The organism is Streptomyces lavendulae subsp. lavendulae (genome assembly GCF_002803845.1).
GTDB lineage: Bacteria > Actinomycetota > Actinomycetes > Streptomycetales > Streptomycetaceae > Streptomyces > Streptomyces lavendulae.
Map to the genome: position 1 here is coordinate 3488286 of NZ_CP024985.1, position 55703 is coordinate 3543988.

A 55703-nucleotide genomic window follows, 5' to 3' on the forward strand; every position below is an offset into this window, starting at 1 on the left:
GTGGTACATCGCGATGCGGCCCTGCATGGCGGCCACGGAGGCCAGCGCGAAGACCCCGGTCACGTCACCGGCCGCGTACACGCCCGGCGAGGAGGTCCGCGAGACCTTGTCGGTCCAGATGTGGCCCGAGTCCTTGAGCCGGACCCCGGACTCCTCCAGGTTCATGTTCTGGGTGTTCGGGATGGCGCCGACGGCCATCAGGCAGTGCGTGCCGGCGATGACCCGCCCGTCGGACAGGGTGACCTCGACCCGGTCGCCGACCCGCTTGACGGACTCGGCGCGCGAGCGGCCGACCACGTTCATGCCGCGGCGCCGGAAGACGTCCTCCAGCACGGCGGCCGCGTCGGGGTCCTCGCCCGGCAGCACGCGGTCGCGGGAGGACACCAGGGTCACCCGGGAGCCGAGGGCCTGGTACGCGCCGGCGAACTCGGCGCCGGTCACGCCCGAGCCGACCACGATGAGCTCCTCGGGGAGCTCCTCCAGGTCGTAGACCTGGGTCCAGTTCAGGATCCGCTCCCCGTCGGGCATCGCGTCGGGGATCTCGCGGGGGGTGCCGCCGGTGGCGATCAGCACCGCGTCGGCGGTCAGGATCGTCTCCGTGCCGTCGGCCGCGGTGACGATGACGTCCCGGGTCCCGTCGATGCCCTGCGGGCCGCCGAGCTTGCCGCGGCCGCGCAGCACGCGGGCGCCGGCCCGGGTCACGGACGCGGTGATGTCGTGGGACTGGGCGAGCGCGAGGCGCTTGACGCGCCGGTTCACCTTGCCGAGGTCCACGCCGACGACGCGCGCGGCCTGCTCCATGGGCGGGGTGTCGTCCGCGACGACGATGCCCAGTTCCTCGTACGACGAGTCGAAGGTCGTCATGACCTCGGCGGTCGCGATGAGAGTCTTCGAGGGCACGCAGTCGGTGAGTACCGACGCCCCGCCCAGACCGTCGCAGTCGACGACGGTCACCTCCGCGCCGAGCTGGGCCCCCACCAGGGCCGCCTCATACCCGCCGGGTCCGCCGCCGATGATCACGATCCGGGTCACGAAAAGTCCGCCTCACGTCTACCCGGCCGGCTGCCGCCCCGGCCGGCGGTCCGGGGGGTCTCCCCGGGGGATGCATTCCGTGCTCCATTGTCCCGCACTCATCAAGGTGCTTCGCCCCCGGTCCCGACCCCGCTGCGCCATCCGGGCAAGCGTGCCGGGCCGCCCCTCCCGTACCCTCGACCTCATGTCGCTCTACGCCGCGTACGCCGGCAACCTCGACCCGCGGCTGATGACGCGCCGCGCTCCGCATTCGCCGCTGCGCGGCACGGGCTGGATCAACGACTGGCGGCTGACCTTCGGCGGCGAGCAGATGGGGTGGGAGGGCGCCCTCGCCACGATCGTCGAAGCCCCCCGCCACCAGGTCTTCGTCGCCCTCTACGACATCGCCCCGCTGGACGAGGACTCCATGGACCGCTGGGAGGGCGTCGGGCTGGACATCTACCGGCGCATGCGGATCCGGGTCCACACCCTGGACGGCGAGGAGGCCGCCTGGGTGTACGTGCTCAACGGCTACGAGGGCGGTCTGCCCTCCGCGCGGTACCTCGGCGAGATCGCCGACGCGGCCGAATCGGCGGGCGCCCCGCACGACTACGTGATGGAACTCCGCAAGCGCCCCTGCTGACCTCCACGGCTCCCCGAGCGGCCCTCAAGGCCCCGCGGAGGCCGTACCGGGACCACGGCGGACGTTTCGGCGGAAACGACAAGGCAACGATCCGAACACCGTGAGCTGCGCCATCTACGCGCGTAGGCGATAAGCGGCTACGCTCGTCAGCGTGAATGCATCTGTTATCGACCCCTTCGCCGCCGCCGACGCCGCCGCCACTCGCCTGCGCGAGCTGACCGGCGTCGATTCCCACGATGTCGCCCTCGTCATGGGCTCCGGCTGGGCCCCCGCCGCCGAGGCGCTGGGCGCGCCCGAGGCCGAGTTCCCCGTTACCGAGCTGCCCGGCTTCCCGCCCCCGGCCGTCGAGGGCCACGGCGGCAAGATCCGCTCGTACAAGATCGGCGACAAGCGCGCGCTGCTCTTCCTCGGCCGGACCCACTACTACGAGGGCCGCGGCGTCGCCGCCGTCGCGCACGGTGTCCGCACCGCGGTCGCGGCCGGCTGCAAGACCGTCGTCCTGACCAACGGCTGCGGTGGTCTGCGCGAGGGCATGAAGCCCGGCCAGCCCGTCCTGATCAGCGACCACCTCAACCTGACGGCCACCTCGCCGATCGTCGGTGCGAACTTCGTCGACCTCACCGACCTGTACTCGCCGCGCCTGCGTGCGATGTGCAAGGAGATCGACGCGAGCCTGGAGGAGGGCGTCTACGTCCAGTTCCCCGGCCCGCACTACGAGACCCCGGCCGAGATCAACATGATCCGCGTGATGGGCGCCGACCTGGTCGGCATGTCCACCGTGCTGGAGGCCATCGCCGCCCGTGAGGCCGGCGCCGAGGTCCTGGGCATCTCCCTGGTCACCAACCTGGCGGCGGGCCTGTCCGGCGAGCCGCTGAACCACGAAGAGGTCCTCCAGGCCGGCCGCGACTCGGCCTCCCGCATGGGCACGCTGCTGACGCAGGTCCTCGCCCGCATCTGATCGACCCACGAGAGGTAAGGCGGAAGTAGTGCAGGAACAGGACGACCTGATCACCCGGGCGCAGGCCTGGCTGGCCGAGGACCCCGACCGGGAGACGGCGGACGAACTCGCCGCGCTCATCGCGTCCGGCGACACGGCGGAACTCGCGGACCGTTTCTCCGGCACGCTGCAGTTCGGCACCGCCGGTCTGCGCGGCGAGCTCGGCGCGGGCCCGATGCGGATGAACCGTGCCGTGGTCATCCGGGCCGCGGCGGGCCTGGCGGCGTACCTGAAGGCCCAGGGCCACGCCGGCGGGCTGGTCGTCGTCGGCTACGACGCGCGCTACAAGTCGGCGGACTTCGCCCGCGACACGGCGGCCGTCATGACGGGCGCCGGCCTGCGCGCGGCCGTCCTCCCCCGCCCCCTCCCCACGCCGGTCCTCGCGTACGCCATAAGGCACCTGGGCGCCGTCGCCGGCGTCGAGGTGACCGCGAGCCACAACCCGCCCCGGGACAACGGCTACAAGGTCTACCTCGGCGACGGCTCGCAGATCGTCTCCCCGGCGGACACGGAGATCGCGGCGGAGATCGCCAAGGTCACCACGCTGGACTCCGTCCCGCGCCCCGGCTCCGGCTGGCAGGACCTCGGCGACGAGGTCCTGGAGGCCTACCTGGCGCGTACGGACGCCGTGCTGACGCCCGGGTCCCCGCGCGGCGTGCGGACCGTCTACACGGCCATGCACGGCGTCGGCAAGGACGTGGTCCTGGCCGCCTTCGCCCGGCACGGCTTCCCGACGCCGGTGCTCGTCGCCGAGCAGGCGGAGCCGGACCCGGCCTTCCCGACGGTCGCCTTCCCCAACCCGGAGGAGCCGGGCGCGATGGACCTGTCCTTCGCGAAGGCCGCCGAGGTCAACCCGGACATCGTCATCGCCAACGACCCGGACGCCGACCGCTGCGCGGTGGCCGTCCCCACCGCCGACGGCTGGCGCATGCTCCGCGGCGACGAGGTCGGCGCCCTGCTGGCGGCCCACCTGGTCCACAAGGGCGCCCGGGGCGTCTTCGCCGAGTCGATCGTCTCCTCCAGCCTCCTGGGCCGGATCGCGGAGGCGGCCGGCGTCGGCTACGAGGAGACCCTGACGGGCTTCAAGTGGATCGCCCGCGTCGAGGGCCTGCGCTACGGCTACGAGGAGGCGCTCGGCTACTGCGTGGACCCCGAGGGCGTCCGCGACAAGGACGGCGTCACCGCGGCCCTGCTGGTGGCGGAGCTGGCCTCGGTCCTCAAGGAGCAGGGCCGCACCCTGACCGACCTGCTGGACGACCTGGCGATGGCCCACGGCCTGCACCACACCGACCAGCTGTCGGTCCGTGTCTCGGACCTCTCCGTCATCGCCGACGCGATGGCCGCCCTGCGCGCGGAACCCCCGACCACCCTGGCGGGCCTGCGCGTGGTCTCGGCGGAGGACCTGAACCGGGGCACGGACAAGCTCCCGCCCACGGACGGCCTGCGCTACTACCTGGACGGCGCCTACAAGGCCCGGGTGATCTGCCGCCCGTCCGGCACCGAGCCCAAGCTCAAGTGCTACCTGGAGGTAGTCGTCCCGGTCGCCGAGGCCTCCGACCTCACGACCGCCCGCGCAACCGGCCAGGAAATCCTGGACGCCATCAAAAAGGACCTCTCAGCAGCCATGGGCCTCTAGCCCCCGGCCCCCCGGACGGCCCCCCGAACCCACCCCGGTTCGGGGGGCCGTCGGCGTTCTTCCGGGCCGGCCCGGCCAGGTGCCCGTCCAGCACCGCGGCGAGCCGTTCGGTCGGCCCGCGCGCCGACGACGGTCTCCCGCGATCAGCCCCGGACGGCCGCCGGACGCCAAACCGGGCGAAGCGCGTAGCGATCCGGCGCGCCGGGTGCTCCCGCAGGGCGGTCCGGTCGTCCTTCCGCGCGGGAAGGCCGTCCCCGGCCCCGGATCCACGGCGCATCGGCCCGGTGCCGGGCGCGCCCGGCCGCAGGCGGCCCGTCGGTTCGCTGATGCGGCCGCTCCTGCTGCTCGACCCCCGTGACCGTCCTTCTGGGGGCTTCCCGGCGGTCTTTGGCATTCCGCGCCGTGCCGGCCTGTCAAGGGTGGCCGAAGGCCATCGCGAAGCGACGCGACCGCAGGGAGCGCCCTTGACGGGCCGGCACGGCGCGGAAGGACAGTGAGACTGGCGGGAAACCCCAGCCCCTCCCCGAGGCCGCCCGGCCGGGGTCCCGCTCCCCACCCACCGGCCCGCGCCCTCAGGGCTGCCTCCGCAGCCCCGCTCCCCTCAAGGCCTCGGCGACACCGACGGCGAAGCCGAAGGACGTACCAGTCGAGCCCCGCTCCCCTCAGCCCCTCAGCCCCCCGACGGCGAAGCCGAAGGCCGTACCAGTTCCCCCAGGGTCGGGACCGACTCCGGGCGGGAGCGGACGGCCTCCGTGCACTCCCACGCGCGCGGCGGGTCCGCGTCGGGGCCGCCCAGGACCACCGGACCCGGGCCCGCCGACACCGCGTCGCTCGCCGCCAGGGTGCACACCACCTGCGACAGCGCAACCGGCGGCAGGTCCTCCGGCTTGCGGCTGAGCCGCAGCGTCCCCGCCGGGTCGCCCTGCCGCGTCGGGGCGACCGACAGCCCGTCCGGGACCCCGGTGGTGAAGCCCGCGTCCCGTTCCTCACCCGACGGCTGCTTCTCCAGCGCCTCCAGCAGCGCCTGTGCGACCAGCGCCACGGGGTCGCGCCCGGACCGCTTCTCGGGCGCCGGTACGACCCGCTCCACGCCGACCAGCTGCGAACCGCACACCAGCTCCACCGTGGCCCGGAAGCCCTGCACCCCGCTCTCGCCGGCCGGCTGCGCCGGGGTGTCGCAGGACACCCGGGACGGCGCCGCGCCCACGTCCACCGGCACCGTGGTCGCCCGGATCCCGCAGCCGGACAGCACCAGCAGCCCCGCGAGCCCGCCCAGCAGCACCGGCCCCCTACGCGTCCACGTCATCCGGGATCACCTTCCCCACGTCCATCGGCAGCCGCAGCGTGAAGACGGCCCCGCCGTCCGCACCGTTCTCGGCCGTGATGTCACCGCCGTGGATGTGCGCGTTCTCCATCGCGATCGACAGCCCCAGCCCGCTGCCGTCCGACTTCGGCCGGGACGCGCTCGCCTTGTAGAAGCGGTCGAAGACGTGCGGGAGCACCTCCTCGGGGATGCCGGGACCGTTGTCCCTGACCGCGATCACCAGCTGCTCCCCCTCCACGGCCACCGACACCCGCACCGGCGAGCCGCCGTGCTTGAGGGCGTTGCCGATCAGGTTCGCCAGGATCACGTCGAGCCGGCGCGGGTCGAGCCGCGCCACGATCCCGCGTCCGGCGTCGAGTTCGACCGCGTCCAGCCAGGCGCGGGCGTCGATGCAGGCCGTCACCTGGTCGGCGACGTTCACGTCGTCCAGCACCAGCCGCGCCGTCCCCGCGTCGAAGCGGGTGACCTCCATCAGGTTCTCCACGAGGTCGTTGAGCCGCCGCGTCTCGCTGACGACCAGCCCCACCGCCGGCGCGATCATCGGATCGAGGTCCTCGACCTCCTCCTCCAGCACCTCGGCCACCGCGGTCAGCGCCGTCAGCGGCGTGCGCATCTCGTGCGACATGTCCGCCACGAACCGCCGGCTCGCCTCCTCGCGCGCGCTCATGTCGGCGACCTTCTTCTCCAGCGCCTCCGCCGTCTTGTTGAAGGTGTGCGCCAGATCGGCGAGTTCGTCGGTGCCCGACACCTCCAGCCGGTGGTCCAGCTCCCCCTCGCCGAGCCGACGCGCCGCGTCCCCGAGCCGCTGTACGGGCTTGAGCACGGTCCGCGCCGCCGCCTGGGCGAGCAGCGCCGAACCGAGCAGCGCCAGGCCCGTCGCGATAGTCAGCGACCAGCCCAGGGCGTTGAGGTCGGCCCGCTCCGTGGCGAGCGACTTGTACATGTAGCCCGTCGGCCCGCCGCCCACGATCCGGGTGCCGCCGACCAGGTACGGGTTCCCGTTCGGCTTCGTCCGCTGCCAGTACATGTGGTACTCGGCGTCGTTCGCGGCGGTCGTCTTCTGCCGGTCGTTCACGGCGTGCTGAAGCGACTTCGGTACGTCGTCCAGCCCGAAGGAGTCCGCCCCGGCCGCGCCGAAGACCTTGCGGCCGTCCTTGCGCTCGTGCACGAGCAGCACGCTGTAGCCGGGACTGCTGCCCGCCATCAGCTCGGCGGTGCGCTGCATCTCCTCCGAAGTGGGGTCGGCGGGCAGGGCCGCGGCCCGGTTCTGCATCTCCTGGCGGAAGTCGCCGAGGGCCGCGTCCTGGGTACGGGTGAGCACCGCCTCGCGGTTGAGCCAGTACGCGATCCCGGACGCGGAGACCGCGGCCGTCAGCGCGACCAGTGCGAACACCACCAGCAGCCGCAGCCGCAGGCTGGTCCAGCGCCGGCCCGCGAACAGGGCTCTGATCACTGCGGGGAGTCCAGCCGGTAGCCGACACCCCGGACGGTACGGATCAACGTGGGCGAGGACGGGACTTCCTCGACCTTGGCGCGCAGCCGCTGCACGCAGGCGTCGACGAGACGCGAGTCCCCCAGGTAGTCGTGCTCCCACACCAGGCGCAGCAACTGCTGGCGCGAGAGCGCCTGGCCGGGCCGGCGGCTGAGCTCCAGCAGCAGCCTGAGCTCGGTCGGGGTGAGCTGGAGGTCCTCGCCGTTCTTCGTCACCGTCATCGCGGCCCGGTCGATGACCAGGGACCCGAACACGGCGGAGTCGCTCGCCTCGCGCTCGCCGCGGCGCAGCACGGCCCGGATCCGGGCGTCGAGCACCCGGCCCTGGACGGGCTTGACCACGTAGTCGTCGGCACCCGACTCCAGGCCCACGACGACATCGATGTCGTCGCTGCGGGCCGTGAGCAGGATGATCGGCAGCTGGTCGGTGCGGCGGATCCGCCGGCACACCTCGAAGCCGTCGATCCCGGGCAGCATCACATCCAGCACGATCAGGTCCGGCCGCTGCTCGCGCAGCAGTTTCAGGCCGTCCTCGCCCGTCGCCGCGGTGGCCACACGGTGGCCCTGGCGTGACAGGGAAAGTTCGAGGGCCGTGCGGATGGCGTCGTCGTCCTCGATCAGCAACAGGAAAGGCACGGGCTCATTCTGTCCCATCGGCCGTCGGGACTTCGACCGTCGTGCGCGGCGGATCCGGCCGCGGGTGGCTGTGACAGGCCTGTGACAGTCGAAGGACACCCCGGTTATGTCGGGCGGGCAGGCTTCTGTCATCAAGCACGGACCGAAGCAGACTCCACGACGGGGGGCGCGAGATGAACACGCTGCACAGCACCACGACCAGCGCGGTTGTCACGCGGCTGCACGATGTGAACCGCCGGGCGGGTGTCCGTAACGTCACGGTCGCCCGTCCGCGGCCCGCACACGTCACAGCCATTGACGCGAACCAGTACCAGGCGGTTCCCGCACCGCGCACCCCGTGCTCCACCTCGGAGGCGGAGTTCACGGCGTACGTCCAGGAGCGGCGGGCCGCGCTCTACGCGACGGCCTTCCACCTCACCGGCGACCGCCACGAGGCCGAGGACCTGCTGCAGAGCGCGCTGTTCTCCACGTACCGCGCCTGGGACCGGATCAGCGACAAGGCGGCCGTCGGCGGCTACCTGCGGCGCACGATGACCAACCTGCACATCAGTGCCTGGCGTCGGCGCAAGCTGAACGAGTACCCGACCGAGGAGCTGCCGGAGACGGCCTCCGACACGGACGCGATGCGGGGCACGGAACTGCGCGCGGTGCTGTGGCAGGCGCTGGCCCGGATCCCGGAGCCGCAGCGCACGATGCTGGTGCTGCGCTACTACGAGGGCCGCACCGACCCGGAGATCGCGGAGATCCTGGGCATCAGCGTCGGCACCGTGAAGTCGAGCATCTGGCGGTCGCTGCGCCGGCTGCGCGACGACGAGGCGCTGAGCTTCGGGCGTGACGAGGCGGAGTCCTTCGGGGAGCTCGTCGCGTAACGCACAAAGACCAAGCGGTCAGGGGGTCCGTCCTGCGGGGGTGGGGCGGAGGCCGCGGGGGGAGAAGGGGCGGGATCGAGCGGATGGGGGTCCGCGCGATCCCGCCCTTTCATTTCTCCACGCGCTTCAGGCCGGGGTGTTCGCCGTACGGTGGCGGCCGGCCGCCGCGGCGGCGAGACGGCCGAGGGCCTCGTCACCGGCGCAGGCGTACGCACCGAGCGCGACGTGCCGCGCCACGATCCCGCGCTCGGCCCGCATCAGCCGCCAGCCCCTGCGCAGCAGGAACGGGACGGACTTGCGCCCTTCCCGCAGGTCCCGGGCGAGCCGCCGCCTGAAGGTCGTCGAGGGCCGCCCGCGCAGGCAGATCGCGTCCGCGAGCAGCCCGAGCTCCTGGCAGCGCGCGACGATGTCAGCGGCGAAGATCCCCTCGGCGATGAACAGCGGGGTCCGGTCGATGTCCAGGCGCTCGGTGCCGGTCCGCGAGGACGTGGCGATGGAGTACTCGGGGACCTCGGTACGGCCCGTCGCGCAGAGTTCCCCGATGGCGGCGACGGCGGCGTCCGCGTCCCAGGAGAGCGGGGAGTCCCAGTCGATGTCGGAGCTGCCCTCGACCAGCGGGAGGGTCGGGTCCGTCCCCTCCTTGTAGAAGTCGTCCAGGCGCAGTACGGGCAGGCCCGAGCGGGCCGCGAGCGAGGACTTGCCGGATCCCGAGGGACCGGTCAGCAGGACGACGCGCGTGGGAAGGGGAGATGAACAGCTCACGGGACACCAGTGTGCGGCATTACCCGGCGTATCAACACACCGCGGACAGCCGCTGCGACGACCCTCACACCGATCGGCGGTTGGAAACTGGCCGACCCGCTCGGCTACGCTGCGTGCGCACGCGACTACGACCACAGGCGGGAACCCATGGGACGTCACGCAGCCTCCGATCCTTCGCCGAAGCGGCTCCGCTCCGCCGGCCTGACCCTCTCGATGGCCGGCGCGGCCCTGGCGATGGCGGCGGGCGCCGCTCAGGCCGGGGAGCTCGATGTCCCGGCGGCGGTGGCGGGGGTGGCCAATCCGATCGGGGACCTGAAGGTGAACCCGCTGGCGCACACCGGCGTGGATCCCCTGGACAACGGCGTCGCCACGAAGGTGGCCGATTTCCCCTCGGTCGGCACGGGCATGGTCACCGGAATCCTGACCCAGGGCCCGTCGGTGAAGGAGATCCCGACGGCCGCCGTGTCCAACCTTCTGTCCCCGGTCCTGCCGAAGTGACGCCCGCGGCCCCCACGGCCGGCTGAGCCGAAGGGGCCGCGTCGGCGAAGGCGGGCGAGCGCCCGGAGGGATTCGCGAGGAACGAGCGAATCCTGAGGACGCACGCCCGCCTGGAGCCGACATCGGCGGCCCCGGAGGCGAAGCCGACCTAGTAGGAAGAGCCGCCCGCGCCCAGGGAGCCCGTCGGGTGCCAGACCGTCTTCGTTTCCAGGAAGGCGGTCAGGCGCGTGGTGCCGGGGTCGGCGGTCCAGTCGTCCACAGGCTGTGGACGCAGGACGCGCTTGAGGTTGTCCGCCGCCGCGATCTCCAGCTCCTTGGCGAGGGCCGCATCGGCGCCCGCCAGGTCGATCGCGTTGACGTCCTGGTGGGAGGCCAGGTGGGGGCCCATCTCGCCGGCCTTGCCGGAGAGGATGTTGACCACGCCGCCCGGCAGGTCGGAGGTGGCCAGCACCTCGCCCAGGGACAGGGCGGGGAGCGGGGACTTCTCCGAGGTGATCACGACCGCCGTGTTGCCCGTCGCGATCACCGGGGCGATCACCGAGATCAGGCCGAGGAACGAGGAGTCCTGCGGGGCGACGACCGTGACGACGCCCGTCGGCTCCGGGGTGGAGAGGTTGAAGAACGGGCCCGCGACCGGGTTGGCCCCGCCCACGATCTGGCCGATCTTGTCGGTCCAGCCCGCGTACCAGACCCAGCGGTCGATGGCCGCGTCGACGACCGCGCCGGCCTTCGACTTCGACAGGCCCTCGGCCTCGCCGACCTCGCGGACGAACTGGTCGCGGCGGCCCTCCAGCATCTCGGCGATGCGGTAGAGGATCTGGCCGCGGTTGTACGCGGTCGCGCCCGACCAGCCGCCGAAGGCCTTGCGGGCGGCGACGACCGCGTCACGGGCGTCCTTGCGGGAGGACAGCGGGGCGTTGGCCAGCCAGTTGCCCTTGGAGTCCGTCACTTCGTACACCCGGCCGCTCTCGGAGCGGGGGAACTTGCCCCCGACGTACAGCTTGTAGGTCTTGAAGACGTTCAGACGGGTCGACTCAGACATCGAGGTAGCCCTCCAGGCCGTGGCGGCCGCCCTCGCGGCCGAAGCCCGACTCCTTGTAGCCGCCGAAGGGCGAGGTCGGGTCGAACTTGTTGAACGTGTTGGCCCAGACGACACCCGCGCGGAGCTTGTTCGCGACCGCGAGGATGCGCGAGCCCTTCTCCGTCCAGATGCCGGCGGACAGGCCGTACTGGCTGTTGTTGGCCTTGGCGACGGCCTCGTCGGGGGTGCGGAAGGTCAGCACGGACAGCACCGGGCCGAAGATCTCGTCGCGGGCGACGGTGTGCGCCTGGGTGACGTTCGTGAAGAGCGTCGGGGCGAACCAGTAGCCGGCGGACGGGAGCTCGCACGCCGGGGACCAGCGCTCGGCGCCCTCGGCCTCGCCGGTCTCCGCGAGCGCGGTGATCCGGGCGAGCTGCTCGGCGGAGTTGATCGCGCCGATGTCGGTGTTCTTGTCGAGCGGGTCGCCCAGGCGCAGCGTGGACAGGCGGCGCTTGAGGGAGTCCAGCAGCTCGTCGTGGATCGACTCCTGGACCAGCAGGCGGGAGCCCGCGCAGCAGACCTGGCCCTGGTTGAAGAAGATGCCGTTGACGATGCCCTCGACGGCCTGGTCGATGGGGGCGTCGTCGAAGACGATGTTGGCGCCCTTGCCGCCCAGTTCCAGGGTGACCTTCTTGTCGGTGCCGGCGATCTGGCGGGCGATGGCCTTGCCGACCGCGGTCGAGCCGGTGAAGGCGACCTTGTTGACGTCCGGGTGCTCGACGAGGGCCGCGCCCGCGTCGCCGTAGCCGGTGAGGATGTTGACGACGCCCTTGGGCAGGCCCGCCTGGCGGCAGATGTCCGCGAAGAACAGGGCCGAGAGGGGGGTGGTCTCGGCCGGCTTCAGCACGACCGTGTTGCCGGTGGCGAGCGCCGGGGCGATCTTCCACGCGAGCATCAGGAGCGGGAAGTTCCAGGGGATGACCTGGCCGGCCACGCCGAGGGGACGCGGGTTCGCGCCGTAGCCCGCGTGGTCGAGCTTGTCGGCCCAGCCCGCGTAGTAGAAGAAGTGCGCGGCGACGAGCGGGAGGTCCGCGTCGCGGGTCTCCTTGATCGGCTTGCCGTTGTCCAGGGTCTCCAGGACGGCCAGCTCGCGGCTGCGCTCCTGGATGATCCGGGCGATGCGGAAGAGGTACTTGGCGCGCTCGGAGCCCGGCAGTGCGGACCACTTCTCGAAGGCCTTGCGGGCGGCCTTCACGGCGCGGTCGACGTCGGCGGCGCCGGCCTGCGCGACCTCGGAGAGGACTTCCTCGGAGGACGGGGAGACGGTCTTGAAGACCTTGCCGTCGGCGGCGTCGGTGAACTCGCCGTCGATGAAGAGCCCGTAGGAGGGGGCGATGTCGACGACCGAGCGGGACTCGGGGGCCGGTGCGTACTCGAAGAGGGATGCCATGGTGATCAGTCCACCGTCACGTAGTCGGGACCGGAGTAACGCCCGGTGCTCAGCTTCTGGCGCTGCATGAGCAGGTCGTTCAGCAGGCTGGAGGCGCCGAAGCGGAACCACTCGTTGGTCAGCCAGTCGGCGCCCGCGGTCTCGTTGACCAGGACCAGGAACTTCAGCGCGTCCTTGGTGGTCCGGATGCCGCCGGCCGGCTTCACGCCGATCTGGATCCCGGTCTGCGCCTTGAAGTCGCGGACGGCTTCGAGCATCAGCAGCGTGTTGGCGGGGGTGGCGTTGACGCCGACCTTGCCGGTGGAGGTCTTGATGAAGTCGGCGCCCGCGATCATGCCGATCCAGGAGGCGCGGCGGATGTTGTCGTAGGTCGACAGCTCGCCGGTCTCGAAGATCACCTTGAGCCGGGCGGCGGTGCCGTCCTCGCGGACGCACGCCTCCTTGACGGCCTTGATCAGCTCGTACGTCTCCAGGTAGCGGCCGGCGAGGAAGGCGCCACGGTCGATGACCATGTCGATCTCGTCGGCGCCGGCGGCGACGGCGTCACGGGTGTCGGCGAGCTTGACGGGCAGCGCCGCGCGGCCGGCCGGGAAGGCGGTGGCGACGGAGGCGACCTTGACGTCGGCGCCGTTCAGCCCGGCCTTGGCGGTGGCCACCATGTCGGGGTAGACGCAGACCGCGGCGGTCATCGGCGTGCTGCGGTCGGTCGGGTCGGGGTTGACGGCCTTGGCGGCGAGCGCCCGCACCTTGCCCGGGGTGTCCGCACCCTCAAGCGTGGTCAGGTCGATCATCGAGATGGCCAGGTCGATGGCGTACGCCTTGGCCGTCGTCTTGATCGAGCGGGTGCCGAGCGAGGCCGCGCGGGCCTCCAGGCCGACTGCGTCTACGCCGGGCAGCCCGTGCAGGAAGCGGCGCAGCGCGCTGTCGGACGTCGTCACGTCAGCGAATGCGGTGAGGGTGGTGGGCATGGTCACCACATGAGCATATCTACGCGCGTAGCTGCCTGTCACCCCCCTCGCGCACATCTGCGCGTGACATCCGTCATCGGTGCGCCCGGTCGGCCGTACGGCACAATCGGCGGCATGACTACGCCCTCCCCCCACGAGCCGGTCTACGCCGACCGCGTCTACCGCTCCCCCATGGCCGTCGTCACCGGGGTGCTGCTGCTGGCCCTGATCGCGTGGCTGTGCGGGGACGCCGTGGTGCGCGGCGAGGGCAGTGCCCGCTGGGTCGGGCTCGCCATCGCACTGTTCGCCGTACCGCTGACGGTCGCCTTCACCCTGCGGCCGGCCGTCTTCGCCAACGACGACCGGATGCGGGTGCGCAACCCCTTCCGCGTCATCGTGCTGCCCTGGGCGGCCGTGGACGCCGTGCGCGCCGGGTACTCGGCGGAGGTGCTCGCCGAGGGGTCGAAGTACCAGCTCTGGTCGGTTCCGGTGTCGCTGCGCGAGCGCAAGAAGGCGAGCCGCAAGTTCAGCCGCCGTGACGCGCTGGGCGGCAAGGGGCTCGGGCAGGACGGCGACGCGGCCGCGGCGGCCGCGGCCGGACCCGAGCGGGCCGCCGCCGACCAGGTCGTGGACGAGCTGCGCGAGCTCGCCGAGCGCGGGGCCGGGCGGCCCGGCGCGCAGGGCTCCGTCAGCGTGAAGTGGGCCTACGAGATCATCGCTCCCGCCGTCGTCGGCGCGGTCGCGCTGATCGTCCTGCTCGCCACGGGCTGATACGGCGCGCGATCAACCGCGATCAGCCGCGATCAGCGAGTTGCGTCACTCTCGCGGGCAGGTCCGGAACCGGGGCCACCGGGGGGTGCGTCCTCGCTGGTGTGCACCGTCATGAGGGCAGCGGCAGCGCCGCCACCGCCACACAGTTCCCGGTCCGGCTCCGCCTCCTGAGCGGGGCCCTGCTGGCCGCTCATCTGGTCCTCGTCGGATGGCTGACCCTGCGCCCGCTGGACGTCCCCTGGGCGGCGGCGGCGAACCTGGACTTCCTGGAGGGCATCCGGGCGGACCTCGCCTACGGGCCGCTGGAGGCCGCGCAGCGGATCGGCGAGGGGGTGGCCCTGCTGGCCCCGCTGGGGGCGCTGCTGCCGCTGACCGGCGGCCGGCTCACCCACTCGTCGCTGGGCGCGTGGTCCTCGCTGGCCCGTACGACGGCCGCCGCGGTACTGATCTCCCTGAGCATCGAGATGCTCCAGAGCGCGGTCCCGGGCCGGGTCGTGGACGTGGACTCGCTGCTGCTGAACACCCTCGGGGTGGTCCTCGTCCACCTCGCCGTGCTGCCGGCCCTGAGGGCCCGGGTGCGGCGCTCGCTGCGGCCTCAGGGGTCCACCCCGAGAATTACCAGGGTCGGTCTGCCACCTTGGGCCGAGGTCCTGTCGGCGGTACCGCGGGAGTATTGAGACATCGCCCGGGACACGGGATTCCGGGCGGGTTCCGATACGAATTCCCGCTACGAAGGAGACAGACCATGAGCGCGATGACCCGCCCCCGTGACGGTCGGATGATCGGTGGCGTCTGCGCCGGCCTCGCGCGCCGCTTCGGGATCAAGACGCGGACGATGCGCATCATTTTCGTGCTCTCGTGCCTGCTGCCCGGCCCGCAGTTTCTGATCTACCTGGCGCTGTGGCTGCTGATGCCGAACGAGAGGGCCGCTTCCGCCTCCGGTTCGGCGCGGACCGCCTGGTAGTGCGGTCCGCGGCGGCCGGGCCGCCGGGGCCGGGGCACCGCGCGTCGGGGCCGGGGCGCCGCGCCCCCCGTGGGCCCGAGCGGCATGGGACCGGCATGCGAGCGGAGCTCAGCCCGCCTTGCGCACCTTCTCCAGCTGCTTGTCGGACACTTCCTGCGGGACCAGCACCTTCTTGTCGGCGGAGGCCACGTTGAGGGCCATCAGACGCACGACCCGGTCCCCCTCGCGGACGACGACCAGATGGACCTGCGCCGAGACGCCCGCGGCGGCGGCCGTCGTGGTCCAGCTGACGCTCTCGTCGCCGTCGGCCTTGTAGGGGGTCGCCTTCACGTCCCGGTAGCTGCCGGTCTGCTTCTGGACGGTGGCGGTGAAGCCCGCGCCGCAGGCCGCGACGGCCTCGCGCAGGCGGGACAGGACCCGCTTGGCGTCGCTCTCGTCGTAGGAGCTGACCGAGGCGGAGACCGCGAGCCCGGCCTCCTTCTGCGAGCCGATGCCGCGGTTGACGGTCTCGTGCGCCGCCGGGTCCGGCTTGTCGCCCATGACGTCGGCGAGCGGCTGGCAGGCCTTCTTGTCCGCCTGCGGCTGGCCGTCGGGGGCGTTCGGGTTCTTGCCCTGCGCGGAGATCTGGTAGCCGGGCAGGTCTCCCTGCCGGAAGGCGGACGCCTCCAGGGTGGCGTCCTTCGCCTTGGGCGCGGCGGAGACGGCCGGGGCGCCGGAGGCGCCCGGGGCGGGAGCCGCCGCGGAGCCCTTCGGGTCCGGGGACCTGCCCGCGGCAGGGGCCGGGGATCCGCTGCACCCCACCGCCGCGAAGAGCAGGCAGGGAACCAGCGCGACCATCGTCGCTCGTGCCTTCATGCGCATGACCTAGACCTCATACCCCGTGCGTCGGCGGGCAGTTGGTGGCGATCGTGGCACACCGCGCGGCGGAGTACACACCCGTTCGAAGGGGTGTGCGTCCGCCGCACGCGCGTGCGCTTCGCGGCAGTGTCAGCCGCCGAGGCCGTTCAGGGCGCCGGTGGCCGGGGCGAGGCCGCCGAGCAGGCCGGTGACCGGCGCGGTCGGGTCGGAGGACTGCTGACCGTCGTGGCCCTGCTCGGTCTGGTTCGTGAGCGAGCTGGTGGCCCCCGTGACGGTGCCGAGGGCGTCCGTCAGGTTGGCGGCCGGGAGTCCGGCGGCGGAGGCGGTACCGGCAGCGCCCGCGGCGAGGGCGGCTCCGACGACAGCGAGACCGAGGGACTTGGCAGCTGACAGCTTCATGAATTGTCCTTGCGACGGGGAATTGAGCGGCTCCGCAAACTAGTCACTTCAAACCCCCGGCCGCAAACATCAGTCAATATGAGAAAGCGCCCGGGAGTTGGTGCTCCCGGGCGCTTTCCGTGGGTTATCCCGTGGCCTAGGCCGATACAGTTCCGCTGGTCGAAGCGGTCTGACGGAACAGCCACTCGGACTTCAGCTCCGCGTAACCCGGCTTGATCACGTCGTTGATCATCGCCAGTCGTTCATCGAAAGGAATGAACGCGGACTTCATCGCATTGACGGTGAACCACTGCATGTCGTCGAGCGAGTAGCCGAAGGTGTCGACCAGGTGCTCGAACTCGCGGCTCATGCTGGTGCCGCTCATCAGCCGGTTGTCGGTGTTGACCGTGAGCCGGAAGTGCAGCTTGCGCAGCAGACCGATCGGGTGCTCGGCGTACGAGGCGGCCGCGGCCGTCTGCAGGTTCGAGGTCGGGCACATCTCCAGGGGGATGCGCTTGTCCCGGACGTACGAGGCCAGGCGGCCCAGCTTCACCGAGCCGTCGGCGGCGACCTCGATGTCGTCGATGATCTTCACGCCGTGGCCGAGCCGGTCGGCGCCGCACCACTGCAGGGCCTGCCAGATCGACGGCAGGCCGAAGGCCTCGCCCGCGTGGATCGTGAAGTGGTTGTTCTCGCGCTTGAGGTACTCGAACGCGTCGAGGTGACGGGTGGGGGGGAAACCGGCCTCGGCGCCGGCGATGTCGAAGCCGACCACGCCGTTGTCCCGGTAGCGGTTGGCCAGTTCGGCGATCTCCAGCGCGCGGGCCGCGTGCCTCATGGCGGTCAGCAGCGCCCCGACGCGGATGCGGTGACCGTTGGCCTTGGCGCGGCGCTCGCCCTCGCGGAAGCCGTCGTTGACCGCCTCGACGACCTCTTCGAGGGTCAGGCCGGCTTCCAGGTGCTGCTCGGGGGCGTAGCGGATCTCGGCGTACACGACGCCGTCCTCGGCCAGGTCCTCGGCGCACTCGGCGGCGACCCGGAAGAGCGCCTCCTTGGTCTGCATGACCGCGCAGGTGTGCGCGAAGGTCTCCAGGTAGCGCGGGAGGGAGCCGGAGTCGGCGGCTTCGCGGAACCAGATGCCCAGCTTGTCGGCATCGGTCTCGGGAAGGTTCTCGTAGCCGACCTCGCGGGCCAGCTCGATGATGGTCCCGGGGCGCAGGCCACCGTCGAGGTGGTCGTGCAGGAGCACCTTCGGGGAGCGGCGGATCTGATCCGGGGTGGGCAGGTTGGAGGTCTCGCTCGTCATCTGGGCACTCTAGCTCCTACGCGCGTAGAGCACCGGTTGGCGCCGGGGGTCGATATGTAACAGAGACCGTACGGACGGGTGGCGTACACCTGTCAGTCTGAGACTGTTCCGCCATGGCACAGCATGCGCCGCCGGCGCGCGGGGCCCGTCTGGGGCGGGCGGCCGGCGCGAACGGCTCGGGTTCGACGGTCAGTGGTGTGGTGCTCCTGCTTCCCGGGGCGTCCAGATTCTCCCCCGGTCCGGTGCGTCCGCTCGCGCGGGCACTGGCCCGGACGGGCGGAGGGGACGGGCTGGTCGCGCACACCGTGGCGCACGGCGCGGGCTCCCGGGAGGAGGCCGCGCGGTGGGCCGCGGACGAGGCGGTACGGCTCTACGGGGACGTGCCCGTGTGCCTGGCCGGCTACTCCGCGGGCGGCGGGGCGGCGCTGCGGGCGGCGGGGCACGAGGCCGTCAACTCGGTGCTGGCGCTCGCTCCTTGTTTAACGGAAGCCGCGCGGGGGGCCTCCCCTGAACCGGTGAAACAGCTCGCGGGCCGGCACGTGCTGATCGTGCACGGCACGAACGACGCGCGCAGCGACCCGGAGGCCTCCTTCCTGCTGGCGGCGCGGGCCAAGAAGGCGAATCGTTCTACCTGCCGGTTCGAGGTGCACTCCGACGGCCACGGGCTGCGGGACCACCAGGCGGAAGTGGTGGCGCTCTGCGTGGACTTCGTCCTCGGGTCCATGTTCTCCGGGCGGTACTCGCGGCCGGTGACCGACGCCCTGGCCGCGCCGCCGCCGCTGGGGCTGCGGATGCCGCTGGCCTCGGGTTTCGGGCGGTCCCTGCGGGTCCGGTGATCCGCTGTCGGGCGGGGGCCCCGGGCGTAGAATGAGGAGTGGACTCGGGGTGGTTCGCGGTGCTTTTTCCCCGGGAGGCGATCACTCATGGCCGGATTGGTGCGCAGGAGCTTCGACAGCGCCGACGAGACGCGGCCGTTCGAGGGCGGCAAGGGCCGGATGGACCTCCTCCAGACCGCCGACGGGCCCGTCGGGCGGGCCGTGTTCGAGCCGGGCTGGAAGTGGTCCGAGCACGTCAAGCCGCTGGCGGGCACCGACAGCTGCGAGGCCGCGCACACGGGGTACGTGGTGAGCGGGCGCATCCAGGTCGTCATGGACGACGGGGAGAGCGGCGAGTACGGCACCGGCGACTTCCTGCAGATCGCCCCCGGACACGACGCCTGGGTACTGGGCGACGAGCCCTGCGTGGTCCTGGACTGGACCGGCTACGGGAACTTCGCGAAGCCCGCCGCCTGATCGGCGCCTGATCGGCGCCTGATCACCCGTCGAGGAAGACCGGATTGGTGAGCGCCGCCGGGGCGCCCGGCAGCGGCGGGGCGCCCGCCGGGTGGCGGACCTCCGCCCGTATGTAGGCCGAGCGCGCCGGCGTGGTGTGCCACTCCAGCGGGGCGGGCACCGCGCCGACGGCGGGCGGGACGGTGAGGACCACGCCCTGGTCGGTCACCAGCCGCAGCTCGCAGCCCTCGGCGCCGGAGCCGGTCACCGAGAGCCGTACCAGCACGTCCGTGTCCGGGCCGGGGGTGCGCAGCCGCCCGCCGATGCCGGCGTGGGCGCCGTGGCCGGTCACGGCGTCGAAGGAGACGGTGACGCGGTCGGACTCCGCGGCGTAGGAGCGGCCGGAGCGCAGGCCCACGAGGACCGCCTCGCGGGTCAGGTCGTCGGCCAGGACGACGGTCTGCGGGCCGCCGACCCGGTCCGGCTCGCGGTGGTGGTCGCTGCCCGCGACGGCCGGGAGCCAGCGCTCGCCGCGGGCGCCGCGCAGGGTGGCGTCCCAGGAGGCCAGCGCGACCTCGTCGTCCGGGGTCCAGGGGCCGTTCCAGACCTCCACCGCGTCGGCCTCGCCGAAGCCGAACTTCCAGGCGCAGCCGACGCAGGTGGCGTGCGGGTGCGCGGGTACGACGAGGCCTCCCGCGCCGCGGATCGTACGGGCGAACCGGCCGAAGCGGTCGTCGCGCGCCCGGTAGCGCCAGTCGACGAAGGTGCCGGGGTCGGTGCCGACGGCGAGGACGTGGCCGGTGCGGGTGGTGACCTCCTCGCCGGTGAGGACGAGGAGCTCCGGGGGGACGACGTCGGCCCAGGCGGCGTGTGCGGAGTGGGTGTTGTGGTCGGAGGAGTTGATGAAGTCCAGGCCCGCGGCGCGGGCGAGGGCGGCTATCTCGGCCGGGGTGCGGCGCCCGTCGGAGTGCAGGGAGTGGATGTGGCAGTCGCCGCGGTACCAGGCGCGGCCGCGGCCCCGGGCGCGCTGCGGCGGGTAGCGCAGCGGGGCGGCGGGGGCGGCGGGTCCGTAGGTGAAGGTCGCGGTGATCTCGTACGGGAGTCCTCGCGGGGCCACCGTGTACGGGCCGAGCAGCAGGAGCCAGCGGCCGGCGTCGACGGGTCCGGGCAGGTAGCCGGGGGTGGCGGCGTCGGTGCGCAGGAAGAACTCGGTGCGGGCGCCGCCGGACCAGCCGCGGAAGCCGCGGCCGCCGAGGGCGGTGCCGCGCGGGTCGAAGATGCCGATGTCGAGGGCGTTGCCGGGGGTGCCGGGCGGTACCGGGGGCTTCTCGTAGGTGTAGGAGACGCGCAGCTCGCTCACGCCGGAGGGGACGTCCAGGGGGACTTCGACGAAGTCGGGGGCGCCCGCGGGGATGGTGCCGCGCAGGGTCCTGGTGGTGGGGGCTCCTCCGGTGCCCGTGCCGGTGACGGCGGAGGGGACGTGCGGGGCGGCCGCGGCGGCCGCCAGCAGATCGCGTCGGGTCATCGCCATGTCCCCAGGGTGACCGGGGGAGGTGAATCCCGCGTGGATTCGGTGTGTGGGGCGCAGGCCGGGCCGGGTCTAGCGGCTGCGCCGGGCCGGGGCGGGGGCGTGGAGCAGGGTGGTGGCCCGGTCCAGGCTGCGGGTGAGGGCGGGCCGGGTCGGGCCGGTGGCGAGGACGTAGGCGTGGTGGAGGGCGCCGGTGGGGGCCCGGCGGACGGTGGCGTCCGGCGGGACCTGGAGCTGGACGCGGACCACGCCGGGGAGGGCGCGGGCGGCGGCGAGGGCGTCGGCGGCCCCCGGGGGACCGCCGCCGGGCGGGAAGTCGACGTAGCGCAGGCCCGCGTGGGCGGTGGCGGGCGGTTTGCGGACGGGCGCGGGCAGGCCGAGGCCGGCGCTGAGGGCGTGGGCGAGCACGTCGGTGCCGTGCGCGAGGCGCAGCAGCTGGGTGACCTCCTCGGCGCCGGGGTGGGGGTGCGTCTCGATCAGGCGGGGGCCGCGTGCGGTGAGGACCACCTCGGTGTGGGAGGGGCCGTCCCGGTGGCCGGCGAGGTCGAGGACGCCGCGTACGAGGGCCCGTACGGCTTCGGCGGTGGCGGGGTCGAGGGCGACGGGCGCGTCGTGGCCGCGGGCGGTGGGGGCGTGGGCGGTGGGGGCGTGGACGGGCTGGCCCGGGTCGGGGGCGGAGGCGGAGGCGGGGTCGTGGGCGGGGGCCGGCAGGCTCCTGGTCCAGCCGAGGACGCGGTGGCGGCCCTGCCGGGAGAGGGTCTGGACGGCGAGTTCGGGGCCTTCCAGGAACTCCTCCACCAGCAGGTCGGTGACCTCGGGGTAGTGCGGGGCGGCGGCCCGCGCCCCGGCCTCGTCGTGGACGACGAGCACGCCTTCGCCGTGGCTGCCCGCGCGGGGCTTGATGACGCAGGGGTAGCCGATGAGGGTGGCGAGGAAGGGGATCAGGGCGGCCCGGCCGCAGCGCGCGAAGGAGACGGGCCGGGCGGGGTGCAGGGTGTTGGCGCGGGCGCGCAGGGCGGCCTTGTCCATGAGGGCCGTGACGGCGGAGGGCGCGGTGCCGGGCAGGCCGAGGGCCTCGTTGGCGCGGGCGGCGGCCAGCGCCGTGGCGGGGCCGAAGCCGAAGACGCGGGCCCGGCCGTGGCGGACCTCCGCCAGCCGGGCGACGGCCCCCACCAGGCGGGGGTGGTCGCGCCAGTCCGTCCGTACCCGCCGCTCCGCCCCCTCACGGTCGGATGGCACCGATGGATCCGGCGCGACCACCACGGTGCGCGCGCCCGCACGGCGGGCGGCGGCCACCTCGGCGGGACACGGGCCGAGCAGGACCGCCACGGGTCGGTGCCGTGCTCCGGTGGTCGTCCCCTGCTGCCGCATACCGCGCTCCCCCCGTCACGCCGTGCTCCCACTGTGCCGGTCCGGCATATGCCGGAGTCGCCCGTTCAGGCGTCGAGTTGCCGCCTTGCGGGAACACGAGGGGTTTATAAACAGACACACACAGGGACGAATAGGCATATGCCCGTGGATGCCGAGGGAGCCGACCGGACGGAGCGCGGGGGCGATCTGAGCCCCGCCGCGCGGCGCCTCTACGCCTACGCGGTGGAGCGGCCGGTCTTCACCGCCGCCGAGGCCACCGCGGCCCTCGGCGTCCGCGCGGGGGCCGCGATCACGGAGCTGGCCGCCGGGCACCTGCTCCAGCGGGCCCCGGGAACGGGACCGGAGCGGTGGACCGCGGTGGCGCCCCGGGCCGCGGCGGCCCGCGCGCTGGCCCCGCTCGCGCTGCTCGTACGGGAGACCCACGACGAGATGGACCGGCTGCGCGGGCGGCTGGAGGCGCTGGTGCCCGCGTACGAGGCGGGGGCCGCGCACCGGGACCTGAGCGGGGCGGGCCGGCTGGAGCTGGTGACGGACCTCGGGGCGGTCCGCGGGCTGATCACGGAGCTGGCGGCGGGGTGCGAGCGGGAGCTGCTGACCTCCCAGCCGGGCGGCGGGCGGCCGCAGGAAACCCTGGAGGAGGCGGTCGGGCGGGACGAGTCGCTGCTGGCCCGCGGGGTCCGGATGCGGACGATCTACCAGCACACGGCGCGCTACTCACGGCCGACGGCGGCGTACGTCGAGCGGGTGACGGCGCTGGGCGCGCAGGTGCGGACGCTGGGCGACGGGCTGATGCGGATGCTGATCTTCGACGGGCGGACGGGGCTGATGGCGGTGCCGGACCGGACGGGGGCGGCGCTGGTGGTCCGGGAGCCGAGCGTCGTGCACTTCATGACGGCCGCCTTCGAGAGGTCCTGGCTGGGGGCGCAGCCGTTCGCCACGACGGTGAGCCCGGAGGCGGCCCGGTCGATCTCGGACGAGCTGCGGCAGACGATCGTGCAGCTGTTGTCGGAGGGGCTGGAGGACAAGGTGATCGCGCGCCGGCTGGGCATGTCGGAGCGGACCTGCCAGCGGCACATCGCGGAGATCATGCGGGCGGTCGGCGCCAAGTCCCGCTTCCAGGCGGGATACCTGCTCTCCGCCGCCGCCGACCGCCGCCCTGACCCGGACCCGGACCCGGACCCCGGAACTGCCGAACCGGTCCGCTGATGCCTTGTTAGCCTGCGGCGATGGGAATGGACATCACCGTGGTCACGGCCGACTGGGAACACCTGGCCGGGATACCGGCCGACGCGCGCCTGGACGCCCTGACCGACGCCGTGTGCCCGGACTCCTGCTGCGACCGCTGCGAGGAGGCCGACCGCGCCGTGCCGGGCGGCTGGGTGGGGCAGCGGGGGACGCCGTGGTGCGCCGAGTACCGGTTCTTCGGGACCACCGGTACGTACGCCTGGCACTTCCAGCTGGCCGAGGCCTGGGAGGACCTGCGCCCGGCGGCCGCGCCCGCGCTGCGGGAGGCCCTCGACCGTTTCCTGGGCGGCCTGTTCTGGTACGGCCCGGACCGGTGGGCGGGAGCGGAACCGGACGACTGGCCCCGGCCCGCCCCCGGCTTCCCGGGCGACCCGGCACCGTGGCGCCCGGAGGTGCTCGTGCTCGCTTCGCCGGACGAGGTGGCGGCGCTGGCCCGTGCCTGGGAGGCGGCCGCGCCCCGGCTGGAGGAGCTCCGGGAGCCCTTCGCCGCCACGGCCGCCCGCCGGCCGGCCTGGCTCGGCACCTTCGACATCGCCGGCGCGCTCCTGCGGGAGTGGGGCGAGGCGGTCACGGGGGCCGGGGAGCGCGGCTGGGGGCTGATCGGGCTTCCGTACTGAACGCGGCCGGCTAGGCGGGCGGTTCCAGTTCGGGGATCAGGCGCCCCCGGCGGGACAGCAGGAAGCGCTTGAACTCCGCCACCGGCGGGGTGTCGGGGTGGCCGTCCAGCCAGGCGACGCCGATCTGGCGCACCGCGCGCGGCGCCGTCACCGTCAGCTCCACCACCCCGGGCCGGGGCACGGCGGGCGGCGGCAGCAGGGCCACGCCCAGGCCCGCCGCGACGAGGCCGCGCAGGGTCTCGGCCTCCTCGCCCTCGAAGGCCACCTTGGGGGTGAAGCCCGCCTCCGCGCACAGGTCGTCGGTGATGCGCCGCAGGCCGTAGCCCGCCTCCAGGGTGACGAAGGTTTCCTCCGCGGCCTCGGCGAGCCGGATCCGCTTGCGCACCGCGAGGCGGTGGTCGTCCGGGACCACCAGGCGCAGCCGCTGTTCGTCGAGCCGGCGGGCCACCAGGTCGGGGGCGTCGGGCAAGGGCGAGGTCAGGCACAGGTCGAGTTCCCCGGCGCGGAGCTTCTCCAGCATGGCCTCGCCGTAGTTCTGGACGAGGGAGAACCGTACGCGCGGGTGGTCGGCCCGGAAGGCGCGGATCAGGCCGGGCACGGTCTCGGGGCCCAGCGTGTGCAGGAAGCCGAAGGCGACCTTCCCGAAGGAGGGGTCGGCGTCCTCCTGGACGGAGCCGGCCGCGCGGGCGATGCCGTCCAGGGCCCGTTCGGCGGAGGCGAGGAAGGTGCGGCCGGCCGTGGTGAGGGCGACGGTGCGGCCCTTGCGGGCGAACAGCGTGACGCCCAGGTCCTGTTCGAGGCGGACCATCGCCCTCGACAGGGTGGACTGCGGGACGCCCAGCTCGTGCGCGGCGCGGGTGACGTGCTCGTGCCGGGCGACGGCGGTGAAGTACGCGAGGCGCGGGGCCAGCAGGCGTGTCACGGCCATGTCTTCTTCGTAACGGTTCGTTGACATGTACGCCCCTGAGCTGTGGTGATGCGCGAGTGGATCGATTATCGCGATTTCGTGCATTGGACGCATGAAAAACAGGGGCCTACCTTCGACGTATGCCTCCCGCTCATACCGGGGCACCCGTCACCTCGGGTGCCTCCACCGCGTCGTCCCCTCAGCCCGAAGCCCACTCCCCCGGCCGCCCCGGCTACCGCCGGATGAGCCTCGCGCTCTTCGCCGCCGGACTGGCGACCTTCGCCCTCCTCTACTCCACCCAGGCACTGCTGCCCGCGATCTCCGCCGGTTTCGGCGTGACGGCCGGTCAGGCCAGCTGGACGGTGTCGGCGGCCACCGGCGCGCTCGCCCTGTTCGTACTGCCGCTCAGCGCGCTGTCGGAGCGGTTCGGGCGGACCCGGATGATGACCTGCTCGATGGTGATCGCCGTCGGCGTCGGCCTCCTCGTCCCCTTCGCCCCGAACCTGGAGTGGCTGGTGGCGCTGCGCGCGGTGCAGGGCGCGGCGATCGCCGGGATCCCGGCCTCCGCGATGGCGTACCTCGCGGAGGAGGTCAAGCCGAAGGCACTGGTCGGGGCGATCGGCCTGTTCGTGGCGGGCAACTCCATCGGTGGCATGAGCGGCCGCATCGTGACCGGCTGGGCGGCGCAGCTGTGGGGCTGGCGGGCCGGGCTGCTGGCCGTCGGGCTGATGGCGCTGGCCTGCGCGGCGGCCTTCCTGGTGCTGCTGCCCCGGGCACGGTTCTTCCGGGCGGCCTCGCTGAACCCGCGCGCGGTGGGACGTACCGTCGCCGGGCACCTGCGCGATCCTCTGCTGCTGCGGCTCTACGGGATCGGCGCGCTGTTCATGACCGTGTTCGGGGCCGTGTACACGGTCATCGGCTTCCGGCTGGTGGACGCGCCGTTCTCGCTGCCGCAGGGCGTGGTCGGCTCGGTGTTCCTCGTCTACCTGGTGGGTACGGCCTCCTCGGCCGCGGCCGGGCAGCTGGTGGCCCGTACGGGGCGGCGCGGGGCGCTGTACCTGGCGGTGACCACGACCGCGCTGGGTCTGCTGCTGTCGCTGGCCGACTCCCTCGCCGCGGTCCTGGCAGGGCTGGTGCTGATCACGGCGGGCTTCTTCGCGGGGCACGCCGTGGCCTCGGCGGCGGTGAGCCGGACGGCGAAGTCGGGCCGGGCGCAGGCCTCCGCGCTCTACCAGTCCGCGTACTACCTGGGCTCCAGCGCGGGCGGCACCCTGGGCGCGCTGGCGTACCACGCCTCGGGCTGGGCGGCCACGGTCGGCATCGCCCTGCTGGCGGTGGTGGGCGTCGCGTCGATCACCCTCTACGGGTCCCACGCGGCCCGGGTGGAGCGGGCGCGCGGACGGCGGCTCGCGGCTCCGGCCGCGGCGGCCCGCTGACCGGCGGGGACCCACGGGGACCGACCCGGAACTACCGGGACAGAAGATCGGACGGCCGGGCGAACGGCCGTCCGATCTGCATATTTCCCTCTGCCGGACCTCCTGACGAAAGCGGCCCCAGACCCTACGCTCGCGGTGCGACTCGCCGTGTTTCCGGGGCATGGGGCCCCCGAACGCCCTGGGCGAGGCAGGGGAGGAACCGATGGCGGGGATACGTGTGCGCGCGAAGCGGCGGGCCGCGGTGGTGTTCGGCGGGGCGCTGGCCCTCGCGGTTCCGGTGGTGCTGACGGGGGGCGGGACGGCCCAGGCCGCCGCCACCGCCTCGTGCAACGTGACCACCGGGCCCTACCAGCGTCAGGTGGAGCAGTTCCTGGGACGGCCGGTGGACGGGGTGCAGTCGGCGGCCGACTGCACGGCGATCCAGTCCTTCCAGGCGACCCACGGGATCACCCCCACGATGGGGTACGCGGGCCCGCTGACCTGGCAGACGATGAACACGATGCTCGCGCAGCGGGCCGCGGGCAAGAACCCGAACGCGGCCGGGACCTGTCCCACCAACCTGGGCCGGATCGCCTGCGTCGACCTGACCCGCCAGCTCAGCTGGATCCAGGACGGCGCGACGCTGAAGTACGGGCCGGTGGCGGTGCGCACCGGCAAGGCGGAGACGCCGACGCGGACCGGCCTGAAGAAGATCTACTACCGGTCCATCGACCACTGGTCGACGATCTACAACGTCTCGATGCCGTACGCGCAGTTCTTCGACGGCGGGATCGCCTTCCACTCGGTGACCAAGAGCATGTGGAACCCGCCGGGTTCCGGCGGCTGCGTGAACATGACGACGGCCGACGCCAAGGCGTACTGGAACATGCTGGGCAACGGCGAGGACGTCTTCGTGTACGGGCGCAAGCCCGGAACCTGACACTCCTGGCGCTCCCGGCTGCCGTTGTCGGACCCCTCGGGTAGTTTCCGTCGGAGACGGGACTACCTGGGGGCGACCATGAGTGACCTCGCGACGACACCACCGGACCTCGACGCCGCGATGGACCGGTACCGCGTCGAGCTGACCGGTTACTGCTACCGGATGCTCGGGTCGGCCTTCGACGCCGAGGACGCGGTGCAGGACACGTACATCCGTGCCTGGCGGGCGTACGAGAAGTTCGAGGGCCGCTCCTCGCTGCGGTCCTGGCTGTACCGGATCGCCACCAACGTCTGCCTGGACCTGCTGAACGCGGGCAACAAGCGGGCCCGTCCCATGGACTTCGGCGCCCCGCAGCACCAGGCCTCGGCCGTGCTCAACGAGCGGCCCGAGGTGACCTGGCTGGAGCCGGTGCCCGACGGGCGGGTGCTGCCGCAGACCGCCGACCCGGCGGAGCTGGCGCTGGCCAAGGAGTCCGTCCGGCTGGCCTTCGTCGCCGCCCTCCAGCACCTGCCGGCCAAGCAGCGGGCCGTGCTGATCCTGCGGGAGGTGCTGGCCTGGAAGGCGGAGGAGGTCGCGCAGCTCCTGGAGACCACGGTGGCCTCGGTGAACAGCGCCCTCCAGCGGGCCCGGGCAACCCTCTCCGGACAGCGCGTCCGCGCGAGCGAGGCGGCCGACCCCCTCGACGCCGCGCAGGCCGAGCTGCTGGGGCGCTACCTGTCCGCCTTCGAGGCCTACGACATCACCCGGCTGACGGCCCTGCTGCACGAGGACGCGGTGCTGTCGATGCCGCCGTTCGACCTGTGGCTGCGGGGCCACGCCGACATCGCGGCGTGGCACCTCGACCAGGGCATCGGCTGCAAGGGCTCCCGTCTGCTCCCCACCACGGCGAACGGCATGCCGGCCTTCGGCCAGTACCGGCCCGCCCCCTCGGGGACCGGGCACGTGCCGTGGGCGCTCCAGGTCCTGGAGATCTCAGACGGGAAGATCGTCGGGCTCAACGCCTTCCTCGACACCGCCCGGTGGTTCCCGCTCTTCGGGCTCCCCGAGCAGCTCTGACAGGCCTACGAGGCCCAGCAGGGCCCGCAGCGCGGGGCCGGCGCCGGTCACGGTGAAGGCCCCGCGCCCCCGCGCGGCCAGCCGCAGCCGCGCGAGCACCTCGACGGCCCCGAGCCCGGGCGCGGTGACGGCCCCGGCATCGCACACCACCGCGTCGGCCCCGCCGTCGTAGAGCAGCGCCAGCCGCGCGCAGAGCCGCGCCGCGTCCCGCTCGGTGGGGCCGGGTCCGGGCAGTACGAGCCGTCCGATCTTCATGCCGGGTTGACCGCCGCCCCTCCCGGAACTCATCGGTGACCCGCACAATGACCAGATGGACCTGCCCTCCTACCGGGACCCGCCGCCCACGGCGCACGCCCTCCCGGCCGGCGCGGAATGGGCCTCGTAAGACGCGGACCCGCGGTTCTTCCCGCACTACCACGAAGCCGCCCTGGGCCACCGGGACTTCGTCGCCCACATCGACGACGGCCTGGAGGCGTACCTGCGCGGCTACCTGTTCTGGCTGGAACAGCGGCGCGCCCCCGGGCCGGGGAGGCGCTGCCGCGGCACTGAGGGTCAGGGGCGGGGGAAGCCGAAGGTGTCGAGGGTGAGCTCGAACGGCTCGGGAAGGCGGACGGCCTCGCCGAACTTGCCCGCGTGCAGGACGCGGTACTTGCCGTCCTTGGGTTCGCCGTAGAGGTGGATCGTGGGGCTACCGGTGGCGTGCGGGTCGATGAGCAGATACAGCGCGACACCTGCCGCTGCGTAGCCGTGCAGCTTGGCCACGCGGTCGTTGACGGCGTTCGACTTGGACGTGACCTCCACCGCCAGCTCTGCAGCGGCGGCAGGAGTGAAGTTCTCCCCGCGCGGGACCTCCGACCTGGGTACGACCACGAGGTCCGGAATGTAGAGACCGCTGCGGCTCGGGACGGTCACGTTGAGGGTTTGGAAAACACCCCAGTCATCCGGGATCGCCGCATACAGTCGACGCTGTACCAGTTCGGCGATCAGGTTGTGGTTGTTGACGGGCGGTGGTGCCACGGTGACGATCCCCTCGATGATCTCCACCTTGCAGCCCCCGGGTACGTCCATCTCCTCCCAGAGACGGACCACCGAGTCCCAGTCGTCACCGCTTGGCGGCTGGCGCTCGACTGCGAGTGCGCTCATGGTGTGCTCCTTGTCGGTCGTCACCGATCCCAGCATGACGAACGGGACCGGTGGGCGTCCACCGGTCCCGTTCAGCCGTACGGATGAGCCGCGCGTCAGGCGATGCGGTCCAGGACGATCGGGGTGGCCGAGAAGGCCGTGCCCGCCGGGGCCACGTCGTAGGAGCCCTCCAGGGAGGCCAGGGCGTACTCGAACTTCTCCGGGGTGTCCGTGTGCAGGGTCATCAGCGGCTGGCCCGCGGTGACGGTGTCGCCCGGCTTCGCGTGCAGCTCGATGCCGGCACCGGCCTGGACCGGGTCCTCCTTGCGGGCGCGGCCCGCGCCCAGGCGCCAGGCGCCGACGCCGACGGCGTACGCGTCGAGGCGGGTCAGGACGCCCGAGGCGGAGGCGGTGACCACGTGCTGTTCGCGGGCCACCGGCAGGGCGGCGTCCGGGTCGCCGCCCTGGGCGGAGATCATCCGGCGCCACACGTCCATCGCGGAGCCGTCGGCCAGGGCCTTCGCCGGGTCGGCGTCCTTGATGCCCGCGGCGTCCAGCATCTCGCGGGCCAGGGCCAGCGTCAGCTCGACCACGTCGGAGGGGCCGCCGCCGGCCAGGACCTCGACGGACTCGCGGATCTCCAGGGCGTTGCCCGCGGTCAGGCCGAGCGGGGTGGACATGTCGGTGAGCAGGGCGATCGTCTTGACGCCGCTGTCGGTGCCGAGGGCCACCATGGTGGAGGCCAGCTCGCGGGCGTCCTCGATGTTCTTCATGAACGCGCCGGTGCCGACCTTGACGTCCAGGACGAGCGAGCCCGTACCTTCGGCGATCTTCTTCGACATGATCGAGGAGGCGATCAGCGGGATGGCCTCGACGGTGCCGGTGACGTCGCGCAGGGCGTACAGCTTCTTGTCGGCCGGGGCCAGGCCGTCGCCCGCCGCGCAGATGACGGCGCCGGTGGTGTCGAGGACGTTCAGCATCTCCTCGTTGGAGAGCAGCGCGCGCCAGCCCGGGATGGACTCCAGCTTGTCCAGGGTGCCGCCGGTGTGGCCCAGGCCGCGGCCCGAGAGCTGGGGCACGGCCGCGCCGCAGGCGGCGACGAGCGGGGCGAGCGGGAGGGTGATCTTGTCGCCGACGCCGCCGGTGGAGTGCTTGTCGGCGGTGGGGCGGGAGAGGGAGTCGAAGTTCATCCGCTCGCCGGAGGCGATCATCGCGGCGGTCCAGCGGGCGATCTCGGCCCGGTTCATGCCGTTGAGCAGGATGGCCATGGCCAGAGCGGACATCTGCTCGTCGGCGACGACCCCGCGGGTGTAGGCGTCGATGACCCAGTCGATCTGCTCGGGGCTCAGCTCACCACGGTCCCGCTTGGTCCGGATGACGGAGATGACGTCCATGAGGTGACTTCCTTCTACGCGCATAGAGATGAGGGAGGGAGTTCAGGAAATGTTCGAGGGGGTTCGAGCGGGGCCCGACCGGCCCGGGGGAAGCGGGACGGCCCTCCGCCCGGCAGGGGCGGAGGGCCGTCGGCACGGCTATCTCAGGTGGTCGGGCCCGAAGGCCTGCGGCAGCATCGCGCTCAGCGGGAGGATCCCGTCGGGCGTGTCCACCAGCAGTTCCGGGCCGCCGAACTCGTAGAGCAGCTGGCGGCAGCGCCCGCAGGGGACGAGGCTCGCGCCCTTGCCGTCCACGCACGTGAAGTGGGTGAGACGGCCGCCGCCGGTGGCCTGGAGGGAGGAGACCAGGCCGCACTCGGCGCACAGGCCGAGTCCGTAGCTCGCGTTCTCGACGTTGCAGCCGGTCACGACCCGGCCGTCGTCGACCAGCGCGGCCACCCCGACCGGGAAGCCCGAGTAGGGGGCGTACGCCCGGGTCATCGCGTCCCGGGCGGCCGTCCGCAGGGCTTCCCAGTCCACCGCGTGCTCCGCGGTCACTTGCCCTGGCCCTTGCGGTACGGCATGCCGTCCGCCTTGGGCATGCGCAGGCGCTGCGCCGACAGGGCGAGCACGAGCAGCGTGGTCAGGTACGGGGCGGCGTCGACGAACTGGCTCGGCACCTGGTCGGTGAGCGCGTACCAGAGGAAGAGGCCGGCGGCGCAGACCGCCGCGATGGCGGCCTGGACGTGCTTCTTCTTGTACAGCTGCCAGACGACGACGAGCACCAGCAGGATCGCCAGGAGCAGCAGCATCGCGTGGACGTTCTCGGCACCGCCGCGCAGGCGGAGGCTGTAGGTGAAGCCGAAGAGGCCCGAGCCGAGGGCCATGCCGCCCGGCATCCAGTTACCGAAGATCATCGCGGCGAGACCGATGTAGCCGCGGCCGCCGGTCTGGCCCTCCTGGTAGATGCCGGTGGAGACGATCGCGAGGAAGGCGCCGCCGAGGCCGGCCATCGCGCCGGAGACGATCACCGCGATGTACTTGTACTTGTAGACGTTGACGCCGAGGGACTCGGCGGCGATCGGGTTCTCACCGCAGGAGCGCAGTCGCAGGCCGAAGGCCGTGCGCCACAGCACCCACCAGGTGGCGGGGACCAGGAGCACCGCGACGACGGTCAGCAGCGAGAGGTTGGTGACCAGACCGCCGACGACGCCGGCGGCGTCCGAGATCAGGAACCAGTGCTTGCCCTGGAGTGTCGCCATCCAGTCGGACAGCCCCGGGATCGTGATCTCGGTGATCGGATCGATGCGCGGGGACTGCTTGGAGGAGCCGCCCGGGGTCTTGTCGAAGGTGAAGTTCGACAGGTACTGGGTGAAGCCGACGGCCAGGATGTTGATCGCCACACCGGAGACGATGTGGTTCACGTTGAAGGTCACGGTGATGACCGCGTGCAGCAGGCCGCCGATCGCGCCGCCGATGATGCCGACGAGGACACCGGTCCACGGACCCCACTGGTAGCCGGCCCAGGCGCCGAACCAGGTGCCGAGGATCATCATGCCTTCGAGGCCGATGTTGACCACGCCCGCGCGCTCGGCCCACAGGCCGCCGAGGCCCGCGAGGGCGATCGGCACCGCGAGCTGGAGGGCGCCGGAGACCTGGCCGACGGAGGTCAGGTCGTTGGCCCCGGAGATCAGCCGGACGACCGAGACCAGTGCGAGGCCTCCCGCGATCATCAGCAGGATCCAGGGCAGGGTGAGCTTGCGGCGGCCGCCGCCCTTCTTGGGCGCGGCGCTCGTCGCGGAAACGGTGCTGGTGCTCACGCCGCGACCTCCTTGTTGTCGGTCTTGAGGGCGTGGCCGGCGGCCAGCTCTTCGCCGACCTTCTGCTGCTGGCGGCGGATGCCGTAGCGGCGGACGAGCTCGTAGCTGACGACGACCGCGATCACGATCAGGCCCTGCATGATCGTGCCGATCTCCTTGGCGTACCCCTCGGTGTCGAGACCGGCGGACGCCTTGTCGATGAAGGCGATCAGGAAGGCCGAGAAGAAGATGCCGATCGGGTTGTTGCGGCCGAGCAGCGCGACGGTGATACCGGTGAAGCCGACACCCAGCGGGAAGGACAGGTTGTACGTGTGCGACTCGCCCAGCAGCAGCGGCATGCCGGTCAGACCGGCGACCGCGCCCGAGATGAGCATGGCGGTCATGATCATCTTCTTGGGCTCGACACCGGAGGCCTGCGCGGCGGACTCGCTGGCGCCGGAGGCGCGCAGGTCGAAGCCGAAGCGGGTCCGGTTGAGCACGAACCAGTAGACGACGCCGAGCACGAAGGCGACGAAGGTGAAGCCGTAGATGTCGCCGCCGGACAGGGACAGGGCCGGGAACCAGCCGGACTCCGGGATGTCACCGGTGGTCAGGTCGTTCGAGCCGGCCGGCTGCACGCCGAGGTTCTTCGGCAGGATCAGCCAGGCGATCAGCGAGGTCGCGATGGCGTTGAGCATGATCGTGGAGACGACCTCGCTCACGCCGCGGCGGGCCTTGAGGACGCCCGCGATACCGGACCAGAAGGCGCCGGTCGCCATGGCGACGAGCACGATCAGCAGGACGTGCAGGGGCCCGGGCAGCGAGACCGAGGCGCCGACGACGGCCGAGACCATCGCCGCGAGGCGGTACTGGCCGTCGACGCCGATGTTGAAGAGGTTCATCCGGAAGCCGATGGCGACGGCCAGGGCTGCCAGGAAGTAGATGCCGGCCTGATTGATGATCAGGACCTGGATGTCCTCGTAACCCGCCTGCTCGATCATGATCCGCAGCGGGTCGATCGGGTCCACGCCCGAAGCGGCCAGCACGATCATGGTCAGCACCAGGGCGCTGACCAGTGCGAGCACCGGTCCGGCGGCTGCCAGGAGCAGCCGGTCCTTGTCGAATTTCTTCATCGGGCCTCGTCCTCCGTGGTGTCGCCGTCGACCCCGGCGGAGCTGTCGTCGTGGGCTTCGAGGTGCCCGCTGGCGGCGCCGGTCATGGCGGTGCCGAGCTCCTCGGGGGTGATCGTCGCAGGGTCGGCGTCCGCGACCAGGCGACCGCGGTAGATGACGCGCAGGGTGTCGGACAGGCCGATCAGCTCGTCCAGGTCGGCCGAGATCAGCAGCACGGCCAGGCCCTCGCGACGGGCCTCGCGGATGGCGTCCCAGATCTGCGCCTGCGCGCCGACGTCCACACCACGGGTGGGGTGCGCGGCGATCAGGAACTTCGGGTTGTGGCTCATCTCGCGGCCGACGATCAGCTTCTGCTGGTTGCCGCCGGACAGGGAGGCCGCGGTGACGTCGATGCCGGGGGTGCGGACGTCGTACTCGCGCACGATCCGCTCGGTGTCCTTGCGGGCGGCCTTCGGGTCGAGGATGCCGCCCTTGGAGTTCGGCCGCTCGGTGACGTGGCCGAGGATGCGGTTCTCCCAGAGGGGGGACTCCAGGAGCAGGCCGTGCCGGTGGCGGTCCTCGGGGATGTAACCGATGCCGCCCTCGCGGCGCTTGCGGACCGGCATCTTGGTGATGTCGGCGCCGTCGAGGGTGATGACGCCCGCGTCGGGGGTGATCATGCCCATGAGGGCCTCGATCAGCTCCGTCTGGCCGTTGCCCTCGACGCCGGCGATGCCGAGGATCTCGCCCTTGTGGATGGTGAAGCCGATCCCGTCGAGCAGGAGGCGGCCGGCGACCGGGGCCTCGCGCAGGTCGGTGTCGGAGTCGCCCAGGACCGGCGTGGAGGTCTCCGGGGTGGTGACGGTGCCGGACTCGGCGACGGTCAGGTTCTCGACCTTGAGCATCGGGGTCGTGGTCACCGTGGACTCGCGGGTCTCCGGCGAGGGCAGCTCGGTGCCGACCATGAGCTCGGCGAGCTGCTTGGTCGTGGCCGTCTTCGGGTCGGCGGTGCCGACCGTGGTGCCGCGGCGGATGACGGTGATGTCGTCGGCGACCTTCAGCACCTCGCCCAGCTTGTGCGAGATGAAGATGACGGTCAGGCCCTCGGCCTTGAGCTCGCGCAGGTTGTCGAAGAGCGCGTCCACTTCCTGCGGCACGAGCACGGCGGTGGGCTCGTCGAGGATGAGGGTCTTCGCGCCGCGGTAGAGGACCTTGAGGATCTCCACGCGCTGGCGGTCGGCGACGCCGAGGTCCTCGATCAGGGCGTCGGGACGCACGCCGAGGCCGTACGCGTCCGAGATCTCCATGATCTTCTTGCGGGCCTTGCCGCCGATGCCGTAGAGCTTCTCGCCGCCGAGGACGACGTTCTCCAGGACGGTGAGGTTGTCGGCCAGCATGAAGTGCTGGTGCACCATGCCGATCCCGCGGGCGATGGCCTCGCCGGGGTTGTTGAAGGAGACCTGCTCCCCGTCGATGGCGATGGTGCCCTCGTCCGGCTTCTGCATGCCGTAGAGGATCTTCATCAGGGTCGACTTGCCGGCACCGTTCTCACCGATGAGGGCGTGGACCGTGCCCTTGCGGACGGAGATGGCGATGTCCTTGTTGGCGACGACGCCGGGGAAACGCTTGGTGATGCCGTGCAGTTCTACGGCGAGAGGGGGGCTGGACGCGTTGATGACGCACTCTCCTTGGCGCGGAAGGAGCTGGAAAGCCAAGTTGGCAGGGGGGACAGGGCGGGGGAGAGAAGGTATCGCGTCCACGATGCCTCTACGCGCGTAGCACTGTCGAAAGTGAAAACTTGCGGCCAACTGGCCACAAGTTCGCACGGACTGGGGGCGAAGACGCGGCTCGGGGTCCGGGAGCGGGTTGACCGCTCCCGGACCCCGGAGACCGCGACTAGGCGTCAGACAAGGGCCTTACGGCGCGGTCTTGACGGTGATCTTCTTCGCGATGATGTCGGCCTTGGCCTTCTCCACCGCGGCGGTGATGTCGGTCATCGACTTGTACTGCGGGTTGGACTCCGCCAGGCCGACACCGTTCTTGTCCAGGCCGTAACGGACCTCGCCGGCCTCCGGCTTGCCGTCCTTGACCGACTTGATCAGGTCGTACACCGCGAGGGAGACGTCCTTGGTGACCGAGGTCAGGATGTGGTCCTTGTACTTCGCCAGACCGGGCTGGTTGTACTGGTCGGAGTCGACGCCGATGGCCCACTTGCCCGCGGTGGAGGCGGCCTCGATGGCGCCCGAGCCCGCGAGACCGGCGGCGGCGTAGATCACGTCGGCGCCGCCGTCGAGCTGGCCCTTGGCGGTGGCCTTGCCGAGGTCGGGCTTGGCGAAGCCCGAGAAGTCCGGCGGCTGGGTCAGGTAGGCCGACAGCACCTTGGCGTTCGGGTTGGTGTCCTTGACGCCCTGCTCGAAGCCCGCCTGGAACTTCTTGATCAGCGGAACCTCGACACCGCCGATGAAGCCGACCGTGCCGGTCTTGGACGCCTTGGCGGCGGCGACGCCGGCCAGGTAGGAGCCCTGCTCCTCGTTGAAGACCAGGTTGGCGATGTTCGTGCCGGTCTTCGAGGTGTCGTCGATGATGCCGAACGTGGTGTTCGGGAACTTCTTCGCGACCTTCTCGATGGCCGGGGCGTAGGAGAAGCCGACGCCGATGACCGGGTTGTTGCCCTTGCGCGCCAGCTCGGTGAGGCGCTGGACCTTGTCGGCCTCGCTCTCGCCCTCGGTGGGCTCCGCCTCGGCGGTCTTGACCTTGAGGTCCTTCGCGGCCTTCTCCAGGCCCGCGTAGGCGGCGTCGTTGAACGACTGGTCGCCGCGGCCACCGACGTCGTAGGCGATTGCGGCGCCGGCGTTCTTCGTCTCCGAGGACGAGGAGGACGACGACGAGGCGTCCGAGGACTTCTTTCCGCCACAGGCGGTGGCCGAGAGGGCCAGCGCCGCGGACGCGATGCCCACGGTGGCGATCCTGGTGATCCGGCGCAAGGGGAGGCTCCTTCAAAACCTGACCGAAGCGCCACGACCGGCGCTGGTTTAGCGGCGATCGTAACGCGCGTAGATGTCAGTTAAAGGCCCGTTCATGAGTCGTTATCGGATCGTCGCGAACCGGACAGTGACCGATCGGTAACTCGACAGGTGCCCAGCCCTTGCGTACCAAGGGCTGGACAGCTCCACCGGCGGAGCCCGCATTGGGGTAGGGATTTCGGCCCCGCACCGCCCCGCGTGCGCTACCTCACTGCGCCGGGGCGGCGGCCGTCGAGCAGCGCGACGGCGGTGAAGAACTCCACGCCGACGCCGATCGCGCTCTCGTCGACGTCGAAGTCGCCGCGGTGCAGGTCGCGCTTGGCGGTGTCGCCGGGCCTGCGGGTGCCGAGGCGGGCCATGGCGCCGGGCACGTGCTCCAGGTACCAGGAGAAGTCCTCGCCGCCGAGGCTCTGCTCGGTGTCCTCGACCGATCCGGCGCCGCAGCGGGCCGCCATCGCCTCCCGGAGCAGTTCGGTGACGACCGGGTCGTTGACCACCGGGGGGACCCCGCGCACGTGGTTGATCTCGAACTTCGCCCCGTGCATCGTGGCGACCTCGTCGATCGCCGCGTGGATCATGTCGGGGGCCTCGTACCAGGCGTTCAGGTCCAGGCAGCGGATGGTTCCGGACAGCTCCGCCTGCATCGGGATGACGTTGCAGGCGTGGCCCGCCTCGATCCGGCCCCAGGTGACCGACATGCCCGAGCGGGCGTCCATGCGCCGGGTCAGCAGGGCGGGGACGTCGACCGCGAGGCGGGCGGCGGCCGTCACCAGGTCGGTGGTCAGGTGCGGGCGGGCGGTGTGGCCGCCGGGGCCGGACAGGCTGACCTCCAGCCGGTCGCAGGCGGAGGTGATCGGCCCGGCCCGCAGTCCGATCCGGCCCGCGTCGACGCGCGGGTCGCAGTGGACCGCGATGATCCGCCCCACCCCGTCCAGCACCCCGGACTCGATGGCCTCGGTCGCGCCGCCCGGCAGCACCTCCTCGGCGGGCTGGAACAGCAGCCGCACCGGGCGGGGCAGCAGCCCCTGGCGGTCGAGCTCGGCGAGCACCAGGCCCGCACCGAGGACGACGGCCGTGTGCACGTCGTGCCCGCAGGCGTGGGCGCGGTCCGGGACGGTGGAGCGGTACGCGACGTGCGCCTTGGCGTCCGGGATCGGCAGGGCGTCGATGTCCGCGCGCAGGGCCAGCATCGGCCGCCCCCCGTCCCAGGTCCCGACGTCACAGATCAGCCCCGTACCGGACTTCAGCACGCGTGGGCGCAGGCCGGCTTTTTCGAGCCGCGCCTTGATCGCCGCCGTGGTGCGGAACTCCTGGTGTCCTAGCTCGGGATGCATGTGCAAGTCCCGTCGGAAGGCGATCAGTTCGGCACGCAGGTGGTCCGGAAGCGTGCCGGGCAGCTCGGGCCGGTCGGGCGTGCCGGGCAGGGCGGTCTGGGACTCGCGGGACATCAACTGGTTCACCCGTTGAAGGGTAGGCGCACGGATGGGTCAACTGGCCGGAGATCACCAAAAGTTCATGCCGTTAGGGGAAAGAAACCCGGCCTCTGGACGCATGACCGTATGCTGCCGGGGGTAAACTCGCGCGCTCATCCGGCGGCGGGGGCCGCCTGAGCGGGGAGTCTGCGCACATCACGGGCCGTTTCGGTGACGCCCGCGAGGAAGCTGCGGGCCCTCGGCGAGGCGGCGGTGGTGAGCCAGGCCGGGTCGATATCGCATACGGCCACCGTCACGCCAGTCCCGGTCAGCGCGTACGGCAGCGTGTGGACGACGGTGGACGGGAAACTGACGATCGTACGGCCGACCGGGCCGCGCCGGGCGATCAGCTCCAGCGGCAGGTCCGGGCGCACGATCTCCAGCCCGGTCGCCTCGCTCAGCGCGCGCAGCTTCTCCGGGGACTCGCGGCGGTGCGCGAAGTAGCGGGTCACCCCGTGTTCCAGGGTCAGGGCGCGGACCGCGTCGAGGTAGCGGGCCGGATCGACGACCCCGGTCTCCACGAGGGAGGTGCCGACCAGGTCGGTGCCCTTGGTCAGCCGGGGCGGGCCGAACCGGGAGCGGGTCCAGGCGAAGTCGTTGACGCGCAGCCGCATCCCGGGCAGCGGGGTGATGGGCATCGAGGTGAACACCTCCGTGACGCGCCCGCCGCGCGGGGTCAGCCGGCGCCGCGCCGTCCCCGACACCGGGGCGTACGCGAGTTCGCGCGCCCGGGTCAGGGTCCCGCCGCCGGTGCGGTGCCAGCGGCGCAGCCGCTCGCCGCGCCCGAGCTGCGCGATGAACTCCATGGTGGCGGTGCCGTCGTCCACGACGGTCAGTTCGGCGGTGCGGGCCGGGACCAGCAGCAGCTGGACGAGCCGCGAGAAGGGGTCCCCGACGACGATCCGCCCGGCCCGGCGCACGGCCGGGGCGAGCGCGGCCAGGGCCCCGAACGGGCTGCCGGAGCCGCCGCGGGCCTCCTGCCAGTGCACGGCGTGGCCCTCGTCGCGGGCGATTCCGGCGACCCGGCGCAGCTGTCCGCGGGACATCGGGTCGGTGGGCGGCAGGACGACGACGCGCAGCCACCCGGCGTCCGGCCGCGGCGGGCCGTCCTGCGGGCGGCGGGCGCGGCCGGGGAGGGAACCGGGCTGGCGGGGAACGGCGGACAGCAGGGGGGCGGGCGCGCCGGCCGCGGCGCCGGCGTCGGTGTGGGCGATGTCGGTGTGGGCGTGGGCGTGGGCCCATTCGAGCACGTTGAGCAGCTGGACCGGGCTCTCGACGAGGGCCAGCGTGGGGACGGGAGAGTTCACCACGAAATCCGCTCTTGGAGGAGGGGTGGGGCCGGGTCAGACCGCTGCCGGGGCCTGGCCCTGGACGCGGCGGAGCTTCTTCATGGGGCCGAGCTCGGACGCGTAGACCTTCTTGACGCCGTCGCCGAGGGCGGTCTCGATGGTGCGGATGTCGCGCACGAGGCGGGCGAGGCCGCCGGGTTCGACGGAGGCGGCCTGGTCGGAGCCCCACATGGCGCGGTCGAGGGTGATGTGCCGCTCGACGAAGGTGGCGCCGAGGGCGACGGCGGCGAGGGTGGTCTGCAGGCCGGTCTCGTGGCCGGAGTAGCCGATCGGGACGTTCGGGTACTCGTCCTGGAGGGTGTTGATGACGCGCAGGTTGAGCTCCTCCGCCTTGGCCGGGTACGTCGAAGTGGCGTGGCAGAGGAGGATGTTGTCGCTGCCGAGGACCTCGACGGCGTGCCGGATCTGCTTGGGGGTGGACATGCCCGTGGACAGCACGACGGTGCGGCCGGTGGCCCGCAGGGCGCGCAGGAGTTCGTCGTCGGTGAGGGAGGCGGAGGCCACCTTGTGGGCGGGCAGGTCGAACTTCTCCAGGAAGGCGACGGCCTCGGTGTCCCAGGGGGAGGCGAACCAGGCGATGCCGCGGCGGGCGCAGTGCTCGTCGATGGCCAGGTAGTCGGCCTCGCCGAACTCGACGCGGTGGCGGTAGTCGATGTACGTCATCCGGCCCCAGGGGGTGTCGCGTTCGACGTCCCACTGGTCGCGCGGGGTGCAGATCTCCGGGGTGCGCTTCTGGAACTTGACGGCGTCGCAGCCCGCGTCGGCGGCGGCGTCGATGAGGGCGAAGGCGGTGCCGAGGTCGCCGTTGTGGTTGATGCCGATCTCGCCGACGACGTAGACCGGGTGACCGGGGCCCGCGATGCGTGAACCGAAGCTGCGCTGGCGGGAGTCGGTGGTGGCGACGGTCATGACGGGGGGTGTCCTTCGCTCGGTGGGGAGGGGGTCCGGTGCGTGGGGGGTGTCGAGGAGGGGCGCCAGGAGGCGGGCGCGGGCGAGGTCGTGCGGGTCGTCGATCTCCAGGACCCGCGCCGGGTCGGCCGGCACGGGCAGGGTCCGGCCGAAGAAGCGGTGCCGGGCGGTGCGGAAGCCGGCCGCGTCCATGGCGTAGGCGGCGCCGGTCTCCAGCAGTTCGGCGGGGCGGTCCTGCCTCCGGGGCCGGTACGCCGCCTCGTGGTTGACCCCGGCTCCGCGGCCGTCCGGTTCCGTCCGCCACAGGAAGCCGTGGAAGGGGGCGGCGGTCAGGGCGGTGTCGGCGGCGCCCGAGGCCACGGCCGCGGCGACCGACTCGACGTCCGAGGGGGTCAGGAAGGGGCTGGTGCACTGGACCAGGAGGAGCACGTCCACGGTGAGGGAGTGCAGTTCCTCGAAGGAGTCCAGGGCGTGCAGCAGGGCCGCCTCGCTGCTCGCGGTGTCCCCGGAGAGGGCCGCGGGCCGGGTGACCACGGCGGCTCCCGCGGCGCGGGCGGCCGCCGCGACGGCCGGGGAGTCGGTGGAGACCACCACGTCGGTGACGGTGGGCGCGGCCCGGCAGGCCCGCACGGCGCGGGCGACGAGCGGGATCCCGCCGACGGGTGCGGTGTTCTTGCCGGGCACGCCCTTGGATCCGCCGCGGGCCGGGATCACCGCGAGGACCCTCACAGCTCGCCCAGCCGTCGGATCACCGGGGCCACCCGCTGGACGCCGTGCCGGTAGGCGCCCCGGGCGGCCTCGCGCAGGTGGGCGCGGAGCCAGCGGCGGGCCCCGGAGGACTCCCCCGCCGTGCGGGCGCCGGTTCCGGGGAGCGGGGTCCCGTCGGGGGCGAGCCGGTGGCGGGCCAGGATCCCGGGGAGGTAGCCGGGGGCGGTGGCGGGCGTGTAGTACGGGGCCACGGGCGGCAGCCGGTCGGCGGCGAGCAGCCGCGCGACGCGCTCCCGCGCGGCGGCGTAGGGGTCGCCGGCGGCCTGGGCGACCGGCCCGGCCGGGGCGACCGGCCCGGCCGGGGTGACCGGCGCGACCCCGTGGGCCGTGAGCCAGGCCGGGTCGCCGCCGGGGAGGAGGCCCTCGTCGAGCTGGTCCCACGAGGCCAGGCAGCCGGAGCCCAGGAAGTGGTGGTTGCCGAGCGCCTCGCGGATGCCGAGGTCGGTCAGGACGGCGGTCGGGATGCCCCGGTGCAGGGACTCCAGCGCGGCGGTGGAGGACACGGTGACCAGCAGGTCGGTGCCGTCCAGCACCTCGCCCATGTTCCCGTACACCAGGCGGCAGTTGGGCGGCAGCCCGCCGGGAAGGCGCTCGGCCAGCCGCTGGTAGGGGTGTTCCTCCAGGTGCGTGGTGTGCTCCCCGGGGCGGCTGCGCAGTTTGACGAGCACCTCCCGGCCCGGGTGCAGCCGGGCGTGCCGGGCGGCGCGCTCCAGGAGGTAGGCGCGGTCGGCGCGGCCCTCCGGGACGGACGGCTGCACCGCGAAGACGACCCGGTGGGCGCGGTCGCCCGCGCTCTCGTAGGCCGCGCCGTCCAGGAAGGGCAGGGCGGTCTCGACGACGGCCGCCGGATCGGCGCCCACGCCCTCGTAGACGGCGCGGAAGCGGGCGGCGTCGTGCCGGGAGTTGGCGAGGACGAGGTCGGCGCCGTGCCGCAGCAGCAGCCCGTCGGCGAGCTTCTCGTAGACGACGCCGACGTAGCCGGTGACGAGGACGGGGCGGGCGGCCGGGTCGGGCCACAGGGCGCGCACCCCGTGCAGGACGGCCTGGACGGCGCCGCCGACGAGGGCGAGGACGACCACGTCGTAGTGCCGGCGGCCGAGTTCGGCGAGGAACTCGGCGCACGTCACCTCCACGGGGCCGCCGTCCGCCTCCCCGACGCCCGCCTCGCCGAGCTGGCGCGCGGTGGGGGTGGCCCGGCCGCGCAGTACGTACCCGGCGGGTGCGGGGGCGTCGGGGGCGAGGCGGCGGGCGGTGAGGGCGCCCCATTTCCAGCGGGTGTCGGAATCCGCGAGTACGGCGACGCGTTGATCGGACCGGCTGCTGCTGAGTGGCACTGGCACCCGGCAGAAGCTATTCCGCATTTCCGGTGATCGGCCCAACGAGCGCACAACGGCGGGTTAACAACCCGTCGACGAAATGCGAAAGCGCCCTGGTTAACGCGCCCGCCCCACGTCGTTCACATGGAATCCGCGTCCGGGCCATGGTGAATGCCGGACCGCGTCCTAATGTCTCGCGGGTGCCCAAGCTCTCTGTTGTCGTGCCGTTCTACAACGTGCTGACGTACGCACCGGATGTCCTGAAGGGACTCGGACTCAACGCGCGTGACGATTTCGAGTTCCTGCTCGTCGACGACCGTTCCACGGACGGGACGTCCGGGCTCCTGGAGCGCGCGGCGGCGGGCGGCCTGCCCGGGGCGGTGCACCTCAGACGGGAGCGCAACGGCGGGCTGGCGACGGCCCGCAACACCGGACTGGACGCGGCGCGCGGCGAGTACATCGCCTTCCTGGACGGCGACGACTGGCTGGCGCCGGGCCACCTGGCCCGTACCCTGGCCGCCATCGAGGCTCTGGACTGCGATTTCGTCCGCACCGACCACGTGCAGGTGACGGGCCGGGAGCGGACCGTGCAGCGGGTGCCGTACGGGCCGCAGGGGGTGGTGGCCGATCCGCGCGCGGGGATCCTGCCGGCCGCGCGGGCCACGGCGGTGGACTATCCGTACGCCTGGGCGGGGATGTACCACCGGAGGCTGCTGGACCGGGGCCTGCTGCACTTCACGGACGGGCTGCGGACGGCGGAGGACCGGCCGTGGATCTGGCGGCTGCACCGTACGGCGCGGTCCTTCGCGACGGTCGGCGAGGCCGGAATCTTCTACCGGCGCGGCATTTCCACCTCGCTCACCCAGATCGGGGACGGGCGTCAGCTCGATTTCATTCGAGCATTTGATCAAGTGCTCGCGGACACCGCCATGGACCGGGAATCCGAACTCCTGCTCCCCAAGGCCGTCCGAACGTATTGCGCGATTATCGCGCACCATATCGGCTCCATCGAAAGGTTCGAACCGGCCGTGGCGAAAAAACTCCGGGCGATGAGCGCGGAAGCGCTCGGGCGCATGCCGCGACCCCTGCTGGAACGGGCGCTCGACTCGATGGACGCCGACCGCTCCGCGCTGCTGCGCAGGCTGCGGCGCCGCACACCCGCCAACGGGGCCGCCGGGGCCGCCGCGTGAGCGGCGACCGCGTCACCCAGGTCTTCCTCGCCTCCACCCTCTACGGGACGGCCACCCTCGCCGCCGCCCTCGACGCGGGCTCCTTCCCTGCGGCCGCCCGCCGGATCCTGCTGACCAGCAACCACTCCCTCACCCCCGAGGTCACCCCCGGCATCGACGCCATGCCGGGCTTCGAGGCGCTGCGGACCCGCTTCGACGAGGTGCGCGACTGGAACGCCTTCCTCGCCCCGCAGCACCCGAGCACCTGGGCCCCGCGCCCGGACGACGTCCCGCTGTGGGAGCGGCAGCTGCGCTCCCTGTGGGGGCTGGGCGGGGACCGGATCGAGCTGGTGGTGGAGTCCCTCCAGGTGCCGCCCGCGCAGAGCCTGTGCCGGCTGTTCCCGGGCGCGGCGGTCGACGTGTACGCGGACGGGCTGATGTCCTACGGCCCCACCCGCTTCCGCCTCGACCCGCAGATCGGCATGCGGGTGCGGCGGGTGCTCCACCTCGACCTGGTCCCGGGCCTGGAGCCGCTGCTGCTGACGGAGTTCGGGGTGCCCGCGGAGCCGGTCCCGGCGCCCGCCTTCCTCAAGGTCATGGCGGAGCTGGCGGGGCTGGCCGGGCTGCCCGACGAGAGCGACTACGTACCCCCGGAGCCCTGCGCCCTGCTCCTGGGCCAGTACCTCTCCGCGCTGGACCTGATGTCCCCGGCGCAGGAGGAGGAACTGCACGTCGCGATGGTGCGCGGGGCCTGGGAGCGGGGCCACCGGGAACTGGTCTTCAAACCGCACCCCTCCGCCCCGGCGGCCTACTCCCGGCGGGCGGAGGAGGAGGCCGAGCGGCTCGGGGCGCGGCTGACGGTGCTGGACGCGCCCGTGCTGGCGGAGACCCTGTACGAGCGGCTGCGCCCCGCCCTGGTGGCGGGCTGCTTCTCGACGGGGCTGCTCACGGCGCGGGCCCTGTACGGGATCCCCGTCGCGCGCACCGGGACCGGTCCGCTGCTGGCCCGGCTGGCCCCGTACCAGAACAGCAACCGGATCCCGCTGACGCTGGTGGACGCGCTGGTCCCGGACCTGGCGGCGGAGCCGGCCGACGGGCCGGGCGCCCCGGAGGACCTGCCCGGTCTGGTCACCGCCGTCGGCTTCGCCATGCAGCCGCGGATCCTCGCCGACCGGCGGGAGCGGGCCGAGGCCCATCTGGCCCGGCACCTGGACGGGCGGACCCGGCACTACTTCAACCGCCGCCGGCTCACGACGCTGGGCCTGCCGGGCGGGATCCCCGCGCGGCTGTCCTTCCTGCCCCGCAGCCCCGCCGTGCGCCGGGCCGTGCACCGGCTGCGGCGGGGGCTGCGCCGGGTCAGCTGACGGCGAGCTTCGCGGCGAAGCCCAGGAAGATCACTCCGGCCGCCGAGGTGGCCCCGGCCGCGAGCCGCTTGCGGCGGCGGAAGGCGGCGGAGAGGCGGGTGCCGGTGAATATCAGGGTGGACAGGTACAGGAAGCTGACCAGCTGGGAGACGGTCCCCAGCAGCAGGAAGGACAGCGCCGGGTAGGAGTAGTGGGGGTCCACGAACTGCACGAAGAAGGACAGCAGGAAGAGGATCGCCTTCGGGTTGAGCAGGCTCACCACCAGCGCCCGCCGGAACGGCCGTTCGGCGGCGGCGCCGACCCCCTCGCGATCCGCCGGGGCCTCCTCGTCGCGCGCGCGGCGGCTGCGCCACATCGCCAGGGCGCCGCGCAGCATGCCCACGGCCAGCCAGCCGAGGTACCCGGCGCCGAGCACCTTGACCGCGGTGAACAGCACGGGGCTGGTCTGGAGCAGCGCGCCCGCGCCGACGGCTGCCAGCACCATCAGCACGGTGTCCCCGGTGAACACCCCGGAGGCGGCCTTGTAGCCCTCCTTCACCCCGCGCCGCGAGGCCACGGAGAGCACGTAGAGGGAGTTCGGTCCCGGCAGCAGCACGATCAGCACGACGGCGGCGAGATACGTAGGAAGATCTGTCACACCCAGCATGTGCAGGAGTGTCCCATGAGGACGCACCTGTCGCGCCAGTGAATTCCGTCGCACCCGTCAGCTCGGCTCGTACGTCCCCCAGACCTCCCGCAGCACCCCGCACACCTCCCCCACCGTGGCCCGTGCCCGCAGGGCCTCCTTCATCGGGGGGAGCACGTTCTCCCCGGTCCCGGCCGCCGCCCGGCGCAGCGCCGCCAGCTCCCGCTCCACCGCCGCCCCGTCCCGTGCGGCCCGCAGCCGCGCGAGCGCCGCGCACTGGCGGGCCTCGATCGCCGGGTCCACGCGCAGCGGCTCGTAGGGCTCCTCCCGGTCGAGGGCGAACCGGTTGACCCCGACGACCACCCGCTCCCCGGCCTCCTGCTCCCGCACGATCCGGTACGCGTTGGCCTCGATCTCCCCCTTCTGGAAGCCGGCCTCGATCGCCGCGACCGCCCCGCCGAGCTCCTCGACCCTGCGCATCAGGGCGAGCGCGGCCGCCTCCACCTCGTCGGTCATCCGCTCGACCGCGTACGAACCGGCGAAGGGGTCGGCGGTGTGCGGGACGTCGGTCTCGTGCGCGAGGACCTGCTGGGTGCGCAGCGCGAGGCGGGCCGCCTTCTCCGTCGGCAGGGCGATGGCCTCGTCGAAGGAGTTGGTGTGCAGCGACTGCGTGCCCCCCAGTACGGCGGCCAGCGCCTGCACGGCCACCCGTACGAGGTTCAGCTCCGGCTGCTGCGCCGTCAGCTGGACCCCGGCGGTCTGGGTGTGGAAGCGCAGCATCAGCGACTTCGGGTCGCGCGCCCCGAACTCCTCGCGCATCAGCCGGGCCCAGATCCGCCGGGCCGCCCGGAACTTCGCGACCTCCTCCAGCAGGGTGGTGCGGGCGACGAAGAAGAACGACAGCCGGGGCGCGAACGCGTCGACCTCCATGCCGGCCGCCAGCGCGGCACGGACGTAGGCGACGGCGTCGGCGAGGGTGAAGGCGATCTCCTGCGCGGGCGAGGCCCCGGCCTCGGCCATGTGGTAGCCGGAGACGGAGATGGTGTTCCACTTCGGGATCTCGGCGCGGCAGTAGCGGAAGGTGTCGGCGGTCAGCCGCAGGGAGGGACCGGGCGGGAAGATGTACGTCCCGCGCGCGATGTACTCCTTCAGGATGTCGTTCTGCACGGTGCCGGTCAGCAGCGCGGGATCGATGCCCCGCTCCTCGGCGACGAGCTGGTACATGAGCAGCAGCAGGGCGGCCGGGGCGTTGATGGTCATCGAGGTGGAGACCCGGTCGAGGGGGATCCCCTCGAAGAGCACCCGCATGTCCTCGACGGAGTCGACGGCCACCCCGACCTTGCCGACCTCCCCCCGGGCGAGCGGGGCGTCGGAGTCGTGCCCCATCTGGGTGGGCAGGTCGAAGGCCACGGACAGCCCGGTCCCGCCGCCCTCGATGAGCCGGTGGTAGCGGGCGTTGGACTCGGCGGCCGTGCCGAACCCGGCGTACTGGCGCATCGTCCAGGGGCGCCCGGTGTACATGGTGGGGTGGATCCCCCGGGTGTACGGGTACGCGCCGGGCTCCCCCAGGCTCACCGCCGGGTCCCAGCCGGCCAGGTCCTGCGGCCCGTAGACGGGTTCGATCGGGATGCCGCTCTCGGTGCGCGGTGTGGGACGGACCATGACGCGATTCCTCCGTGTCCGTGCTGCCGGCCGGCCGGAGGCTGGTACAACCGTGCCCACGGCGGCCGCTGGTCACAATGGCGCAACAACGGGTGAACGTCCGCAACTGTCCACGCCCACCAGGCATCACCTAGTACACGACGTCGAAGACCGGGGGACCGCGATGCACCGCCAGAGAGTCATGATCCGTACGTTCGGCCTGGCCGCGGCCGTCGCGCTGGCAGCGACCGGCTGCGGCCCCCAGAAGTCCGGCGCCGCACCGGCGGCGCCGTCCTCGCCGGTGGCGGGGAGCTCGCCCGCGGCCTCCCCCTCCACGCCGGACGACGGCAAGGCGGGCGCGTCCTCGCCCGCGGCCTCGCCCTCGCAGCCGTCCTCCCCGTCGGCCTCCGCGCCGTCCTCCCCCGGGGTGAAGCCGATCATGGCGAACGGCGACGAGAGCGAGCAGATCCGCGAGCTCCAGGCGCGGCTGCGCCAACTGAAGCTGCTGTCGACGGCGCCGACCGGGTTCTACGGCTCGAAGACGACCGCCGCGGTCAAGACCTTCCAGTCCCAGCACGGGCTGGGCGCCACCGGTTCGGTGGACGAGGCCACCTGGCAGAAGATCCAGGGCCTCAGCAAGAAGCCGACGGACGACGAGCTGCGCCCGCCGACCACCAACGAGGTCGACGCCCCGGACCCGCGCTGCATGCAGGGCCGGGTCATGTGCATCAGCAAGGAGAGCCGGACCCTCGCCTGGATGATCGACGGCAAGGTGGTCTCCACCATGGACGTGCGCTTCGGCTCGGAGAACACCCCGACCCGCGAGGGCGAGTTCCAGGTGGGGTGGAAGGCCAAGGAGTGGACGTCGACGATCTACCACACGTCGATGCCGTACTCGATGTTCTTCAGCGAGGGCCAGGCGGTGCACTACTCGTCGGACTTCGCGGCCCGCGGCTACGCCGGCGCCTCGCACGGCTGCGTGAACGTCCGGGACAAGGCCAAGCTGTCGGCGCTGTTCGACCAGGTGAAGGTGGGCGACAAGGTCGTCGTCTACTGGTGAACCCGGTAGCGGATTGAGGGCGCGGGCAGGGCCGGGGGAACGTGCCCCGCCCGCGCCGGTTGCGCAGAGCCCAGGGGTACGGGGGGAACCCCGGCTCATGCGCGGCCGATGACCAGTCGGCTCAATATGTACTGCGCCGGGGGTGCGGAAAGTGTTACTGCCTCCCGCGCGGGGCGTTGCCCCAGCGTTTCGGAGACCGGAGCGGACCCCCGTCCCGGCCCGGAAACTACGGCGATTTTCAGCCAAGCCCGGGGTGCGGAATCAGCGGGTGGTCAGCGGGTGGTCAGCTGGTACGGAAGCCCAGCGCGCCGCCCGCCTTCGGGGACGGCGCCGGGACCAGGGCGCTGCCGGGGTCGACGGAGCCGCTCTGCGGCAGGCCGTCGCGGACCCCGTCCAGCACGGCCTCGCAGAAGCGCGCGATCTTCGCCGGGGTGCCGGCGAGGCTGGAGAGGCGCTTGCGGCGGTCGTCGTCGAGCCGGCCCGAGCGGTAGTCCTGGCACAGCGAGGCGGACTTGACCTGGTCGTCCCGGCCGTGGTCCTTGCCGCCGGTGAGCTTGTCGGTGACCTTGTCGCGGCCGCCGTCCGAACCCGTACCCGTGCCGGTCCCCGCGTCGAACCCCGCGCCCGTGCCCCCGGTGCCGGGCGGCAGCGACACGCTGCCCGACGGCGCGCCGGGGACCGTACGGGACTCCGTACCGGGCACCCGCGAGGCCCCCGGGCCGGCGGACGCCGCGCCCTCGCCGACGCGCGGCGGGGTGGGGCGCGGCTGCGGGACGAGGGTGGGGCCGGCGGTGTCCGCCGCGGGCGCCGGATCGGTGTCGGCGCTGATCGAGACGGCGGGGGCGGGGCCCGCGGTGTGATGCGTGACACGGTCGAACAGCCCGCCGGCCGCGGCGGCGGCGATCCCGCCCACGGCCACGCCGGCCAGCGCGGCGGCCAGCCCGAAGCGCACGGGGGCTCCGCCGCGCCGCTGCGCGGGGATCCGTACGCGGGGTATCGGGGCCAGGTCGACCAGTTGTTCGCGGTCCTCCCCCGGCGCCCGCGCGCCGGGCCGGACGGCCTCGGGCCGCGCGGCGCGCGCCGCGCGGAAGGCGGCCACCGCGGCGGCCTCGCCGGGCAGCTCGCCGGCGGCGGGACGGGAGGGGGTCAGGGCGTCGAGGGCGGCGCGCAGCCGGGCGGCCTCGGCCCTGGCGCGCGGGTCGGCGCCGGAGGCGACGGGGCCGGTCCCCGGGCACAGCAGCTCGTCCGCCGCGGCTTTGTCCAGCCACGCGTTGTGCTCGTCGGCCATCACATGTCCTTCTGCGTCCGCCAACGTGAATGCGTCACACCGGTCGGTTCCGCCAGGCCCGCGCTCCGCGCGCGCTGCGCCGGCACCGCGTCGAGGTCACGCTCCCGCGCCTGGTCACCGGCATTATGGCCGAACCGCCGGACGGCGTCCCCGCCGCGTTCCGCTTCCCCGTCCGCGGGGCCCGCGGACCCGGACTCGGCGGTCAGCAGTTCGGCGAGCTTCTTGAGCCCCCGGTGCGCGGCCGTACGGACGGCGCCGGGCCGCTTGCCGAGGGTCTCGGCCGCGCTCTTCGCGTCCAGGCCGACGACCACGCGCAGGACGACGGCCTCCGCCTGGTCCTGCGGGAGCTGCGCGATCAGGGCCATGGTGCGGCCGGTGGACAGGGCCTCCATGGCCTCGCCGGCCGTGTCGCTGTCGGCGGCGCGCCCGGTGAGTTCGCTCTCGTCGCCGCCGACGGCGGGCCGCCGGCCGCGCATGCGGATGTGGTCGAGGGCCCGGTTGCGGGCGATGCGGGCGGCCCAGCCGCGGAAGCGGTCGGCGTCGCCGGTGAAGGAGTCGAGGTCGCGGGCGATCTGCAGCCATGCCTCGGAGGTCACGTCCTCCGCGTCGCCGTCACCGACGAGCGTGCGGACGTATCCGAGCAGGCGTGGGTGCACGGCGCGGTACACAGTCCGGAACGCGCTTTCGTCGCCGTCCTGTGCCGCGAGCACCGCGGCGGTCAGCTCCGCGTCGTCCCCCAGCAAAGTCCCCAACCCGTTCGACGTCCTGTACGTGTGGCGCAAATCCGCACGTTACGGCTTTCACGCACCTCTCGTCCACGAGTTGTACAACCAGCAACCGACCCTGCGCGGAGCGGGGTGTGACACAAAACGCACTCCGGACGCTGACAGGGGTACGGGCTTGTCGCACGAGTCCGTGACGGATGGCGACCGGGGCCTCTCCTGTGGGGGGTGGCGGCCTCGGTCGCCCTCCCCTCCTCCAGGCCGCTCCACACCCCTGCCCGGGTCATCCTTTCGGCTCACTTACGGGTGAAATCCCCCTATCGGCGGGACACTCCCCCACGGAGATCGCTAGCGTGGCGGCACACCCGCGCCACGCCCCCGAGGAGAACTCCGCTGTCCAGCCACCTTCCGGCACAGGTCCGCGGCCCGGTCTCCGCCCCCGGCACCGGGCTGACGCACTTCAACACGCTGCCGCCCGACGTCGCCCGGACGGCCCTGACGCACTGCTGCGGCAGCCGGCGCTGGGCGCAGCGGATGGCCGCCCACCGCCCGTACCCGGACACCGCGTCCCTGCTGGCGGCGGCCGACGAGGCCGCGTACGACATGTCCCAGGGCGACCTGACGGAGGCGCTGGCGCGGGAGTCCTCGGCCGAGCTGGGCCGCGGGGCCCCGTACGCGGCGCTCCTCGCGCTCGACGCGGCGCGGGCGGAGTACGAGCGGACCTTCGGCCACGCCTTCGTGATCTGCCTGGACGGGCACCCGCCGGAGGAGCGGGTGGACCAGCTGCTGGCCGCGATCCGCCGCAGGCTCGCTCACGAGGTGGACGAGGAACGCTCCATCGCGGCGGACGAGCTGCGCATGGTCGCCCGCTCCCGGCTGACGCGGCTGCTGGCGCGGCTGGCGGACGCGCACCGGGACGGTCCCGACGATGGGCTGTCCGAGGCCGATTTCGGGCTATTCGCCCCTGTGGGATAGTCCGTCCGTGCCTGTTTGATCACACCGATGGACCCGGCGCAAGGGAACCGACAAAGCGTCGCTACGATGTCCGGGGCCGGAGGACCGTACCCGGCCGGGCCCGACCGACAAAGAAGCCGGCTGGCCCCCGCCCCGCTTCCGGAGGGTTTTCCGTGCCGGCTGGAACGTTGTACCGCGGCCGGGAAGGAATGTGGTCCTGGGTGGCTCATCGAGTCACCGGCGTCCTCATTTTCTTCTTCCTGTTCGTACACGTCCTCGACACCGCTCTCGTCCGCGTCTCCCCTGAGGCGTACGACGATGTCGTGGCTACCTACAAGACTCCGATCGTCGCGCTGCTGGAGTACGGCCTCGTCGCCGCCATCCTGTTCCACGCGCTCAACGGTCTCCGTGTCATCGCCGTGGACTTCTGGTCCAAGGGCCCGCGCTACCAGAAGCAGATGCTCTGGTCCGTCGTAGGCATCTGGATCCTGCTGATGATCGGGGCCCTCTACCCCGTCCTCGGCCACGCCTACCGCGTTCTGTTCGGGGAGTGACACGCATGTCTTCTGACACTTCTTCCGCCCGGGCGATCGGTGACGTGGAGGGCGTCTCCCTCTACGACGTCGAGAACCCGGCGCCGTACATCGAGGCCCCGCGCAAGCGGACCGGCAAGACGCCGCGCTCGACCCGCGGCAACTTCGAGATGGCCGCGTGGCTCTTCATGCGCCTCTCGGGCATCGTGCTGGTCGTCCTCGTCATCGGCCACCTCGTCATCCAGCTGGTGCTGGACGGCGGTGTCTCCAAGATCGGCTTCGCGTTCGTCGCCGGTCGCTGGGCGTCCCCGTTCTGGCAGGTCTGGGACCTGCTGATGCTGTGGCTGGCCATGCTGCACGGCGCCAACGGTCTGCGTACCGTCATCAACGACTACGCGGAGCGCGCCAACACGCGGCTGTGGCTGAAGGGCCTGCTCTACACCGCCACGGTGTTCACCATCCTTCTGGGCACGCTGGTGATCTTCACCTTCGACCCGAACATCCGCTAGGCAACGGGGCTGAGGCGAATCCCATGAAGATCCACAAGTACGACACCGTCATCGTCGGCGCCGGCGGCGCCGGCATGCGCGCCGCCATCGAGGCGACGAAGCGCAGCCGCACCGCCGTGCTGACGAAGCTGTACCCCACCCGCTCCCACACGGGCGCCGCGCAGGGCGGCATGGCCGCCGCGCTGGCCAACGTGGAGGACGACAACTGGGAGTGGCACACCTTCGACACGGTCAAGGGCGGTGACTACCTGGTCGACCAGGACGCCGCCGAGATCCTGGCGAAGGAGGCCATCGACGCGGTCCTCGACCTCGAAAAGATGGGCCTGCCGTTCAACCGCACCCCGGACGGCACCATCGACCAGCGCCGCTTCGGCGGTCACTCCCGCAACCACGGCGAGGCGCCGGTCCGCCGGTCCTGCTACGCCGCGGACCGCACGGGCCACATGATCCTCCAGACGCTGTACCAGAACTGCGTCAAGGAGGGCGTGGAGTTCTTCAACGAGTTCTACGTCCTGGACCAGCTGCTGGTCGAGGTCGACGGCGTGAAGAAGTCCGCCGGTGTGGTCGCGTACGAGCTGGCCACCGGTGAGATCCACATCTTCCAGGCGAAGGCCGTCATCTACGCCTCCGGCGGCACCGGCAAGTTCTTCAAGGTGACCTCCAACGCGCACACCCTCACGGGTGACGGCCAGGCGGCCTGCTACCGCCGCGGCCTGCCGCTGGAGGACATGGAGTTCTTCCAGTTCCACCCGACGGGCATCTGGCGCATGGGCATCCTGCTGACGGAGGGCGCCCGCGGTGAGGGCGGCATCCTCCGCAACAAGGACGGCGAGCGCTTCATGGAGAAGTACGCGCCGGTCATGAAGGACCTCGCGTCCCGTGACGTCGTCTCGCGCTCCATCTACACGGAGATCCGTGAGGGCCGCGGCTGCGGTCCGGCCGGCGACCACGTGTACCTGGACCTGACGCACCTCCCGCCGGAGCAGCTGGACGCGAAGCTCCCGGACATCACGGAGTTCGCGCGCACCTACCTGGGCATCGAGCCGTACACGGACCCGATCCCGATCCAGCCCACCGCGCACTACGCCATGGGCGGCATCCCGACCAACGTCGAGGGTGAGGTCCTGGCGGACAACACCACCGTCGTCCCGGGCCTGTACGCGGCCGGCGAGGTCGCGTGCGTGTCGGTGCACGGCGCCAACCGCCTGGGCACCAACTCGCTGCTGGACATCAACGTCTTCGGCAAGCGCTCCGGCATCGCGGCGGCGAAGTACTCGGCCGAGAACGACTTCGTCGAGCTGCCGGAGAACCCGGCGCAGCAGGTCGCCGACCTCGTCGAGCACCTGCGCAACTCCACGGGCAAGGAGCGGGTCGCCGACCTGCGCCTGGAGCTCCAGGAGACGATGGACGCGTGCGTGATGGTGTTCCGTACGGAGCAGACCATCAAGACCGCGGTCGAGAAGATCGCGGAGCTGCGCGAGCGCTACAAGAACGTGTCCGTCCAGGACAAGGGCAAGCGCTTCAACACGGACCTGCTGGAGGCCATCGAGCTGGGCAACCTGCTCGACCTGGCCGAGGTCATGGCCGTGTCCGCCCTGGCGCGCAAGGAGTCCCGCGGAGGTCACTACCGCGAGGACTACCCGAACCGCGACGACGTCAACTTCATGCGCCACACCATGGCGTACCGCGAGGTCGGCGCCGACGGCAAGGACTCCGTCCGTCTTGACTACAAGCCCGTCGTCGTCACCCGCTACCAGCCGATGGAGCGTAAGTACTGATGGCCACCCCCACCCTGGACAAGATGGAGGCGGCGGCCGCCGCCTCGCCGTTCATCACGGTCACCTTCCGGATCCGCCGGTTCAACCCGGAGATCTCGGACGAGTCGACCTGGCAGGACTTCCAGGTCGAGATCGACCCGAAGGAGCGCGTGCTCGACGGTCTCCACAAGATCAAGTGGGACCTCGACGGCACGCTGACCTTCCGCCGCTCCTGCGCGCACGGCATCTGCGGCTCCGACGCGATGCGGATCAACGGCAAGAACAGGCTCGCCTGCAAGACGCTGATCAAGGACATCAACCCGGAGAAGCCGATCACCGTCGAGGCCATCAAGGGCCTCACGGTGATGAAGGACCTCGTGGTCGACATGGAGCCCTTCTTCCAGGCGTACCGCGATGTCATGCCGTTCCTGGTCACCAAGGGCAACGAGCCGACGCGTGAGCGCCTGCAGTCCGCCGAGGACCGCGAGCGCTTCGACGACACCACCAAGTGCATCCTGTGCGCCGCGTGCACGTCCTCGTGCCCGGTGTTCTGGAACGACGGCCAGTACTTCGGCCCGGCGGCGATCGTCAACGCCCACCGCTTCATCTTCGACTCGCGCGACGAGGCCGGCGAGCAGCGGCTGGAGATCCTGAACGACAAGGACGGCGTGTGGCGCTGCCGCACGACCTTCAACTGCACCGACGCGTGCCCCCGCGGCATCGAGGTCACGAAGGCCATCCAGGAAGTCAAGCGCGCCCTGATCACGCGCCGCTTCTAGCCTTCTCTGTCGTAGTCCGACGTACGAGGCCCCGCTCCCCGGAACATCTCCAGGGGAGCGGGGCCTCGTCGCGTCCGTTCACTCCGGGAGGTGAAGGGGCGGACGGAAGAACCTTTCATCGGACGAGCGGCACCACGTACGGCGGTACGGTGACCGGCGTCGCTTGAACCGGAGCGCCGTCCGCACCCACACTGAGAGAAGGAGGTGCTTTCCATGTCCGCTCTCGCCCACGAGGCGCCGTGCGACCCAGGTCTCGACGAGGTCCTCTGGCAGGCCTGGAAGGCGATGGACCTTCCGGAGGGCTACCGGGCCGAGATCATCGAAGGGTCCATCGAGGTGTCTCCCACCGGCCGCCGCCGTCACACCGTCCTGACCAACCGTCTGCGCAGGGCCCTGGAGGCCCATCTCGCGAACGGTGATCTGCAGGCCTTCCAGGACGGCAACCTCATTCACGGCAGGAAGATCTGCATTCCCGACCTCTTCGTGGGACCCGAGGACCTGGACGAGATCCCGGACGAGGAGGGACTCGGCGTGGACGCCACCCGTGTCGCCCTCGTCGCCGAGGTCGTCTCCCCCGGCAAGGAGGCCCACCGCCGGGACCACATCCGCAAGCGCCGCTGGTACGCCCAGGCCGGGATCCCCGTCTACCTCGTCATCGACGACTTCGACGACCAGGGCACGGTGACCGTGTTCAGCGGGCCGGACCCGGAGAGGGCCACGTACGCCACGAAGACCACCGTCGCGTACGGGACCCCCGTCGTCGTCCCCGACGGGCCGGCCAAGGGGCTGGAGATCACCGAGACCCTGACGCGCCCCTAGACGAGGTCCCAGGGACCGCTCAGGGGCGGGTCAGGGGTGGGCCCCATGGTTCGGCGATCTCCTTCGGCGCACAGTGGTGGGCATGACGAACCCCATGAACTCCCGCCCCGCGCAGCCCGTTGGACCGGACTCGCCGGCGCCGGAACGCGGCCGTCCGCGGTGGGCTCCGCCCTGCACGGCCCCGCGCCGGTCGACCGTCAGGCCCTGGCGCGGCTGATGGCGCCGGACGACCGGCTCCAAGGCCGGGGGCGTCAACGGCCTGTTCGGCACCCAGGACGGCAAGCGCGTCCTGGTCTACTCGTACACGGCGGTCGGCGACGACGCGGAC

At 72.4% G+C, this 55703-nt stretch carries 54 protein-coding genes and 1 pseudogene (1 of these 55 only partly in view); 24 read left to right on the top strand and 31 right to left on the bottom strand.

Going from position 1 to position 55703, the window contains the following annotated elements; all coding sequences use genetic code 11:
- A protein-coding gene (locus SLAV_RS14795) for an NAD(P)H-quinone dehydrogenase (RefSeq protein ID WP_030231147.1) crosses the window boundary here: on the bottom strand, positions 1 to 1032 show its 5' portion. Its footprint begins 408 nt before the window's first position; 1032 of the gene's 1440 nt are visible here — the first part of the coding sequence; it begins with the start codon at positions 1030 to 1032; its stop codon lies off the left edge, out of view.
- A gap of 184 nt (positions 1033 to 1216) precedes the next feature.
- Between SLAV_RS14795 and SLAV_RS14800 the strand changes: the two genes are divergently transcribed.
- From SLAV_RS14800 to SLAV_RS14810, 3 genes are all read left to right on the top strand, one after another.
- Positions 1217 to 1654 (top strand): gamma-glutamylcyclotransferase family protein, encoded by a 438-nt coding sequence (locus SLAV_RS14800; RefSeq protein ID WP_030231145.1) that lies wholly within the window; start codon positions 1217 to 1219, stop codon positions 1652 to 1654.
- 151 nt (positions 1655 to 1805) lie between these two features.
- Entirely contained in the window at positions 1806 to 2612 is an 807-nt protein-coding gene (locus SLAV_RS14805) for a purine-nucleoside phosphorylase (protein ID WP_030231143.1), read from the top strand.
- Positions 2613 to 2640: 28 nt separating this feature from the next.
- Positions 2641 to 4287 carry a phospho-sugar mutase gene (locus tag SLAV_RS14810; protein ID WP_030231141.1) on the top strand — a complete coding sequence of 549 codons (1647 nt, stop codon included), beginning with the start codon at positions 2641 to 2643 and terminating at the stop codon, positions 4285 to 4287.
- Positions 4288 to 4957: 670 nt separating this feature from the next.
- Here SLAV_RS14810 and SLAV_RS14815 read toward each other — a convergent pair.
- From SLAV_RS14815 to afsQ1, 3 genes are read right to left on the bottom strand one after another with little or no spacing between them, the layout of a single operon-like run.
- Positions 4958 to 5593 (bottom strand): hypothetical protein, encoded by a 636-nt coding sequence (locus SLAV_RS14815; protein ID WP_037687466.1) that lies wholly within the window; start codon positions 5591 to 5593, stop codon positions 4958 to 4960.
- The gene (locus tag SLAV_RS14820) at positions 5577 to 7064 is read right to left on the bottom strand and encodes a sensor histidine kinase (RefSeq protein ID WP_030231137.1); all 1488 of its coding nucleotides are present in this window, start codon (positions 7062 to 7064) and stop codon (positions 5577 to 5579) included. Before SLAV_RS14820 ends, SLAV_RS14815 begins: the two co-directional genes overlap by 17 nt.
- On the bottom strand, positions 7061 to 7738 hold the full coding sequence (afsQ1, locus tag SLAV_RS14825) for a two-component system response regulator AfsQ1 (RefSeq protein WP_180291024.1): 678 nt from the start codon (positions 7736 to 7738) through the stop codon (positions 7061 to 7063). The genes SLAV_RS14820 and afsQ1 overlap by 4 nt, the downstream gene beginning before the upstream one ends.
- A 173-nt stretch (positions 7739 to 7911) precedes the next feature.
- Between afsQ1 and SLAV_RS14830 the strand changes: the two genes are divergently transcribed.
- Positions 7912 to 8607, top strand: coding sequence for a SigE family RNA polymerase sigma factor (locus SLAV_RS14830; protein WP_030231135.1), 696 nt, complete (start codon positions 7912 to 7914; stop codon positions 8605 to 8607).
- 126 nt (positions 8608 to 8733) lie between these two features.
- Here SLAV_RS14830 and SLAV_RS14835 read toward each other — a convergent pair whose 3' ends face one another.
- On the bottom strand, positions 8734 to 9369 hold the full coding sequence (locus tag SLAV_RS14835) for a uridine kinase family protein (RefSeq protein WP_030231134.1): 636 nt from the start codon (positions 9367 to 9369) through the stop codon (positions 8734 to 8736).
- Between the two features lie 147 nt (positions 9370 to 9516).
- Here SLAV_RS14835 and SLAV_RS14840 point away from each other — a divergent pair, with 147 nt between their 5' ends.
- Positions 9517 to 9867 (top strand): hypothetical protein, encoded by a 351-nt coding sequence (locus tag SLAV_RS14840; protein WP_030231132.1) that lies wholly within the window; start codon positions 9517 to 9519, stop codon positions 9865 to 9867.
- A gap of 148 nt (positions 9868 to 10015) precedes the next feature.
- Here SLAV_RS14840 and SLAV_RS14845 read toward each other — a convergent pair whose 3' ends face one another.
- The 3 genes from SLAV_RS14845 to deoC are packed head-to-tail and all read right to left on the bottom strand — an operon-like array spanning position 10016 to position 13306.
- On the bottom strand, positions 10016 to 10909 hold the full coding sequence (locus tag SLAV_RS14845) for an aldehyde dehydrogenase family protein (protein ID WP_030231129.1): 894 nt from the start codon (positions 10907 to 10909) through the stop codon (positions 10016 to 10018).
- Positions 10902 to 12338 carry an aldehyde dehydrogenase family protein gene (locus SLAV_RS14850; protein ID WP_030231127.1) on the bottom strand — a complete coding sequence of 479 codons (1437 nt, stop codon included), beginning with the start codon at positions 12336 to 12338 and terminating at the stop codon, positions 10902 to 10904. Before SLAV_RS14850 ends, SLAV_RS14845 begins: the two co-directional genes overlap by 8 nt.
- 5 nt (positions 12339 to 12343) lie before the next feature.
- Positions 12344 to 13306, bottom strand: coding sequence for a deoxyribose-phosphate aldolase (gene deoC / locus SLAV_RS14855; RefSeq protein ID WP_030231114.1), 963 nt, complete (start codon positions 13304 to 13306; stop codon positions 12344 to 12346).
- Between the two features lie 114 nt (positions 13307 to 13420).
- Here deoC and SLAV_RS14860 point away from each other — a divergent pair, with 114 nt between their 5' ends.
- From SLAV_RS14860 to SLAV_RS14870, 3 genes are all read left to right on the top strand, one after another.
- A complete protein-coding gene (locus tag SLAV_RS14860) occupies positions 13421 to 14056 on the top strand; it encodes a PH domain-containing protein (protein ID WP_030231112.1) in 636 nt (211 codons plus the stop codon).
- 101 nt (positions 14057 to 14157) lie between these two features.
- A complete protein-coding gene (locus SLAV_RS14865) occupies positions 14158 to 14733 on the top strand; it encodes a VanZ family protein (protein ID WP_030231110.1) in 576 nt (191 codons plus the stop codon).
- A gap of 68 nt (positions 14734 to 14801) precedes the next feature.
- On the top strand, positions 14802 to 15020 hold the full coding sequence (locus tag SLAV_RS14870; protein ID WP_030231107.1) for a PspC domain-containing protein: 219 nt from the start codon (positions 14802 to 14804) through the stop codon (positions 15018 to 15020).
- 108 nt (positions 15021 to 15128) lie between these two features.
- On the opposite strand, the gene SLAV_RS14875 is transcribed toward SLAV_RS14870, so the two are convergent.
- From SLAV_RS14875 to SLAV_RS14885, 3 genes are all read right to left on the bottom strand, one after another.
- On the bottom strand, positions 15129 to 15875 hold the full coding sequence (locus SLAV_RS14875; protein ID WP_234333638.1) for a hypothetical protein: 747 nt from the start codon (positions 15873 to 15875) through the stop codon (positions 15129 to 15131).
- Between the two features lie 132 nt (positions 15876 to 16007).
- Positions 16008 to 16277 (bottom strand): hypothetical protein, encoded by a 270-nt coding sequence (locus SLAV_RS14880; protein ID WP_030231103.1) that lies wholly within the window; start codon positions 16275 to 16277, stop codon positions 16008 to 16010.
- A 136-nt stretch (positions 16278 to 16413) separates the two neighbouring features.
- Entirely contained in the window at positions 16414 to 17562 is a 1149-nt protein-coding gene (locus tag SLAV_RS14885; RefSeq protein WP_030231100.1) for an adenosine deaminase, read from the bottom strand.
- Positions 17563 to 17675: 113 nt separating this feature from the next.
- Here SLAV_RS14885 and SLAV_RS14890 point away from each other — a divergent pair, with 113 nt between their 5' ends.
- Positions 17676 to 18398 (top strand): alpha/beta hydrolase, encoded by a 723-nt coding sequence (locus tag SLAV_RS14890; RefSeq protein WP_078950370.1) that lies wholly within the window; start codon positions 17676 to 17678, stop codon positions 18396 to 18398.
- Positions 18399 to 18485: 87 nt separating this feature from the next.
- Positions 18486 to 18854, top strand: coding sequence for a cupin domain-containing protein (locus tag SLAV_RS14895; protein ID WP_030231095.1), 369 nt, complete (start codon positions 18486 to 18488; stop codon positions 18852 to 18854).
- A 22-nt stretch (positions 18855 to 18876) separates the two neighbouring features.
- Here the strand turns inward: SLAV_RS14895 and SLAV_RS14900 are convergent, their stop codons facing one another.
- Both SLAV_RS14900 and SLAV_RS43140 read right to left on the bottom strand, forming a co-directional pair.
- Entirely contained in the window at positions 18877 to 20364 is a 1488-nt protein-coding gene (locus SLAV_RS14900) for a CehA/McbA family metallohydrolase (RefSeq protein ID WP_037687465.1), read from the bottom strand.
- A 69-nt stretch (positions 20365 to 20433) separates the two neighbouring features.
- The gene (locus tag SLAV_RS43140; protein ID WP_159038059.1) at positions 20434 to 21732 is read right to left on the bottom strand and encodes an ATP-grasp domain-containing protein; all 1299 of its coding nucleotides are present in this window, start codon (positions 21730 to 21732) and stop codon (positions 20434 to 20436) included.
- Positions 21733 to 21876: 144 nt separating this feature from the next.
- On the opposite strand from SLAV_RS43140, the gene SLAV_RS14910 reads away from it, so the two are divergent.
- Positions 21877 to 22938, top strand: coding sequence for a helix-turn-helix transcriptional regulator (locus SLAV_RS14910; protein ID WP_391384011.1), 1062 nt, complete (start codon positions 21877 to 21879; stop codon positions 22936 to 22938).
- 20 nt (positions 22939 to 22958) lie between these two features.
- Positions 22959 to 23594, top strand: coding sequence for a hypothetical protein (locus SLAV_RS14915; RefSeq protein WP_030231085.1), 636 nt, complete (start codon positions 22959 to 22961; stop codon positions 23592 to 23594).
- A gap of 10 nt (positions 23595 to 23604) precedes the next feature.
- Here SLAV_RS14915 and SLAV_RS14920 read toward each other — a convergent pair whose 3' ends face one another.
- Positions 23605 to 24549, bottom strand: a complete 945-nt coding sequence (locus SLAV_RS14920) for a LysR family transcriptional regulator (protein WP_051841015.1) — start codon at positions 24547 to 24549, stop codon at positions 23605 to 23607.
- A gap of 92 nt (positions 24550 to 24641) precedes the next feature.
- On the opposite strand from SLAV_RS14920, the gene SLAV_RS14925 reads away from it, so the two are divergent.
- From SLAV_RS14925 to SLAV_RS14935, 3 genes are all read left to right on the top strand, one after another.
- The gene (locus tag SLAV_RS14925; RefSeq protein WP_030231080.1) at positions 24642 to 25937 is read left to right on the top strand and encodes an MFS transporter; all 1296 of its coding nucleotides are present in this window, start codon (positions 24642 to 24644) and stop codon (positions 25935 to 25937) included.
- A gap of 202 nt (positions 25938 to 26139) precedes the next feature.
- On the top strand, positions 26140 to 26856 hold the full coding sequence (locus SLAV_RS14930) for a L,D-transpeptidase family protein (RefSeq protein ID WP_030231077.1): 717 nt from the start codon (positions 26140 to 26142) through the stop codon (positions 26854 to 26856).
- 78 nt (positions 26857 to 26934) lie between these two features.
- Positions 26935 to 27912, top strand: coding sequence for a sigma-70 family RNA polymerase sigma factor (locus SLAV_RS14935; RefSeq protein WP_030231074.1), 978 nt, complete (start codon positions 26935 to 26937; stop codon positions 27910 to 27912).
- Here SLAV_RS14935 and SLAV_RS14940 read toward each other — a convergent pair.
- The 13 genes and pseudogenes from SLAV_RS14940 to SLAV_RS14995 all read right to left on the bottom strand — a co-directional run bounded on the left by SLAV_RS14940 (position 27829) and on the right by SLAV_RS14995 (position 42200).
- Complete coding sequence (locus tag SLAV_RS14940; protein WP_030231072.1) at positions 27829 to 28167, bottom strand: STAS domain-containing protein; 339 nt, start codon at positions 28165 to 28167, stop codon at positions 27829 to 27831. The genes SLAV_RS14935 and SLAV_RS14940 overlap by 84 nt on opposite strands.
- Before the next feature lie 297 nt (positions 28168 to 28464).
- Positions 28465 to 29055, bottom strand: coding sequence for a Uma2 family endonuclease (locus tag SLAV_RS14945; protein ID WP_030231067.1), 591 nt, complete (start codon positions 29053 to 29055; stop codon positions 28465 to 28467).
- A 95-nt stretch (positions 29056 to 29150) separates the two neighbouring features.
- On the bottom strand, positions 29151 to 30428 hold the full coding sequence (locus SLAV_RS14950) for a thymidine phosphorylase (protein ID WP_030231066.1): 1278 nt from the start codon (positions 30426 to 30428) through the stop codon (positions 29151 to 29153).
- Between the two features lie 138 nt (positions 30429 to 30566).
- Positions 30567 to 30965: a cytidine deaminase gene (locus SLAV_RS14955; RefSeq protein WP_030231064.1), complete on the bottom strand. Its 399-nt coding sequence runs from the start codon at positions 30963 to 30965 to the stop codon at positions 30567 to 30569.
- On the bottom strand, positions 30962 to 32227 hold the full coding sequence (locus SLAV_RS14960; RefSeq protein WP_030231061.1) for an ABC transporter permease: 1266 nt from the start codon (positions 32225 to 32227) through the stop codon (positions 30962 to 30964). Before SLAV_RS14960 ends, SLAV_RS14955 begins: the two co-directional genes overlap by 4 nt.
- Complete coding sequence (locus SLAV_RS14965) at positions 32224 to 33339, bottom strand: ABC transporter permease (RefSeq protein WP_030231059.1); 1116 nt, start codon at positions 33337 to 33339, stop codon at positions 32224 to 32226. Before SLAV_RS14965 ends, SLAV_RS14960 begins: the two co-directional genes overlap by 4 nt.
- On the bottom strand, positions 33336 to 35069 hold the full coding sequence (locus SLAV_RS14970) for an ABC transporter ATP-binding protein (protein WP_394298621.1): 1734 nt from the start codon (positions 35067 to 35069) through the stop codon (positions 33336 to 33338). The genes SLAV_RS14965 and SLAV_RS14970 overlap by 4 nt, the downstream gene beginning before the upstream one ends.
- Before the next feature lie 165 nt (positions 35070 to 35234).
- The gene (locus tag SLAV_RS14975; RefSeq protein WP_030231055.1) at positions 35235 to 36302 is read right to left on the bottom strand and encodes a BMP family lipoprotein; all 1068 of its coding nucleotides are present in this window, start codon (positions 36300 to 36302) and stop codon (positions 35235 to 35237) included.
- 242 nt (positions 36303 to 36544) lie between these two features.
- Positions 36545 to 37789: an amidohydrolase gene (locus tag SLAV_RS14980; RefSeq protein ID WP_030231052.1), complete on the bottom strand. Its 1245-nt coding sequence runs from the start codon at positions 37787 to 37789 to the stop codon at positions 36545 to 36547.
- Positions 37790 to 37926: 137 nt separating this feature from the next.
- Entirely contained in the window at positions 37927 to 39120 is a 1194-nt protein-coding gene (locus tag SLAV_RS14985) for a hypothetical protein (protein WP_199922174.1), read from the bottom strand.
- A 36-nt stretch (positions 39121 to 39156) separates the two neighbouring features.
- A complete protein-coding gene (locus SLAV_RS42415; protein WP_030231047.1) occupies positions 39157 to 40071 on the bottom strand; it encodes an N-acetylneuraminate synthase family protein in 915 nt (304 codons plus the stop codon).
- A 360-nt stretch (positions 40072 to 40431) separates the two neighbouring features.
- Positions 40432 to 40800: pseudogene (locus SLAV_RS42420) on the bottom strand (cytidylyltransferase domain-containing protein); the annotation flags it as partial.
- Positions 40797 to 42200, bottom strand: coding sequence for a DUF6716 putative glycosyltransferase (locus tag SLAV_RS14995; RefSeq protein ID WP_234333634.1), 1404 nt, complete (start codon positions 42198 to 42200; stop codon positions 40797 to 40799). The gene SLAV_RS14995 and the pseudogene SLAV_RS42420, both read right to left, overlap by 4 nt.
- Positions 42201 to 42355: 155 nt before the next feature.
- On the opposite strand from SLAV_RS14995, the gene SLAV_RS15000 reads away from it, so the two are divergent.
- Positions 42356 to 43345 carry a glycosyltransferase family 2 protein gene (locus SLAV_RS15000; protein WP_030231042.1) on the top strand — a complete coding sequence of 330 codons (990 nt, stop codon included), beginning with the start codon at positions 42356 to 42358 and terminating at the stop codon, positions 43343 to 43345.
- Positions 43342 to 44688, top strand: a complete 1347-nt coding sequence (locus SLAV_RS15005) for a polysialyltransferase family glycosyltransferase (RefSeq protein WP_030231039.1) — start codon at positions 43342 to 43344, stop codon at positions 44686 to 44688. Before SLAV_RS15000 ends, SLAV_RS15005 begins: the two co-directional genes overlap by 4 nt.
- Here SLAV_RS15005 and leuE read toward each other — a convergent pair.
- The gene (gene leuE, locus SLAV_RS15010) at positions 44681 to 45334 is read right to left on the bottom strand and encodes a leucine efflux protein LeuE (protein ID WP_030231036.1); all 654 of its coding nucleotides are present in this window, start codon (positions 45332 to 45334) and stop codon (positions 44681 to 44683) included. The genes SLAV_RS15005 and leuE overlap by 8 nt on opposite strands.
- Before the next feature lie 57 nt (positions 45335 to 45391).
- The gene (locus SLAV_RS15015) at positions 45392 to 46975 is read right to left on the bottom strand and encodes an acyl-CoA mutase large subunit family protein (RefSeq protein WP_030231033.1); all 1584 of its coding nucleotides are present in this window, start codon (positions 46973 to 46975) and stop codon (positions 45392 to 45394) included.
- A gap of 181 nt (positions 46976 to 47156) precedes the next feature.
- On the opposite strand from SLAV_RS15015, the gene SLAV_RS15020 reads away from it, so the two are divergent.
- Positions 47157 to 48014, top strand: a complete 858-nt coding sequence (locus tag SLAV_RS15020; RefSeq protein ID WP_234333633.1) for a L,D-transpeptidase family protein — start codon at positions 47157 to 47159, stop codon at positions 48012 to 48014.
- A 283-nt stretch (positions 48015 to 48297) separates the two neighbouring features.
- Here SLAV_RS15020 and SLAV_RS15025 read toward each other — a convergent pair whose 3' ends face one another.
- Complete coding sequence (locus SLAV_RS15025) at positions 48298 to 49302, bottom strand: hypothetical protein (protein WP_030231026.1); 1005 nt, start codon at positions 49300 to 49302, stop codon at positions 48298 to 48300.
- Positions 49302 to 50045 (bottom strand): RNA polymerase sigma factor, encoded by a 744-nt coding sequence (locus SLAV_RS15030; RefSeq protein ID WP_030231023.1) that lies wholly within the window; start codon positions 50043 to 50045, stop codon positions 49302 to 49304. Before SLAV_RS15030 ends, SLAV_RS15025 begins: the two co-directional genes overlap by 1 nt.
- Before the next feature lie 285 nt (positions 50046 to 50330).
- Here SLAV_RS15030 and SLAV_RS15035 point away from each other — a divergent pair, with 285 nt between their 5' ends.
- From SLAV_RS15035 to SLAV_RS15060, 6 genes are all read left to right on the top strand, one after another.
- Complete coding sequence (locus SLAV_RS15035) at positions 50331 to 50999, top strand: 2-oxo-4-hydroxy-4-carboxy-5-ureidoimidazoline decarboxylase (RefSeq protein WP_341869025.1); 669 nt, start codon at positions 50331 to 50333, stop codon at positions 50997 to 50999.
- 152 nt (positions 51000 to 51151) lie between these two features.
- On the top strand, positions 51152 to 51532 hold the full coding sequence (gene sdhC / locus SLAV_RS15040; protein WP_078950366.1) for a succinate dehydrogenase, cytochrome b556 subunit: 381 nt from the start codon (positions 51152 to 51154) through the stop codon (positions 51530 to 51532).
- Between the two features lie 5 nt (positions 51533 to 51537).
- On the top strand, positions 51538 to 52020 hold the full coding sequence (locus SLAV_RS15045) for a succinate dehydrogenase hydrophobic membrane anchor subunit (protein ID WP_030231015.1): 483 nt from the start codon (positions 51538 to 51540) through the stop codon (positions 52018 to 52020).
- A gap of 23 nt (positions 52021 to 52043) precedes the next feature.
- Positions 52044 to 53798 (top strand): succinate dehydrogenase flavoprotein subunit, encoded by a 1755-nt coding sequence (gene sdhA, locus SLAV_RS15050; protein WP_030231012.1) that lies wholly within the window; start codon positions 52044 to 52046, stop codon positions 53796 to 53798.
- The gene (locus SLAV_RS15055) at positions 53798 to 54556 is read left to right on the top strand and encodes a succinate dehydrogenase iron-sulfur subunit (protein ID WP_030231011.1); all 759 of its coding nucleotides are present in this window, start codon (positions 53798 to 53800) and stop codon (positions 54554 to 54556) included. Before sdhA ends, SLAV_RS15055 begins: the two co-directional genes overlap by 1 nt.
- Before the next feature lie 213 nt (positions 54557 to 54769).
- The gene (locus SLAV_RS15060; protein WP_030231008.1) at positions 54770 to 55375 is read left to right on the top strand and encodes a Uma2 family endonuclease; all 606 of its coding nucleotides are present in this window, start codon (positions 54770 to 54772) and stop codon (positions 55373 to 55375) included.
- Positions 55376 to 55703: the final 328 nt, after the last annotated feature.

Coding starts and splice junctions, on each gene's coding strand:
- SLAV_RS14935 (WP_030231074.1), top strand. CDS start 26,935: ATGAGTGACCTCGCGACGACACCACCGGACCTCGACGCCGCGATGGAC.
- SLAV_RS14940 (WP_030231072.1), bottom strand. CDS start 28,167: ATGAAGATCGGACGGCTCGTACTGCCCGGACCCGGCCCCACCGAGCGG.
- SLAV_RS14815 (WP_037687466.1), bottom strand. CDS start 5,593: ATGACGTGGACGCGTAGGGGGCCGGTGCTGCTGGGCGGGCTCGCGGGG.
- SLAV_RS43140 (WP_159038059.1), bottom strand. CDS start 21,732: ATGCGGCAGCAGGGGACGACCACCGGAGCACGGCACCGACCCGTGGCG.
- SLAV_RS14995 (WP_234333634.1), bottom strand. CDS start 42,200: ATGCGGAATAGCTTCTGCCGGGTGCCAGTGCCACTCAGCAGCAGCCGG.
- deoC (WP_030231114.1), bottom strand. CDS start 13,306: ATGCCCACCACCCTCACCGCATTCGCTGACGTGACGACGTCCGACAGC.
- SLAV_RS15020 (WP_234333633.1), top strand. CDS start 47,157: ATGATCCGTACGTTCGGCCTGGCCGCGGCCGTCGCGCTGGCAGCGACC.
- SLAV_RS14880 (WP_030231103.1), bottom strand. CDS start 16,277: ATGAAGCTGTCAGCTGCCAAGTCCCTCGGTCTCGCTGTCGTCGGAGCC.
- SLAV_RS15060 (WP_030231008.1), top strand. CDS start 54,770: ATGTCCGCTCTCGCCCACGAGGCGCCGTGCGACCCAGGTCTCGACGAG.
- SLAV_RS14875 (WP_234333638.1), bottom strand. CDS start 15,875: ATGAAGGCACGAGCGACGATGGTCGCGCTGGTTCCCTGCCTGCTCTTC.
- SLAV_RS14950 (WP_030231066.1), bottom strand. CDS start 30,428: ATGGACGTCATCTCCGTCATCCGGACCAAGCGGGACCGTGGTGAGCTG.
- SLAV_RS14885 (WP_030231100.1), bottom strand. CDS start 17,562: ATGACGAGCGAGACCTCCAACCTGCCCACCCCGGATCAGATCCGCCGC.
- SLAV_RS15045 (WP_030231015.1), top strand. CDS start 51,538: ATGTCTTCTGACACTTCTTCCGCCCGGGCGATCGGTGACGTGGAGGGC.
- SLAV_RS14870 (WP_030231107.1), top strand. CDS start 14,802: ATGAGCGCGATGACCCGCCCCCGTGACGGTCGGATGATCGGTGGCGTC.
- SLAV_RS14840 (WP_030231132.1), top strand. CDS start 9,517: ATGGGACGTCACGCAGCCTCCGATCCTTCGCCGAAGCGGCTCCGCTCC.
- SLAV_RS14800 (WP_030231145.1), top strand. CDS start 1,217: ATGTCGCTCTACGCCGCGTACGCCGGCAACCTCGACCCGCGGCTGATG.
- SLAV_RS14830 (WP_030231135.1), top strand. CDS start 7,912: ATGAACACGCTGCACAGCACCACGACCAGCGCGGTTGTCACGCGGCTG.
- leuE (WP_030231036.1), bottom strand. CDS start 45,334: ATGCTGGGTGTGACAGATCTTCCTACGTATCTCGCCGCCGTCGTGCTG.
- SLAV_RS14920 (WP_051841015.1), bottom strand. CDS start 24,549: ATGTCAACGAACCGTTACGAAGAAGACATGGCCGTGACACGCCTGCTG.
- SLAV_RS15015 (WP_030231033.1), bottom strand. CDS start 46,975: ATGGTCCGTCCCACACCGCGCACCGAGAGCGGCATCCCGATCGAACCC.
- SLAV_RS14945 (WP_030231067.1), bottom strand. CDS start 29,055: ATGAGCGCACTCGCAGTCGAGCGCCAGCCGCCAAGCGGTGACGACTGG.
- SLAV_RS14965 (WP_030231059.1), bottom strand. CDS start 33,339: ATGAAGAAATTCGACAAGGACCGGCTGCTCCTGGCAGCCGCCGGACCG.
- SLAV_RS14850 (WP_030231127.1), bottom strand. CDS start 12,338: ATGGCATCCCTCTTCGAGTACGCACCGGCCCCCGAGTCCCGCTCGGTC.
- SLAV_RS42415 (WP_030231047.1), bottom strand. CDS start 40,071: ATGACCGTCGCCACCACCGACTCCCGCCAGCGCAGCTTCGGTTCACGC.
- SLAV_RS14845 (WP_030231129.1), bottom strand. CDS start 10,909: ATGTCTGAGTCGACCCGTCTGAACGTCTTCAAGACCTACAAGCTGTAC.
- SLAV_RS14930 (WP_030231077.1), top strand. CDS start 26,140: ATGGCGGGGATACGTGTGCGCGCGAAGCGGCGGGCCGCGGTGGTGTTC.
- sdhA (WP_030231012.1), top strand. CDS start 52,044: ATGAAGATCCACAAGTACGACACCGTCATCGTCGGCGCCGGCGGCGCC.
- SLAV_RS14895 (WP_030231095.1), top strand. CDS start 18,486: ATGGCCGGATTGGTGCGCAGGAGCTTCGACAGCGCCGACGAGACGCGG.
- SLAV_RS14860 (WP_030231112.1), top strand. CDS start 13,421: ATGACTACGCCCTCCCCCCACGAGCCGGTCTACGCCGACCGCGTCTAC.
- SLAV_RS14925 (WP_030231080.1), top strand. CDS start 24,642: ATGCCTCCCGCTCATACCGGGGCACCCGTCACCTCGGGTGCCTCCACC.
- SLAV_RS15025 (WP_030231026.1), bottom strand. CDS start 49,302: ATGGCCGACGAGCACAACGCGTGGCTGGACAAAGCCGCGGCGGACGAG.
- SLAV_RS15055 (WP_030231011.1), top strand. CDS start 53,798: ATGGCCACCCCCACCCTGGACAAGATGGAGGCGGCGGCCGCCGCCTCG.
- SLAV_RS14890 (WP_078950370.1), top strand. CDS start 17,676: ATGGCACAGCATGCGCCGCCGGCGCGCGGGGCCCGTCTGGGGCGGGCG.
- SLAV_RS14980 (WP_030231052.1), bottom strand. CDS start 37,789: ATGTCCCGCGAGTCCCAGACCGCCCTGCCCGGCACGCCCGACCGGCCC.
- SLAV_RS14915 (WP_030231085.1), top strand. CDS start 22,959: ATGGGAATGGACATCACCGTGGTCACGGCCGACTGGGAACACCTGGCC.
- SLAV_RS14900 (WP_037687465.1), bottom strand. CDS start 20,364: ATGGCGATGACCCGACGCGATCTGCTGGCGGCCGCCGCGGCCGCCCCG.